This window comes from Streptomyces sp. NPDC102467, assembly GCF_044765445.1.
Lineage (GTDB): Bacteria > Actinomycetota > Actinomycetes > Streptomycetales > Streptomycetaceae > Streptomyces.
Genome location: NZ_JBIWKA010000013.1, coordinates 225,773 through 282,948, shown reverse-complemented (window position 1 = coordinate 282,948; position 57,176 = coordinate 225,773). Strand labels below are relative to the sequence as shown.

Annotated in this window: 49 protein-coding genes and 6 pseudogenes (2 of these 55 running past the window's edge); 20 read left to right on the top strand and 35 right to left on the bottom strand. The window is 68.8% G+C overall.

What is annotated here, in order from left to right:
• The 14 genes from ACIREE_RS27765 to ACIREE_RS27700 form a co-directional block, all read right to left on the bottom strand.
• Positions 1–933: the 5' portion of a carboxylesterase/lipase family protein gene (locus tag ACIREE_RS27765; protein ID WP_404157626.1), read on the bottom strand. It extends 660 nt beyond the left edge of the window; only the first 933 of its 1,593 coding nucleotides appear in the window; the start codon lies at positions 931–933; its stop codon lies off the left edge, out of view.
• A gap of 26 nt (positions 934–959) precedes the next feature.
• On the bottom strand, positions 960–1,652 hold the full coding sequence (locus tag ACIREE_RS27760) for a GntR family transcriptional regulator (RefSeq protein WP_404157623.1): 693 nt from the start codon (positions 1,650–1,652) through the stop codon (positions 960–962).
• 67 nt (positions 1,653–1,719) lie between these two features.
• Positions 1,720–2,577 (bottom strand): amidohydrolase family protein, encoded by an 858-nt coding sequence (locus tag ACIREE_RS27755; RefSeq protein ID WP_404157620.1) that lies wholly within the window; start codon positions 2,575–2,577, stop codon positions 1,720–1,722.
• A 52-nt stretch (positions 2,578–2,629) separates the two neighbouring features.
• Complete coding sequence (locus ACIREE_RS27750) at positions 2,630–3,613, bottom strand: ABC transporter substrate-binding protein (RefSeq protein WP_404157618.1); 984 nt, start codon at positions 3,611–3,613, stop codon at positions 2,630–2,632.
• Positions 3,614–3,667: 54 nt separating this feature from the next.
• Complete coding sequence (locus ACIREE_RS27745) at positions 3,668–4,546, bottom strand: hypothetical protein (RefSeq protein WP_404157615.1); 879 nt, start codon at positions 4,544–4,546, stop codon at positions 3,668–3,670.
• Positions 4,543–5,706, bottom strand: a complete 1,164-nt coding sequence (locus tag ACIREE_RS27740; protein ID WP_404157612.1) for a DUF3500 domain-containing protein — start codon at positions 5,704–5,706, stop codon at positions 4,543–4,545. Before ACIREE_RS27740 ends, ACIREE_RS27745 begins: the two co-directional genes overlap by 4 nt.
• Positions 5,707–5,773: 67 nt before the next feature.
• Positions 5,774–6,685, bottom strand: a complete 912-nt coding sequence (locus ACIREE_RS27735; RefSeq protein ID WP_404157609.1) for a hypothetical protein — start codon at positions 6,683–6,685, stop codon at positions 5,774–5,776.
• 5 nt (positions 6,686–6,690) lie between these two features.
• Positions 6,691–8,343: a thiamine pyrophosphate-binding protein gene (locus tag ACIREE_RS27730; protein WP_404157606.1), complete on the bottom strand. Its 1,653-nt coding sequence runs from the start codon at positions 8,341–8,343 to the stop codon at positions 6,691–6,693.
• Positions 8,340–9,410, bottom strand: coding sequence for an amidohydrolase family protein (locus ACIREE_RS27725; protein ID WP_404157603.1), 1,071 nt, complete (start codon positions 9,408–9,410; stop codon positions 8,340–8,342). The genes ACIREE_RS27730 and ACIREE_RS27725 overlap by 4 nt, the downstream gene beginning before the upstream one ends.
• Before the next feature lie 61 nt (positions 9,411–9,471).
• A complete protein-coding gene (locus ACIREE_RS27720) occupies positions 9,472–10,332 on the bottom strand; it encodes an HpcH/HpaI aldolase/citrate lyase family protein (protein ID WP_404157600.1) in 861 nt (286 codons plus the stop codon).
• A complete protein-coding gene (locus ACIREE_RS27715; protein ID WP_404157597.1) occupies positions 10,329–10,961 on the bottom strand; it encodes an SRPBCC domain-containing protein in 633 nt (210 codons plus the stop codon). Before ACIREE_RS27715 ends, ACIREE_RS27720 begins: the two co-directional genes overlap by 4 nt.
• A gap of 140 nt (positions 10,962–11,101) precedes the next feature.
• A complete protein-coding gene (locus ACIREE_RS27710) occupies positions 11,102–11,896 on the bottom strand; it encodes an ABC transporter ATP-binding protein (protein WP_404157595.1) in 795 nt (264 codons plus the stop codon).
• Between the two features lie 344 nt (positions 11,897–12,240).
• A complete protein-coding gene (locus ACIREE_RS27705; RefSeq protein WP_404157592.1) occupies positions 12,241–13,509 on the bottom strand; it encodes an MFS transporter in 1,269 nt (422 codons plus the stop codon).
• Positions 13,510–13,565: 56 nt separating this feature from the next.
• Positions 13,566–14,273 (bottom strand): GntR family transcriptional regulator, encoded by a 708-nt coding sequence (locus ACIREE_RS27700; RefSeq protein WP_404157590.1) that lies wholly within the window; start codon positions 14,271–14,273, stop codon positions 13,566–13,568.
• 205 nt (positions 14,274–14,478) lie between these two features.
• Between ACIREE_RS27700 and ACIREE_RS27695 the strand changes: the two genes are divergently transcribed.
• From ACIREE_RS27695 to ACIREE_RS27680, 4 genes are all read left to right on the top strand, one after another.
• Entirely contained in the window at positions 14,479–14,796 is a 318-nt protein-coding gene (locus ACIREE_RS27695; protein WP_404157587.1) for an HAD family hydrolase, read from the top strand.
• A gap of 58 nt (positions 14,797–14,854) precedes the next feature.
• Positions 14,855–15,547, top strand: coding sequence for an HAD family hydrolase (locus ACIREE_RS27690; protein ID WP_404157585.1), 693 nt, complete (start codon positions 14,855–14,857; stop codon positions 15,545–15,547).
• 217 nt (positions 15,548–15,764) lie between these two features.
• Positions 15,765–16,610, top strand: coding sequence for an endonuclease/exonuclease/phosphatase family protein (locus ACIREE_RS27685; RefSeq protein ID WP_404157582.1), 846 nt, complete (start codon positions 15,765–15,767; stop codon positions 16,608–16,610).
• Positions 16,611–17,498: 888 nt separating this feature from the next.
• Complete coding sequence (locus ACIREE_RS27680) at positions 17,499–18,314, top strand: GH25 family lysozyme (protein WP_404157579.1); 816 nt, start codon at positions 17,499–17,501, stop codon at positions 18,312–18,314.
• 16 nt (positions 18,315–18,330) lie between these two features.
• Here the strand turns inward: ACIREE_RS27680 and ACIREE_RS27675 are convergent, their stop codons facing one another.
• The 4 genes from ACIREE_RS27675 to ACIREE_RS27660 form a co-directional block, all read right to left on the bottom strand.
• Positions 18,331–18,501 carry a hypothetical protein gene (locus tag ACIREE_RS27675; RefSeq protein WP_404157576.1) on the bottom strand — a complete coding sequence of 57 codons (171 nt, stop codon included), beginning with the start codon at positions 18,499–18,501 and terminating at the stop codon, positions 18,331–18,333.
• A gap of 749 nt (positions 18,502–19,250) precedes the next feature.
• Entirely contained in the window at positions 19,251–19,463 is a 213-nt protein-coding gene (locus ACIREE_RS27670; RefSeq protein WP_404157574.1) for a hypothetical protein, read from the bottom strand.
• Between the two features lie 9 nt (positions 19,464–19,472).
• Entirely contained in the window at positions 19,473–22,745 is a 3,273-nt protein-coding gene (locus ACIREE_RS27665) for an RHS repeat-associated core domain-containing protein (RefSeq protein ID WP_404157571.1), read from the bottom strand.
• A gap of 178 nt (positions 22,746–22,923) precedes the next feature.
• Complete coding sequence (locus ACIREE_RS27660) at positions 22,924–23,271, bottom strand: hypothetical protein (protein ID WP_404157568.1); 348 nt, start codon at positions 23,269–23,271, stop codon at positions 22,924–22,926.
• A 778-nt stretch (positions 23,272–24,049) separates the two neighbouring features.
• On the opposite strand from ACIREE_RS27660, the pseudogene ACIREE_RS27655 reads away from it, so the two are divergent.
• A pseudogene (locus ACIREE_RS27655) lies at positions 24,050–24,178 on the top strand (phosphotyrosine protein phosphatase); the annotation flags it as partial.
• On the opposite strand, the pseudogene ACIREE_RS27650 reads toward ACIREE_RS27655, so the two are convergent.
• Positions 24,178–25,121 (bottom strand): annotated as a pseudogene (locus tag ACIREE_RS27650) (type IV secretion protein Rhs); the annotation flags it as partial. The pseudogenes ACIREE_RS27655 and ACIREE_RS27650 sit on opposite strands and share 1 nt — an antisense overlap.
• Before the next feature lie 299 nt (positions 25,122–25,420).
• On the opposite strand from ACIREE_RS27650, the gene ACIREE_RS27645 reads away from it, so the two are divergent.
• Positions 25,421–26,494 (top strand): hypothetical protein, encoded by a 1,074-nt coding sequence (locus tag ACIREE_RS27645; RefSeq protein ID WP_404157566.1) that lies wholly within the window; start codon positions 25,421–25,423, stop codon positions 26,492–26,494.
• Between the two features lie 233 nt (positions 26,495–26,727).
• On the opposite strand, the gene ACIREE_RS27640 is transcribed toward ACIREE_RS27645, so the two are convergent.
• Positions 26,728–26,973, bottom strand: a complete 246-nt coding sequence (locus ACIREE_RS27640; protein ID WP_404157563.1) for a hypothetical protein — start codon at positions 26,971–26,973, stop codon at positions 26,728–26,730.
• 565 nt (positions 26,974–27,538) lie between these two features.
• Here ACIREE_RS27640 and ACIREE_RS27635 point away from each other — a divergent pair.
• Genes ACIREE_RS27635 through ACIREE_RS27625 form a run of 3 tightly spaced genes read left to right on the top strand, consistent with a single transcriptional unit; the run spans position 27,539 to position 30,245 of the window.
• The gene (locus tag ACIREE_RS27635; RefSeq protein ID WP_404157560.1) at positions 27,539–28,372 is read left to right on the top strand and encodes a lysostaphin resistance A-like protein; all 834 of its coding nucleotides are present in this window, start codon (positions 27,539–27,541) and stop codon (positions 28,370–28,372) included.
• A 35-nt stretch (positions 28,373–28,407) separates the two neighbouring features.
• Positions 28,408–29,589, top strand: coding sequence for a sensor histidine kinase (locus tag ACIREE_RS27630; RefSeq protein WP_404157694.1), 1,182 nt, complete (start codon positions 28,408–28,410; stop codon positions 29,587–29,589).
• On the top strand, positions 29,586–30,245 hold the full coding sequence (locus ACIREE_RS27625) for a response regulator (RefSeq protein WP_404157558.1): 660 nt from the start codon (positions 29,586–29,588) through the stop codon (positions 30,243–30,245). Before ACIREE_RS27630 ends, ACIREE_RS27625 begins: the two co-directional genes overlap by 4 nt.
• 298 nt (positions 30,246–30,543) lie before the next feature.
• Here the strand turns inward: ACIREE_RS27625 and ACIREE_RS27620 are convergent, their stop codons facing one another.
• From ACIREE_RS27620 to ACIREE_RS27595, 6 genes are all read right to left on the bottom strand, one after another.
• Complete coding sequence (locus tag ACIREE_RS27620; RefSeq protein WP_404157555.1) at positions 30,544–31,395, bottom strand: ketose-bisphosphate aldolase; 852 nt, start codon at positions 31,393–31,395, stop codon at positions 30,544–30,546.
• A 96-nt stretch (positions 31,396–31,491) separates the two neighbouring features.
• The gene (locus ACIREE_RS27615; protein WP_404157553.1) at positions 31,492–32,442 is read right to left on the bottom strand and encodes a DMT family transporter; all 951 of its coding nucleotides are present in this window, start codon (positions 32,440–32,442) and stop codon (positions 31,492–31,494) included.
• Complete coding sequence (locus ACIREE_RS27610) at positions 32,439–33,431, bottom strand: N-acetylglucosamine kinase (RefSeq protein ID WP_404157550.1); 993 nt, start codon at positions 33,429–33,431, stop codon at positions 32,439–32,441. Before ACIREE_RS27610 ends, ACIREE_RS27615 begins: the two co-directional genes overlap by 4 nt.
• A 49-nt stretch (positions 33,432–33,480) precedes the next feature.
• On the bottom strand, positions 33,481–34,644 hold the full coding sequence (locus ACIREE_RS27605) for an SIS domain-containing protein (RefSeq protein WP_404157547.1): 1,164 nt from the start codon (positions 34,642–34,644) through the stop codon (positions 33,481–33,483).
• Positions 34,641–35,936, bottom strand: a complete 1,296-nt coding sequence (locus ACIREE_RS27600; RefSeq protein ID WP_404157545.1) for a D-tagatose-bisphosphate aldolase, class II, non-catalytic subunit — start codon at positions 35,934–35,936, stop codon at positions 34,641–34,643. The genes ACIREE_RS27605 and ACIREE_RS27600 overlap by 4 nt, the downstream gene beginning before the upstream one ends.
• Before the next feature lie 197 nt (positions 35,937–36,133).
• On the bottom strand, positions 36,134–36,925 hold the full coding sequence (locus ACIREE_RS27595; RefSeq protein ID WP_404157543.1) for a GntR family transcriptional regulator: 792 nt from the start codon (positions 36,923–36,925) through the stop codon (positions 36,134–36,136).
• A 476-nt stretch (positions 36,926–37,401) separates the two neighbouring features.
• Here ACIREE_RS27595 and ACIREE_RS27590 point away from each other — a divergent pair, with 476 nt between their 5' ends.
• Positions 37,402–39,477 (top strand): glycoside hydrolase family 36 protein, encoded by a 2,076-nt coding sequence (locus ACIREE_RS27590; protein ID WP_404157541.1) that lies wholly within the window; start codon positions 37,402–37,404, stop codon positions 39,475–39,477.
• Between the two features lie 487 nt (positions 39,478–39,964).
• Here ACIREE_RS27590 and ACIREE_RS27585 read toward each other — a convergent pair whose 3' ends face one another.
• Both ACIREE_RS27585 and ACIREE_RS27580 read right to left on the bottom strand, forming a co-directional pair.
• Positions 39,965–40,330 carry a hypothetical protein gene (locus tag ACIREE_RS27585; RefSeq protein ID WP_404157538.1) on the bottom strand — a complete coding sequence of 122 codons (366 nt, stop codon included), beginning with the start codon at positions 40,328–40,330 and terminating at the stop codon, positions 39,965–39,967.
• Positions 40,273–41,109, bottom strand: a complete 837-nt coding sequence (locus ACIREE_RS27580) for a hypothetical protein (protein WP_404157535.1) — start codon at positions 41,107–41,109, stop codon at positions 40,273–40,275. Before ACIREE_RS27580 ends, ACIREE_RS27585 begins: the two co-directional genes overlap by 58 nt.
• A gap of 26 nt (positions 41,110–41,135) precedes the next feature.
• Between ACIREE_RS27580 and ACIREE_RS27575 the strand changes: the two are divergent.
• Positions 41,136–41,468 (top strand): annotated as a pseudogene (locus tag ACIREE_RS27575) (SAM-dependent methyltransferase); the annotation flags it as partial.
• 42 nt (positions 41,469–41,510) lie between these two features.
• On the opposite strand, the pseudogene ACIREE_RS27570 reads toward ACIREE_RS27575, so the two are convergent.
• Together ACIREE_RS27570 and ACIREE_RS27565 are read right to left on the bottom strand one after the other, a co-directional pair.
• A pseudogene (locus tag ACIREE_RS27570) lies at positions 41,511–42,497 on the bottom strand (IS630 family transposase); the annotation flags it as partial.
• Between the two features lie 739 nt (positions 42,498–43,236).
• A complete protein-coding gene (locus ACIREE_RS27565; RefSeq protein WP_404157532.1) occupies positions 43,237–44,469 on the bottom strand; it encodes a lipase family protein in 1,233 nt (410 codons plus the stop codon).
• 662 nt (positions 44,470–45,131) lie between these two features.
• Between ACIREE_RS27565 and ACIREE_RS27560 the strand changes: the two genes are divergently transcribed.
• Together ACIREE_RS27560 and ACIREE_RS27555 are read left to right on the top strand one after the other, a co-directional pair.
• Complete coding sequence (locus tag ACIREE_RS27560; protein WP_404157530.1) at positions 45,132–45,245, top strand: hypothetical protein; 114 nt, start codon at positions 45,132–45,134, stop codon at positions 45,243–45,245.
• Positions 45,246–45,843: 598 nt separating this feature from the next.
• Positions 45,844–45,987, top strand: coding sequence for an ATP-dependent DNA ligase (locus tag ACIREE_RS27555; RefSeq protein ID WP_404157527.1), 144 nt, complete (start codon positions 45,844–45,846; stop codon positions 45,985–45,987).
• 576 nt (positions 45,988–46,563) lie between these two features.
• Here the strand turns inward: ACIREE_RS27555 and ACIREE_RS27550 are convergent.
• A complete protein-coding gene (locus tag ACIREE_RS27550) occupies positions 46,564–47,445 on the bottom strand; it encodes a LysR family transcriptional regulator (protein ID WP_404157526.1) in 882 nt (293 codons plus the stop codon).
• A 60-nt stretch (positions 47,446–47,505) separates the two neighbouring features.
• Between ACIREE_RS27550 and ACIREE_RS27545 the strand changes: the two genes are divergently transcribed.
• A complete protein-coding gene (locus ACIREE_RS27545; protein ID WP_404157523.1) occupies positions 47,506–47,871 on the top strand; it encodes a DoxX family protein in 366 nt (121 codons plus the stop codon).
• 42 nt (positions 47,872–47,913) lie between these two features.
• Here the strand turns inward: ACIREE_RS27545 and ACIREE_RS27540 are convergent, their stop codons facing one another.
• Both ACIREE_RS27540 and ACIREE_RS27535 read right to left on the bottom strand, forming a co-directional pair.
• A complete protein-coding gene (locus ACIREE_RS27540; protein WP_404157521.1) occupies positions 47,914–48,411 on the bottom strand; it encodes a Mu transposase C-terminal domain-containing protein in 498 nt (165 codons plus the stop codon).
• A gap of 772 nt (positions 48,412–49,183) precedes the next feature.
• A complete protein-coding gene (locus ACIREE_RS27535; protein ID WP_404157519.1) occupies positions 49,184–49,354 on the bottom strand; it encodes a hypothetical protein in 171 nt (56 codons plus the stop codon).
• A gap of 157 nt (positions 49,355–49,511) precedes the next feature.
• Here ACIREE_RS27535 and ACIREE_RS27530 point away from each other — a divergent pair, with 157 nt between their 5' ends.
• The 5 genes and pseudogenes from ACIREE_RS27530 to ACIREE_RS27510 all read left to right on the top strand — a co-directional run.
• Complete coding sequence (locus tag ACIREE_RS27530; protein WP_404157517.1) at positions 49,512–50,093, top strand: DUF4240 domain-containing protein; 582 nt, start codon at positions 49,512–49,514, stop codon at positions 50,091–50,093.
• The gene (locus tag ACIREE_RS27525) at positions 50,090–50,464 is read left to right on the top strand and encodes a hypothetical protein (protein WP_404157514.1); all 375 of its coding nucleotides are present in this window, start codon (positions 50,090–50,092) and stop codon (positions 50,462–50,464) included. Before ACIREE_RS27530 ends, ACIREE_RS27525 begins: the two co-directional genes overlap by 4 nt.
• Before the next feature lie 372 nt (positions 50,465–50,836).
• Complete coding sequence (locus ACIREE_RS27520; RefSeq protein WP_404157511.1) at positions 50,837–51,415, top strand: TetR/AcrR family transcriptional regulator; 579 nt, start codon at positions 50,837–50,839, stop codon at positions 51,413–51,415.
• A 155-nt stretch (positions 51,416–51,570) separates the two neighbouring features.
• Entirely contained in the window at positions 51,571–52,467 is an 897-nt protein-coding gene (locus tag ACIREE_RS27515; RefSeq protein ID WP_404157508.1) for an SDR family NAD(P)-dependent oxidoreductase, read from the top strand.
• A gap of 1,084 nt (positions 52,468–53,551) precedes the next feature.
• Positions 53,552–54,458 (top strand): annotated as a pseudogene (locus tag ACIREE_RS27510) (IS110 family transposase); the annotation flags it as partial.
• 211 nt (positions 54,459–54,669) lie between these two features.
• Here the strand turns inward: ACIREE_RS27510 and ACIREE_RS27505 are convergent.
• Both ACIREE_RS27505 and ACIREE_RS27500 read right to left on the bottom strand, forming a co-directional pair.
• Complete coding sequence (locus ACIREE_RS27505; RefSeq protein ID WP_404157505.1) at positions 54,670–55,266, bottom strand: hypothetical protein; 597 nt, start codon at positions 55,264–55,266, stop codon at positions 54,670–54,672.
• 216 nt (positions 55,267–55,482) lie between these two features.
• Complete coding sequence (locus ACIREE_RS27500) at positions 55,483–56,025, bottom strand: hypothetical protein (protein ID WP_404157502.1); 543 nt, start codon at positions 56,023–56,025, stop codon at positions 55,483–55,485.
• A gap of 272 nt (positions 56,026–56,297) precedes the next feature.
• Here ACIREE_RS27500 and ACIREE_RS27495 point away from each other — a divergent pair.
• Positions 56,298–57,176: pseudogene (locus tag ACIREE_RS27495) on the top strand (integrase core domain-containing protein) (it continues 212 nt past the right edge of the window).

Below are 57,176 nucleotides of genomic sequence, written 5' to 3'. Positions count from 1 at the left end.
CTTGGTGTACGTCGTGTCGTAGCCGGCGGGGATCACCCGTCCGTCGACGACAGGGCGGAACAGCGGAGGTGCCGCCGGGCCGCCGGTCTCGACACTCGTGTCGAGGGGCTGGTGGCCGTCGATGAGCTTGTACCAGTGCAGCGCACGCAGTTCACGGATGCTGCGCGCACCGTGCTCGTGCATGTACTGCTCCCCCGCCCTCTCGGCGTCGGCCGGAAGGCGGTAGGACGTCGACAGGTAACGGAGCTCGGGATCACGCGCGTAACGGGCATGGCTCTGCGCGATCGCCCGGTGGAAGAGGCCCTTGGCGAGCGGGGACATGGCCAGGAAGTTGACCATGCCGGCGCCCGCGGACTGACCCGCGATGGTCACGCGGTCCGGGTCCCCGCCGAAGTGCGCGATGTTGTCGCGCACCCAGCGCAGCGCGGCGACGCAGTCGAGCAGTCCGTAATTGCCGGAGGACCCGTTTCCCGACTCCTCGCTCAGGCCCGGTGTGGCGAGGAAGCCGAAGGCACCCAGGCGGTAGTTGAAGGTGACCACCACGATGCCGCCGCGGGCCAGGTTCTCGCCGTCGTAGCGGGGATGCGCCCCGGTTCCCTCGCGAAAACCTCCACCGTAGATCCAGAGGAGGACCGGGCGTCGCTGTGTGCCGTACTCCGAGCCTGTCCAGACGTTCAGGTTCAGGCAGTCCTCACTCATCGGCACGTCCACGCCGGTCGCGGCCGCCCCGGTCGGCGCCTGCGGGCACATCGGCCCGAACCGGTCGGCCTTGCGGGTCCCCTCCCACCGGGTCGGCGGCCGAGGCGCCCGCCAGCGCAGGTCACCGACGGGCGGCGCGGCGTAGGGGATGCCACGAAAGACGGTGACGGTGCGGTCCCGGCAGGGGACGCCCTCGACGGGTCCCGCTTCGGTGAGCGCGGTGGGGCGGGCCATTCGGTCCTTTCCGCCCCGACCGCCCGTCAGCTGACGGGCGGCAGTGGGGACGTGTCCAGCAGCAGCGCCCGGCGGGCGGAGCCGACGTGATGGCGCATCGCCGCGTTCGCCGCGTCGGGGTTGCGGGTGACGATGGCGAGGAAGATGGCCTGGTGCTCCTCGAGCGACCCGGTCCTCGGGTGCTGCGCGGAGAGGTTGCGGTACTGCCGCATCACCAGCGGATAGAGCAGCGTGTCGTAGGCCCGGGCGAGGGTGTGCTGATGCGCCGCCAGCTTGATCTGCTGGTGATAGCGCCGGTTGCAGCGCGAGTAGGCGTCCTGGTCGCCGCGGGACTGCGCCTCCGCCATCTCCTGGACGGTGCTGCGCAGCTCCTCGACCTCCTCGGCCGTCGCCCGCTCCGCCGCCTTGCCCGCGAGCGAGGCCTCCAGGATCTCGCGGGCCTCCAGAATGTCCGCGGCCTCCTCGACCGAGAAGCTCCGGGTGCGCACCCCGCGATTGACCTCGCTGGTGACGTAGCCCTCCTGCGTCAGCCTCGCCAGCGCGGTGCGCATGGTGCTCCGCGACACGTCGAACATCCGCGTGAGGTCCGCTTCGGTCAGGCGCGTGCCGGGCGCGATGCTCCCCGACAGCAGAAGCGAGCGCAGCCCGTCGTAGGCATGGCTGTAGCGCGTGCCTGATGCTTTTGTCCCGTATTCGGCACTGCTGCTTTCGCTGTCCACCTTGACCGCCTTCGTCGTCCGTGCAGAGGGGAACTGAGGCGGGCACACTAGCTGACGGCATGGCAGGTCAGCTCCCGTGCCCCAGGGAGGGGTACAGGCGCCGGGCGGTGCCCGCGAAGATCGCCTGCCGGTCCCGCTCGGGCAGTTCCGCGAGGACCTCCTGGGCGAGGGCGAGGAGGTCGGGCAGCGACTGCTCGGCGGCCGGGCAGTTCGAGCCCCACGCGATCCGGTCCGCGCCGAACGCCTCGACGACCGGGCCGAGGAAGTCGCCGGCTCGCTCCCCGGCGTCCTTCAGCCGTTCCAGGTTGCGGTGGGTGAGCTTGAGGTGCAGGCCCGGGTGGGCGGCCAGCTCCGCGACGTCGGCACCGGCGCGGGCGGGCGAGGCGGCGATGTCGGGGTAGCCGACGTGGTCCAGGAGCACCTTCACGCCCGGGAACCGCTCCAGGAGTTCGACCAGTTGCTCGGTGGCCGGGCCCAGCCGCATCTGGAGGCAGACCGGCAGGTCCAGCTCCCCGGCCTGCTCCCAGAAGGGGAACGTCTCCGGGGCGACGAACCACTCACCTTGCGTGGGCACGGTGCTGCCGCTGGTGAACAGCCGCACACCCGCGAGGCCGCCCTCGCCGACCGCGGCCTTGAGGTTCGCGGCGGCGTCCGGGCGCAGCGGGTCGACGGTGCCGACGGCGACGAAACGCTCCGGCCGGTTGCGGCTGCTGTCCAGAACGTAGGAGTTGTCGTAGCCGTAGTTCGTGGTGGCCTGGACGAGGACGGCCTGGTCTATGCCGGTCTCGTCCATGCGGGCGACCATGCCTTCGGCGGTCACGGGCCGGGTCGCGGCCCATGCCGACTGCTTGCCCCCGATCGGGGCCTTGGGGTAGGCGGTCGAGTCTTCGGAGATGATGTGACAGTGTGCGTCGACGACGTCCACGGTGGTGTGCTCCCTAGGTCTTCGGTGTGTGCTGTACGGGGGCCGGCCGGGATCAGGCGTCCGGGTAGTCGCCCGCGGCGAAGAGTGCGTGCGGGTCGGCGGGGAAGTCCGCGTCGAGCAGGCGCTGGTCCTGGGCGAACCGCACCATCGCGGTGAGGCTCGGCTCGTTGGCCGTGACGCCGTAAGGGACGGGGTCGGCGCTGATGGCGCGCCCCTGACGGGCCAGCCGGGGCACGGCCGCCCAGTCGGGCTTGTCGGCGAGGTGGCGGCGCTTGCTCTCGGCGAAGGCCGCGTACAGCTTGGCCGGGAGTCCGGGGTCGCGTTCCACCAGTTCGGAGCGGACCGAGATGAGCGAGTGCAGCGGGTAGACGCCAGTGCGCAGGTAGTGGTCGACGGCGAGCGTGGCCGCCTCGGGAAAGAGCGGGTAGGGGCCGTCGTCGCCGGCGGGTTCCGGGTCGGCCGCCGCCGTCCAGCCGGCCTTGGGCGCGCCCGCCCGGCCGGTCCCGGCGTTGCCGGTGAGCGCGGCGTCGATATCGCCGGCGCGCAGCAGTTCACCGAGCGAGCGGCCGTCGGTGACGCGCTCGACGTTGGCCGGGACGCGGCCCTCGATGTGGTCGTCGTCGTCCACGACCCAGGTGATCTTGTCGATGTCGACGCCGTACTCGTCGCGGAGCACGCCGCGCACCCAGACCCCGGTGCTCACCGAGTAGGCGCGCACGCCGACGCGGCGTCCCTCCAGGTCGCGCGGGACGCGGATGCCGGAGTTCGCGGCGCATTGCACGTCGCCGTGGTGGAAGCGGCGGTTGAGGAAGACCGGCACGGCGGTGAGGGGTATCCCCTCCTGGCGTGCCATCAGGTAGGAGACCGGCGCCAGTTCGCAGACGTCGAACTCCAGGTCCCGGATCATCCGCCGGTAGGCGCCGATGACCGGCTTGACCTCCACCGGATCGACGACATAACCGTCGATCTGGGCGTCGCCGTCCAGCAGCGGCTGCGCGTGCGGGAACTCTCCGACGACCGCAGTGAGCTTGTCCATGCCTGTCCTTTGCTTTCTTTCTGACGTTCGGGTGCGGTTGTCCGTACCGCGGTCTCAGCCGCCGAGGCGGTCCGGAGTGACGCCCAGCGCGGTGCAGGTCCGCTCGACCAGCTCGTCGTAGTCCACGGCGCGCGGAATCACGTCCTGCTCCAGCGCGTAGGCGGCGGCCTTGGTGAACGCGGCGCGCAAGCCCTCGAAACCGACCGGGTGCAGGGCGACGGGTCCGCCCTCCTCCTTCGCGGCGAGCACCGCGCGCATCGAGTCGTACGCGGCGAGAACGGCGGCGGGGTGCTCCGAGGCGGCCGCTTCGGAGATGCCGATCACGTGGTTGACCGGAATGAACCCCTGGTCCTTCGACCACTGTTCGGCGACATCGCGGGCGTTGTCGATGGCGGTGCGGATACGGTCGTCGGCGGGCAGTTCGTTGCCCATGATCCCGAAGTCGACACGGCCGTCGAGGAAGTCCGCGGGCAGCTTGGTCCCCTGCGGCGCGCGCTTGACCCAGGACGGGTCCTCAGCGCCTTCGACATGATGGCCCTCGTACGTCGTCCAGTCGGCCTTGCGGAGATCGATCCCGTACTGCTCGGTGAGGAAACCGCGCACCCACACGCCGGTGGTCTGGCTCCAGGCGCGGACGCCGACGCTGTGCCCCTCCACGTCGGCGACCGAGAGCTTGCCGAGGGTCACCAGCGTCTGATGCTGGTGGCGTCCGAGGGTGGTGACCGGCAGCAGCAGGACCGGCTTGCCGTGGGCGACGGCCTGCAGCACGGTCACGATCGCCAGTTCGCACAGGTCCGCGTCGGAGCGGTTCACGAAGCCGCGGGAGGCCTTGTGCACCGGCTTGATGCCGACCCGTTCCGGCTCCGCTCCCGCCTCGCGGGCCGCCGAGAGCGCGGCGGCCGCGAGATCGTCACGACCGAGAACCAACCTCATTGCGTTTCTCCTTGCTTGTGGTGCCGCTCGTGGTGCTGCCGCAGCAGGTCGACCCCGAAGTCGTTGCCGTTGGGGGTGCGCACGACGGTGTGGATGTGCCGGCGCGAGGGGTAGTCGTTGTCGAAGAGGACGCCTGGCATGTGCTCGAACTCGACGAGGATCACGGGGCTGTGGAAGCGGTAGTAGAAGGTGCCGTCCGGGTCTCCGGCCCACCCGAAGTGGGTGTCGCCCTCGTGGGCCAGCACCTCGTCCATGCGGGCCCGGGCGTGCTGGTCCCCGGCCCGGTTCACGTACAGGCCGAGGAGCCGCAGCGCGGTGGCGCGCCGGCCGGGGCCCATGTCGCTCAACCGCAGCCCTTGGAAGTCGAGCTCGAAGTTGTCCCGGAAGGCTCCGGCGAACAGCTCCTGCGGCAGCGTGTCCGCGAGGACGGCCCGCTCCCGCTGCCCCCCGTCGAGCTGGGTGAACAGCTCGTGGCCGAGCGTCTCCTCACCCCGGAAGGCCATCGTCCCGGCGTACTTGCCGGACCCGGCGACGACCGGTTCGGCTCCGAGGAAGGTGGGGGTGAGGACCATCTGGTCGCCGACGAAGACGCAGTTGATGTTGACGTGGTGGCCGTCGAGCTGCCAGCCCCATGGGCCGCCGTTCTCCGGCTCTCCGTACAGGGAGAACCAGTACAGCCACTCGTTGAGTCCGTACGTGTTGTCGCTCAGCTCGCCGATGGTGAGGTTGAGCCGCATCAGGTCGACCATCTGGCGGTAGCCGTCGGCGCTCAGGCTCTCCGCGATGACGGCCAGGGCCCGCTGCCGCCCCGCGTCGTCGAACTCCTCCAGGCAGATGCCGTGCCGCAGGAAGTAGCGGGCGCCGTTGTTCCAGTGCCGCCAGCTCACGTCGTCCATCGGGAAGCGGCCCTCGGCGAGCTGCTTCTCCGTCAACCCGGCCAGGTACTCCTCCGCCGCCCGGTACGCCTTGCGGACGTCCGCGCCCGTGGAACGCAGCGGGAACAGTCCCGGCCGCACACCGTCCGACGTGGCCACGCCGCGGAACGGCTCGTTCGCCGCCTTCACCCGCCAGGCGACCTTCTCGAGCAGGTCGGGGGTCCAGGTCTCCGGCTTGCGGGTGGGCGGGTTGCCACGCTTGCGCAGCCCTACCGGCTCTCTCATCGCTGCTCCTCCTCTCGATGTCTCATCACGGGCGCAACTGCCATGCGGCGCACCCGAGTTGTTCGCTTCACGTGCCGAGGAAGGCTGTCCGCCGCTCGACAGCGGCGACCTGAACCGGTTCGCGGATGAGGCCCTGTTCCTGGGCGTACCGTCCGGCGACTTCCAGACAGGCGGTCAGCGACGTGCTCCACCCGGCGGCGACCGCGCGCCCGGCGGGCGAGGCGTCGCGCTGCCCCGCGGTGTCCGCGATCGACTGCTTCAGGGCTTGGTAGAAGGCGCGCACGGCGTCCGGTGTCTTGCGCAGGACGTCGTCGCGCACCACCAGCAGGTGGTTCGCCGGGATCGTGCCGTGCCGCTCGATCCACGCGAGCCCGGCCTTCTCGGCGTCGGCCACGAGCGGGACCAGGCCCGCCCCCTGCCCGCCGATCGCCTTCGGACCGAGCACCGCGGCGGTGACGTCGCGGGAGCGCAGCAGGTCCGCGACGCGACCGGCCCGGGAGCGCTGCACGTTGGGCGGGTTGACGTACTCGGCGACATGGACGTCCTCGGTGGTCACCCAGGTGACGTCGCAGGACTCGACCCGGTACTCCTCCCGCAGCCAGCCCCGCACCCACAGGCCGGTGGTCTGCCCGTAGGAGCGCACGCCCACGCGTCGGCCCACGAGGTCCGCGGGGCTGATCTCCGGGCCCTCGGGCAGCCGGGTCAGCGAACGGTGGTGCGTACTGCCCACCAGCACCACGGGCAGCAGCGTCACGGGGACACCGGTCTCCTGGGCCTGGAGGTACGTGGCCATCGGCATCTCGCAGATGTCGTAGGCGAGGTCGCGGACCATGCGCGCGAACGCCGGCGGCAGCGGGGAGGACTCCAGGTAGCGGCAGTCCACCCCGTCCACCGGGACGGTCCCGTCCTTCAGCGGCCGGGTGTGCGCGTGGTCGCCCAGCATGACGGTCAGCGGCGTCGATACGTGTGTCGCGCTCATGCCGCTCACACGTCCTCGCCGTACTGGATACGCCGGTACGGGGTGCTCAGCACCTCACGTGTGATGCGGACGTCGATGACGGTGGGGCGGGGGCCGCGTACGTACTCGGCCAGCGCGTCACGCAGCTCCTGCGCGGTGCGGACGGTGGCGCCCCCGCCGCCCAGCGCCCGGGCTACGGTGCCCAGTTCGGGCGTGGAGATGGTGGCGAGGTCCGGGTCGAGGCCCTTCGCTCTCGCCTTGTGGTATTCGGCGCCGAGACCCTGGTCGTTCATGACGACGACGAGGAGCGGGATGTCGTAGCGGCACGCCGTCTCGAACTCGGAGAGGTGCATGAGGAAGCTGGCGTCGCCCTCGACCACGAATCCGGGTTTGTTGCCCCGTGCGACCATCTGGCCCATCGCGATGAGCGGGGCCTGGCCGATCGCACCGAACATGCCGTAGTTGGACAGCACCTCGCGGGAGCGCTGGAAGAGCATGGTGCCGAAGTCGGTCTGGTGGCCACTGCCAAGGACCAGGCCCATCTCGCCGGGGAGTTCGTGGTCGAGGATCCAGATCGCCTCGCGCGGGTCGAGCCGGCCGTCCTCGTGCACGTACTCGGGCTGCTGGACGCGGCCGGTCAGGTGCTGCCGGACCTGGTCGGTGTGGAAGCCCTCGATGCGCACGGAGCGCTTGTCCAGTTCCCGGGCCAGCTCGGTGAGCGCGGTGACGGCGTCGGCCTGGAGGTAGCAGTCCGCTCCCCTGCCGTTGCCCATCACCAGATGGGGGGCCGTGTCGATCTGGATGTACTTGGCTTCCGGGTAGAGGTAGCCGCTCTCGATGGTGTAGTGGTTCAGGCTGGCGCCCACCGCGATGACGCAGTCGGCCTCCTGGAGCAGTTCCATCGAGACCTTGTCGCCGAACAGGCCCGAGAGGCCGACGTGGAAGTCGGTGCGGTCGCACAGCCAGTTCTTCGCCTGGAGCGTGGTGGCCAGGAGGGCGCCGGTGTGCTCCTGGAGAGTGAGGATCTGCTCACCGGCGTCCGCCTTGCGGGCGCCGCGTCCGGTGATGATCACCACGCGTTTGGCGTCCTGGATCAGGTCACAGGCCGCCTGCACCTTGGCCGGGTCCGGCAGCAGCCGGGACTTCTCGATCAGGGCGGTGGAGGGTGTGTAGTCCTCGTCGTAGTCGTCGAGTTCGGCGACCTGGACGTCGAACGGGGCGCTGATCATGACGGGCTTGGACTCGGTCCGTGCCAGGTAGAAGGCTTGGCGTACGGCCTCCTGGGCGTTCTCCGGCCGCGTCACGTGGATGAAGTCGCACTCGATGGCGGCGGCGAAGCGGCGCTGGTCGAGGTACTGGGTGGCGCCCTCGTCGCCCAGCGCCGTCTCCCCGCAGAACGCGACCAGCGGGGTGCCCGCCCGACTCGCGACGATCATCGATGTGGCCAGCTGCGAAACACCGGGACCGCTGGTCGTGGTGACCACGCCCGGCTGTCCCGCGCCGCGGGCCCAGCCGTCCGCCATGCCGAGTCCCGAGCCCTCGTGACGTACCTCGTACAGCCGCACCCCGCGGTCGGCGAGCGCTGCCATCCAGTGCATGTTGGCGTCGCCCATCATGCCGAAGACGTCGGTGGCGCCCTCTCGGACGAACGCCTCGGCGAGTGCTTCGTAGACCTTCACTTCTTCAGCTCCTTGTCGTTCGCCGCGGCCGTCGACCGCGACTTCAGGACGCCTTCGAGCCTGGGGAAGACCCGCAGCGCGTTGTCTCCGTAGACCGCCTGCCGATCGGCGTCGCTGAGGCTGTCGATGGAGTCGAGGGTGTACTTGGTGTCGTCGAACCGCCGCCCGGTCTCCGGGTCCACGCTGCGGACGGCGCCGATCATCTCCGAGGCGAACAGCACGTTCCGTGCCGGGATGATGTCGAGCAGCAGCTCCAGGCCGCGCTTGTGGTAGACGCAGGTGTCGAAGCTGACGTTGGGCAGGATCGACTCCTCCAGCGGCGGCCGGCCGCGGTCCTGCATCATTCCGCGGTAGCGGCCCCAGTGGTACGGGACGGCTCCACCGCCGTGCGGCAGGATCAGTTGCAGCGTCGGGAAGTCCTTGAACAGGTCCGACTCGCACAGCTGCATGAACGCCGCGGTGTCGCCGGCGAGGTAGTGCGCGCACGTCCCCTGCATGGCCGGGTTCCGCGACATCGCGACGTGGACCATGGCGGGGACACCGAGCTCGGCCATCTTCTCGTAGAGCGGGTAGTAGACGCGGTCCGTCAGCGGCGGCGCCTGGTAGTAGCCGTCGGACGGGTCGGGATTGAGCAGGCAGCCGACGGAGCCCAACTCCTTTACGCAGCGCTCCAGTTCGTCGACCGAGTTGCGGATGGAGGCGGGCAGGGCGTCGCCCGGGGACTGCGGGAGTTGGCACACGCCGACGAAGCGCTCGGGGAAGAGTCCGCAGACGCGGGCGATGAGGTCGTTGCTGACGCGGGACCAGTCGAGGCTGGTCCGTTCGTCGCCGTAGTGGTGGGCCATCTTGCCCGCGCCCGGTGAGAAGAGCGTGACGTCGGTGCCGCGCTCGATCTGCAGCTTCAGCTGGCCGTTCTCGATGGCGGTGCGGATCTCGTCGTCGCTGATGCGCAGTTCGTTGGGCGAGACCCGGGCGCCGGTCTCCTCGTAGGCGCGGATCTGCCGCTCCCGCCAGGCGCCGAGGGCGGGCGGCGCCGTGGTGAAGTGGCCATGACTGTCGATGATCATGAGGTGCTCCGAAACGTGGGATGCGGTGCGGGTCGCGTCAGGTGCGGGGAGCGGGGCCCCGTCACGCGCGGCCGGTCAGCTCGCGGGCCTTGTGCAAGCCGGGGTAGGTGCGCACCGGGGACGTCATCAGGAACCGGTAGCCGTCGTCGAGGACCTGCTTGACGTTGGCGGCGGTGACGTGGGGGTGACCCACGGCGATTCCGCGTTCCTTGCAGATGGTGAGGATCTGCCGCTTGCACTCCAGGACGCGGGGGTGCTCGTACTGGCGGGGGAGGCCGAGTTCCTGGCTCATGTCGCCCTCGCCGATCAGGATGAGCCCGATCCCGGGGACCTGGTCGAGGATGTCGGGGAGGTTCTTGATGCCGAGCTGGTCCTCGATCATGAGGCCCACGAGGATCTCGCCGTCCGTGTCGAGGGGCCACACGTCGGCCCTGGCGTAGTACTCGATGTTGGAGATGCCCCAGTAGCGTGTCGCCGCGTGCGGGCCGTCGCCCCGCAGGCCGGCCGGCTCGTACAGGGGGGTGTCGGGCAGCCGGGGGTAGCGGCAGGCGGCGACGGCGTTGCGGGCTTCCTCCACCGTGGAGATGTGTGGCCAGATGATGCCGAACGCACCGAGGTCGAGGGCCTGCTTGGCGTGCCATTGCGCCTTCTCCGCGCCGTTGGCGGGGATGCGGACGATCGGGGTGACATCGGGTGCGAGGCTGTCCGCCTCGAACACTCGGCGCCTGCTCAGCAGGTACTGGAAGCTGTCCTTGAGCGCGTTGATGTCCCAGGGCTTGTGCTCCATCTCGAACACGACGGCGTCGTAGTCGGAGTTGCTCAGCTCGATCGCGGACGCCGGGTCGGCGGCGGAGAAGGTCGCGAAGACGTGCTCCCCCGCGGCCAGCGCGCCGATCACCTTGTTGTACCTGGGTGTTGTCATCGCCGGCCTCCCTGGCCGAGTGCCTCGTCGGACCTGTTCTTCGCACGCGGGGCCGTCTGTCCCCGGCGCGCGGAGCGGCGCGCTGTCCACCACGCCCGCAGACGCGCGAACAGGCCAGTCGGACGAGGCTCGACTTCCGCTGCGGCTTCGGGAGTTACGACCGGTTCCGGCTCGGGGGCGGGGGCGCACTTCTCAACGAGCTGGTCGGTGAACTCCTTCGTCATCTTGGAGACCACCATCCCCGCACCCGACTCGATCAGCTTGGCGAGTTTGCCGTTGAGCTTGATCTCTCCGTCGCAGAAGACGCGGGAGGTGCCGGGGGACTCCCCCTCGACGACCCGGAAAGTAGCGCCGGCGCTGAAACGGGTGGCGCCCTGACCGTCCGCGCCGCGGGCCGTGAGGCGGCCCTCGTGGACGGATTCGTCCAGGTCGAGGGAGACCCGGGCGGCGAATGTGACCCGCAGACCACCGAACCTGATGGCGAGGGTCCCGTCGAAGGACCCATCGTCGTGCGAGGGTCCGAGTTCGGCGCCGCCGATGCAGGACACGACGGCCGAGGGGTCGGAGATGACCTCCCAGACCCGGTCGGGCGGACTCGGTACGGAGATCTCTTCCGTGATCGATATCAAAGCTGTGAACCTCACTCGGCGGCAGATGTGACGTCGCGGGGGAACAAGGGCATGGCAGGACGGCACACCGGGCATGGTGGTTTGGCAGTTCGCTGCGCGAAGCTCCGGGCAGCGGGCTCAGGTGGCGGGGTTCGGCCTGGTCAGGCGGCGCTCTTCCGCTCCGCGGCGAACAGGCTCCACAGGTCGTTGTAGAGCTCGGAGAACTCGGGCGACTCGACGAGCGAGCCGATCTGACGCGGCCGCTCGAAGGGGACTTGGATGACACGGCGGATGGTGCCGGGGCCCTTGGACATCACGATGACCTCGTCGGCCAGGTAGATGGCCTCATTGAGGTCGTGCGTGACGAAGACCAGGGTCCCGTTCTGTTCCCGCCAGATGTTGAGCAGTTCCTGCTGCAGCTCGAGCCGGGTGATGGCGTCGAGCGGCCCGAACGGCTCGTCCATCAGCACGATGGACGGGTTGTAGATGAGCGCCCGCGCTATCGCGCAGCGCTTTTGCATGCCGCCCGACAGTTCTCGGGGGAAGTGGTGCTCGAAGCCGGTCAGGCCCACGAGCTTGACCCAGTGGGCGATGCGCTCCTCACGTTCCTCCTTGGCAACCTTGCGGAACTTGAGCGCCAGACCGATGTTGGCCTGGACACTCAGCCAGGGCAGCAGGTGGGACTGTTGCGTCACGTACGCCGCGTCGGAGTTGACGGCCGTGACCGGCTCACCGGCGTAGTGGACCTGGCCCTGGGTGGGGGTGAGGAGCCCGGCAGCCAGGTTGAGGATGGTGCTCTTCCCGCAACCGCTGGGTCCGATCACGGCGACGACTCTGCCTCGATCAACCTTGAACGACACGTCCTCGATCGCCGGCCGGTGGGTGCCGGGGAACTGCAGAGTGACGTCGTCGAGACGGAGTGCCTCCGGGTGGGAGTCACGCTGTGTGGTCGACATATCTGTCTCCTCGGCCGCCTTCCAGCGGGGAGCTGAAGCGGGGGCCGTGCGCTCGCAACTGTGGCGGCGTTCGTGGGTGGCGGTGCAGTGACAGTGGTACGTCCGATGCACGCGAAGGGGCATCGAAGGCGGCTGGTTTCTTCTGCTGGTGCACTCTTCGACGCCTGTTCGCGTCGTTGAGATTGTCCGACAACCTTCGAGTGGAACGTAACACCGCCCTCGGGGCGACACAAGAAGTGTGCAGGAAGAAGCTGCTATTCACAGGAACGTGAGTCAACGACCAGCAAAGACTGTCGGACAAAGGCCAGTTGAGCCATGGCAGAGGGCCCCAGACTGAGGAAACCTCAGTGGCCGGTTCCGCGCCGTGGGGAGCGGTGCCGGGACGCGCGGCCGAGCAGTTTCAGGGCGGGCACGGCGAGCCCTGCGCCGGCTGCGGCGAGGCCGCCGACGAGCAGCGCGCCGCGGGCTCCCCACGCCGCGCCGACAGCGCCGACGGCCGGTCCGCCGATGACCGTGCCGCCGAGCCAGCCGATGGACCAGATCGACAGCACTCGCCCGCGCATCTGCGGCACGGCGGAGATCTGCATCAGCGTCTTGGCCGAGGAGTTGAACGTGATCGAGGCGGAGCCGACGAACACGAGCAGGACCATCGCCACCGGCAGGTTCGGCGCCAGGGCCGCCGCGCAGATCAAGGCTCCCCAGATCACCGCCGACACCGACAGCGATCTGGTGGTGAGGCGTTGGCGGCGCACCGCGACGAGACCGCCGAGCACGCCGCCGACGCTCATGACGGCCATGGCCGCGCCGTAGCCCATGGGCCCCGCCCGGAACACGGACGTGGTCAGCAACGGCAGGCTGACAGGAAACTCCCAGGTGAGCACGCCGGTCACGTAAACCATGATCATCGGGTAAAGCAGGTCAGGGGTGCGGCGGATGTAGGCGAGTCCGGCGCGGATCTGACCCTGGGCGCGCTTCTCCCGCTCGGCCGGAAACATCTCCGCGGTGCGCAGTCGGAGCAGACTGAGGATGACGGCCAGAAACGACAGAGTGTCCAGGGCGAAGCACGGGGCCACTCCCAGTGTGGCGATCACGGATCCGGCGATGCCGGGTCCGGCGAGCTTGGCCGTGTTGATGAAGGTGGAGTTGAGCGCGATCGCGCTGGTCAGCTCTGCCGGGGAGACGAGTTCGCCGATCAGCTTCTGCCGTGCGGGATTGTCGAAGACGTTCGTGAAGCCGAGGCCGAGCATGAAGGCGATGAGCAGCGGCAACGTCAGCAGACCGGTTAAGGACAGCACGGTGAGCAGGGCGGCCTGGACCGCGAAGGCGACCTGGGTGAGAAGCAGCAGCCGACGGGTGTCGTGGCGGTCGACCACGAGTCCACCCCAGGCTCCGAGCAACAGGATCGGCAGGTAGCGGGCCCCGGTCACGATGCCGAGCACGGTCCCACTGTGCGTGAGTTCGAGGGTCAGCCACCCGATCGCGATGTTCTGCATCCAGTTGCCGACCACGGATGTGGACTGCCCGATCGAGAACAGGCGGTAGTTGCGGTTCCTCAGCGAGGCGAAGCTGCCCCGCCGCCGGGCGCCGGGGTCGGCCCGGCAGTCAGCTTTCATGCGTCACGTCCACCGAGGTCCCGGAGTGGTAGCGGCACGACTCCTGCGTGAGGAGGTCAGCCGGGCGCCCGGTCAGGGGCGTCGCCCTCTTCATCGGAGGCGGTGTTCAGCAACAACGCCCGTCTCGCGGAGGCCACGTGGTGCCGCATCGCGGCTGCGGCGGCATCGGGGTTGTGGGTCAGCAGCGCCGCCAGGACGGCGCAGTGTTCGTTCAGCGAGTTCGCCCGCGGGTGGCTGCGGGCGAGGTCGCGGAACTGCCGCATCACCAGGGGGTACACGAGGACATCGACGAACCCGGACAGGATCGGCTGCCGGGCGATGGTCCGCACGTGCCGGTGGAAACATCTGTTGAGACGGGAGTACTCGGCTTCGTCGTGGGCGTCCTCGGCGTCACCCATCTTCGCGCAGATGTCGGCGAGTTCGGCGAGTTCCGGCTCGGTCGCGTGCACGGCGGCCTTCGCGGCCAGCGCCGATTCGAGAACCTCCCGTGCCTCCAGGACGGCGGCCGCCTCCTCGATCGTGAACACACGTGTTCTGACGCCCCGGTTGGGCTCGCTCGTGACGTAGCCTTCCTGCGCGAGCCGCACCAGGACGGACCGTATGGTGCCGCGCGAGACGTCGAGACGGTTCGTCAACTCCGCCTCGGTGAGGCGGGCGTTGGGCGGGAAGTGCCCCGAGACGATCAGGTTGCGCAGGTCCTGGTATGCCTGCGTGAACCTGCTCGACGCCGCGGCGTCGGCCGCGCCGGTGTCCGGTGTACTCATCTCACCCACGGACCGTACGCGCACGGCGGTGTCGGCAGGTCACGCCAGCTCCCTCGTCGAGGTTTCTGTTGAACAAGTCGACGGAACATAACAGCTGTCCGTCTGCGGACACAAGACCGCTACCGGTAGACAGCGTTGAAATTGTTTAACAATAGGAGCCGCCTTAAAGAACGTCCCCTACGCCGCCTTCCGCGAGGTCGGCCGCGTGATCGTACGGTGCAGCTGCCGCGCTGCCTCTCGCGCCGCTTCGCCAAGGTGGAATCGGTCAACCGGTTCGGCAGGTACTCCACGCACGAACTCGGCGTCCAGCTTCGGCGGGAGCTCTCCCAGCTTGGTGGCCCTGGACATCGACGGCACCTTGATCGCGCCCGGCCGCACCATCACGACGCGGTGCCGCGCTGCCGTATGGCGAGCCCACGAGGCCGGCTGCCACGTCGTCCTCGCTACCGGACGGGCATCCTTCGAGGTAGTCGAACTCGCCCGGGACATGGAATTACCGGCCGGGCTGTCTGTCTGTCTGTAGCAATGGAGCGGACCTCGCCACCACCGCGGACGGCAGCATCCTCAAACAGGACACCTTCATGGCCCGGCCCGTACTGGAAGCCTTGCGTCGGCATGCCCCGCACGCGGCGATCGCAGCCGAAGTCCCCGGGACCGGCTACCTCGTGACCGTGCCCTTTCCTGCGGACAGACTTCGTGGACGGCAAACGCTCAGCACGCTGGAAGAGATGCTCGCCTCCCCTGTTGTCCGTGTCGCCGCCCGCGACCCTGAGGCAACCGCCGAAGACTTCCACGCTCTCACCCGCCGACTGCACATCCGTGGGGCCAGCTGCTCCGTCGGCTTCGAGGCATGGCTGGACCTCGGGCCTTTGGGAGTATCGAAAGCATCGGGTCTGACCACCGCCGCCACCATGCTCGACGTCACCGCCGATCAGGCCCTCGCCATCGGTGACGGGTACAACTCCCGGGAAATGCTCACCTGGGCAGGGCGCGGCGTCGCCATGGGCCATGCTCCTGCCGCCCTGTGCGCCGTGGCTGACCACACCACTTTGAGCATCACTGAAGACGGCGCCGCAATAGAATTCGAGTGGTGGTTCCCGACTGACAGGGCAACCCCGAATCACTGGGAAACAGCACCGTCACCCGCATCACAAGGCCCATGGCAGCCAAGCGCAATAGACACGACAGCGCTGCCACCGACCGCGCGCGTCAGCGCAAGGTTTACGGACGGGTTCTCAGCAGAACGAGAACGCCACCTCGACCAGCGGGCGTAGGGCTACAAGTTCAGGTGAGTTGGCAGCGGCCTCCAGGTCGGCAGGTGTAGGGGGCGCCGGGCTCCGTCCCGGAGTGCCTCTGCCTTCTGCCGTTCCCGCCGGAGCCCCTGGCCAACTCGTCGCGCCATCTGGCCCCTCGCCGAGAGGTGACCCACCCCGGCTCGACCGGGCCTCGCCTTCTGTGATGGCATGAGCGTCCACGTGCGGGGAGGTTGCGGTGCTCGGCAGGAACACGCGGTGGGTCGCGGGCGCGCTGACCCTGGCCTGTCTTCTGCTGATCGGTCCCGGCGCACCCAGTGGCGACCTCCCCGCCGCCGAGCCGCTGCCCGCCGACGCGGCCACGGAGATCGTGCCGAACCGGGTCATGACCTGGAACATCTGCAATCCCTGCCGCGGCGCGGGGCAGAACGTCGGCCGCGCCGCCGACATCGCCACGTACGCGCCCCAGGTCATCGGCCTGCAAGAGGCGTGTATCCGCGACGTCGAGCGGATCCGCGACTACCTAGAGCGCCTCTACGGGCTCGTCTACCACGTCACGTACGGCTCGGTGCTGCGGAACTGGAGCCGCTGCGGCGGACTCCCGTGGCACGCCGGCGGCTACGGGCAGGCGATCCTCTCCGCGGCGCCGGCGACGGACGCCGTGATCGTGGAGTATCCCGACGGCGGCTCCGAGGACCGCGGGTACATGGCGGCCACCACCGAGGTGGACGGCCGCCCGGTCCGCGTCTTCAACACCCATCTCGCCGAGCGGCACCAGGAAGCGGTCCGGGAGCGGCAGGTGCCTGTGCTCGCGAAGGAGATCGCGCGGCACGACCGGGCGATCGTGCTCGGAGACTTCAACGCCGTGCCGGACTCCCCCGAACTCCGTCCGATGTGGCCGCTGGCCACGGACGCGGATCCGCAGTGCAGCCCCTCGGCTGGCGGTGTCTGCGAGCCGACGACCGACTGGCAGAGCAGGTTCGACTACGTGTTCCTGCGCGGTATCAACCCGCGCGCCCACCGTGTGCGGCCGAGCGAGCACTCGGACCACCACATGCTCTACGCCGATCTGGCCCCGCTCTGATCGCACGCGTGACCGCCGGGTGACTGCTGTGCAGACAGGCGGACGGCAGCGTTCCGTTTGGTGGGAACGATTCCGCGGAACTGTTCCGCACCATTCCGGAAGGCGCTCGCGAGTTCCGCCCCTCCCCCACATGCCCCGTCCGTCGCAGCACCCGCGACTCCACCGTCCGGTAGTTCAGCGGGAGTGGCTTTGTGCGCATTCTTCCGCGTCGACTCGGCATGCACCAGTTCGATGAAGTCGCGGGTCGGCCGGCAGCCGCCGCTCCGCTCGATAAGGCGGCTCAGCCGTCCCCGCCCCTCGCAGAAACCGAGTTCAGGCTTGTGTGGTCGGGTGCTTGGGGTGTAGCCCAGCCGGTTCTCCCGCATGGAGCGGTTTGCGTTCCGCTTCGCCATGGGCATGAAGAGGGTATCCCCCTCCGTCGTGTCACGGCTGGCTCTTCCAAGCGGGCACCGTGCGGTTGTGGCTCCGATCCGCTCACTGTCCTGCGCCTCCAACTGTGGTTCCGCTTACGGCACTTGACAGGGCCCTGTCGATGTCGATCCGTTGCCGTGACTCGCCAGATGCACGGTGATCCAGACCGCTGACGAAGCGGAGAACTGACTGTTTCCGTGCGCTCGCTCCTGCAAGCCCCTGCCTCGCGTTCGGGTCAGTTGAACGCGCGTAGAACGTTCCCAGGGGAGTCTGCGGCCGGCCCCTGCTTGCCGGACGCACGCCCCATCTCTTCCCGCGCCGCGCCTCGCTCCGGCGCGCCGAGATCCACCGCACCGCAGGACCACTCGTCACCACTGCATCTCACCCCCCACCACCAAACAGGAGGATGCCTTGTTCCCCCGGAGCGTTTCCCTCGGATTCACACAGCGCACTCGTACTGCGGCGGGCGTGGTCGGCATGACCGCTGCGCTGACCCTCAGCTTGATGTCGGGCACCGCGTCCTCAACGCCGCTGCCATCGCCCGGCGTACCGCCAGGCAAGGGCTACATGGGCGTCGGCTATGTCCAGGACAGCAAGGACTTCAAGGCCGACACCAGCCATGTGCACCGTGACGCGGCGCCGGACGCGAACCTTCCGGCCGGCTCCGTAGGTGTGGACGTTTCCAGCTGGCAGGGCGGCATCAACTGGGGCGCGGTGCGCAGCGCAGGCATCGAGTTCGCCTGGATGAAGGCAACCGAGGGAACCACATACAAGGACCCCACCTTCAAAACCAACTACCGGAGAGCCCGTAACGCCGGCGTGATCCGGGGCGCCTACCACTTCGCGCGGCCCGACGTGTCCGGGGGCGCGGCGCAGGCGAACTTCTTCGCCGGTAACGGCGGCGCCTGGTCCCGCGACAACCTGACGCTGCCCGGCGTGCTGGACATAGAGGGCAGTTGTTACGGCAAGACGCGCGCGGCGATGCAGTCCTGGATCTTCGACTTCTCCCACACGTACAAGACCCGCACGGGGCGCGACGTCGTGATCTACACCAGCGCGAACTGGTGGAACTCCTGCACCGGCGGCTGGAGCGGCCTGTCCGCCACGAGCCCGCTGTGGGTGGCCCACTGGGTCTCCGCGGGCCGTCCCCACAACCCGTCGGGCTTCCCGTACTGGACCGTCTGGCAGTACACGTCCACCGGCTCGGTGCGCGGTATCTCCGGGAACGTCGACCTCGACCGCCTCAGTGGTGACCGCTCCCGACTGCTGGCCCTGGCCAACAACACCGCGTGACGAGATACAAGCACTGTCAGGTGTTGGTGCTGACATAGGCGACAGCAGCGTTGATGCGGCGGTCGTGCGCGGCTCGTACGGCGTCCTGTGCTGACGTGGGTTCCTCGATGCTCCTGGTGCCATCGACCACGTCGCAGGTGGCGACGACCACCGTCTGCGCCGTGGCGTGGACAGCCGGATCGGGCATGAGGAGCCGCAACGCGACCAGGCACTGGGTGATGGGGGACGGGGTGTCATACGCCTTAGCCCGCAGTCCTTCCAGCTCAACGTCGCTGGGTCGCCGGCGTCCCGCAGTCGAGCCTCCCCACGCATGCACAAGGCCCGCCGGAGGTCGGAGGCGGCGGAGGCGAGTGTGGTCACCGTGTCGAGCCGGTCGCGGTGCAGCTGCTCCGGGGCGGCTGCGCGTTCGGCACGCCCCGGAGCAAGGTGATCTTCTCCCCGGTTCGCCTTCTGCGCCGTAAGACGCCAGTTGGCTCCTATGGCTCGAGCCACTTCCCGATTCTCTGCCGTGGAGGCAGGTCCACACCTGGCCTCGGTGCGACCACCCGGCACGCTCCCGCCGGGCGACTGCCGGCCGACGAGATCCGGCTACTGGAGCAGACCGGCGGCAACGGCGACAACCTCCCGTCGTGATCCCCCGGCCGGACGACCGGCGCCAGGTCGTCGTCCACGATCCACGGCACCCTACGCACACTCCAGGCACGGCCGAATCGACCTGCCGGTCGTCCCCCCATCCAGGGCACCTCGACAAGATCGTGTTACGAGTTCTCAGCGCTTGAACCTCTTCCAGATTATGGCGCCGACGAGCACGACGATGGCGATCGCCAGGGCGTAACCGGCTGCCGCTCCTTCAAAAAGATGTCCGCGCGCAAGAATCATTCCTCTTCCTCCGTCAATGTTGGGGTGCGTATCCGACGGATGCGCACCCCTACGCCTTCATCGATTGATTGCACCCACGGCACCGATGACAGCGACCACTAGACAGACCACTCCGAGCCACAGCCAGAGAGTGCGGGTGATGGTCTTCACCGCGGTGGCGCCTTCCGTCCCCGCTCGGGACTCGAGCATTCGCTTCTGCCCTCTAGCCGCATAGATGCCGATGAGAATGCAGATGATCCCGGCTCCGGCCACGATGAGTGATCCGATCATGTCGCCCTTCTAGAATTGCCGATCGACGAAGTCGCTCGCCGCGTAGCTGCCGACTTCACTCGCCACGAGGCAAGCCGCGCCCGTCACGAGCCCGACTCCGCCGGTGGCTACGCCAAAGGCGACTGTTATTGCCGCGCACGTGGATCCCACCAGGGCGCCGCCGGCCATTCCGGCAAGCGTCGATCCGACGCCCTTCCAGTCACCGTTCCAGGCGTCCTTCCCGAGATCTATGTAGTCTTTGGCCTTGCCGACCTTGTCCACGAAGCTGCTGAGCACGTTTGCTTCGCCGCTCGGGTCGAAGCGGTTGATGGGGTCTCCGGCTGCGTAGGCGTAGGGGTTGCTTTCCTTGCCGGAGGGGTCGGGCTGGGTGAAGCGGCCCAGTTGGGGGTCGTAGTAGCGGGCCCCCATCTTGTACAGGCCCGACGGGTCGAGGTAGGTGCCGGTGTAGCGGTAGGGCTGGTTGGTGCCGCTGGTGGTGCGGGCTTCGCCGTAGGGGCCGTAGCTATAGGTGGCGGTGCGCTTGCCGGAAGCGTCGACCAGGCCGATGACGCTGCCCTGGACGTCGGTGAGGTAGTACTGGCTCGCCCCGCCGCTTGTCATGGCTGTCAGAGTGCCCGAGGCCTCGCGGACGAAACCGGTGGTGTTCTCCCGCGTCATGCCGGTCGCGGCGTTGGTGAAGGTCGAACTACCGCGCGTGAGGCGGTCGTTGTGATCGAGACCCGCGTAGCTGTAGGTCGCGGCGGTTCCGGCGGCCGTCAGGTCGGAGAGTTGGGTGTACGGCGTCCACCGGCCGCCCGAGCGGGTGCCGGTGGGGGACGCGGCGGAGGTCTCGTTGCCATCGCCGTCGTAGGTGAAGGCGGTGTTGCCGCCGAGCGAGGTGAGTTCGCCTGCGTTGTTGTACTCGCGGGCGGACTGCGTGTCGGCGCACGCGGGGAGGCTGGTGCCGGTGGAGCGGCCGGTCATGTTGCCGGCCTTGTCGTAGCAGTAGGCCCAACCCGCCGTCGTGGTGCTGTTCTTGGTCTCCACGGCCTTGGTCAGGCGGCCCTTGGAGTCGTAGGTGTAGGCGGTCGCGGCGCCGTCGGTGGTCCGCTTGTAGATCTTGTCGCTGTCCTTGCCGGACTTGTTGTAGTCGTAGGTGATCGTGGACAGGACGGTGGTGCCGTTCTTGACCTCGATCTTCTGGGCGCGGCTGGACTTGTCGTAGTCCGTCTTCTGCACCGTGTTGCCGGGGTAGGTGGTGGTGGTGCGGTCGCCGTTCTTGTCGTAGTCGTAGCTGGTCTTGGCGCCGCCCGGCTGGGTGAGAGTGGTGAGCTGGTTGGCGTCGTTGTAGTCGTAGGTGAGGGTGCCGCCCGCGTCGGTGGCGGTCTTCACGTTGCCGGACGCGTCGTAGGTCACCGCGCTCGCGCCGCCGGCGGGCAGGCTGCGCGTGCGCTCGCGGCTCTGCTCGTCGTAGGTGTAGCTGCTGATACCGGCCGGGGTGGTCCGGGTCTTGATGTTGCCGTCGGCGTCGTAGACGAACGTCGTGACCTTGCCGTCGCTGGTCTGTGTCTTGAGCCGGTCGCGCTTGTCGTAGGTGTAGACCGTTTTGACGCCGCGGCCGTCGGTGGCGGTGTCGGTGCGGCCCAGCGCGTCATACGTGTAGGTGAGGTCCTCCTGCGCCGAGGGGCGGTCGACCTTGGTCAGGTTGCCCTTGGAGTCATACGTGAAGGACGTCTTGTTGCCTTCGGGGTCGGTGGCCGAGCAGCGCTGGCCGGGCAGGCCGTCGCAGTCCATCGTCCCGGACTTGGGGTTGTAGTCGTAGCTCCACTTCGCGCCGTCGGAGCCGCTGGTGGTGTCGGTCTGCGACATCATGTTGCCCGAGGTGTCATAGCCGTTGGTGACCTTGTCACCGCTCGCGGAGGTCAGTGTCTCGGGGTAGTGGCCGCCGGACTTCTGGGTCCAGGCCGCGGTCGACTGGGCGCCGGTGGGCTGGGTGGCCGCCTTCGGGTTGAACGAGTCGTCGTAGTCGAACTTCACCGTGTTGCCCGCGGTGGACCCGACACCCATGCCGTCGACGGCGCTGGTGACGTCGTTGTCCGGCCCCCACGTCGTGGAACGCTCGCGGCCGAGCGGGTCGGTGGTCTTCTTCACGCGCCAGCGGGCGTCGACCGTCTTCTCGGTGTTCTTGCCCCGCGGGTCGGTGACGCGGGCGACGCCTTCGCCCTCACTGCCCGGCTGCGGCAGGATGTAGCGGAACGCGGTGGTGGCACCGGTGCCCGCCGTCTTGTCGACGACCCGGGTGATCGAGGCGAGCAGGTTGGTGTTCCAGGTGAACCGCGTCTCGCGCCCCTCCGGCGTCGTCACCTTCGTCATGCGGTGCGAGGTGTCGTACTCGAAGGCCGTGGTCTTGCCGTCGGTGTCGGTGAACGTCTTCAGGTCGTTCCCGGACCATGTGTAGGAGGCGTAGCGGCCGGTGTTGTCGGTGACCTTGGTGATCTGCTTGCCATCGTTGTCAAAGGTCAGGGTGCGCCCGGAGGCGGAGGTGATCTTCGAGGTGAAGGCGCCGGAGTACGTGATCGTGGTGGCGTTGCCGTTCTTGTCCTCGACCTTGCTCACTCGCGCGTCCCCGGTGGTGCCGGAGCGGGTGAAGGTCGTCTTCTGCCCGTTCTTGCGCGAGGTGAGCGTGAAGGACTTCTTGTCCGAGGACTGGGTCAGGTCCTGCTTGTAGCCAGGGGCGGGGGTGAACTTGGAGCCGTCGCGCTCGAACACGGCGATGGTGCTGGAGGGGCCCTGCACGTAGACCGACGTCGGGTTCGGCTCGTGGATCAGGTAGTCGCTGCCGGTCGTCGCCTTCCAGCTGGTGTTCAGCCCGTTGTAGGCGAGACCGAAGGACAGGCCGGGGCCGGCGTCGGCGATGTCGAAGGCATTCGCGGAGACCAGCAGGTTGCCGTTGCCGTAATTGACCTGCGCGCCGACCGAATCGGCGAGCGGGGCCTCGAAGAACTCCGACCAGGGGACCTGGCCGATGCCCAGGCCCTGGAACGTGGACTGCAGGATGCCCGCCTGTACCAGCTTGCGGTCCTTTCCCGCAGTGCCGATCGGGGTGCTCTTGGGGGCCTTGGTCTGGCCGGTCGGGGACGCGGACAGCCGGGGCGGGGCGGGTTTGTCGACGGGCGCGGCGGACGCCTGGGCCGGTATCAGCGCGACGAGCAGCGCCGTTCCGGCCGCTGCGGCGACTGCGGTTGCCGCAGCAGAGCGTCTGCCACGTCTGGTCCGCCGGTTTTCGGGCATGACAGAGTGCACGAGGAACTCTCCTTGAATCGATCAGGCTTGACGGGCCGCTTGGCGAAGGAGCAGGACCCGGCGGGTGGCAGCCGGTGGGCGGCTGCCACCCGCACACATCAGGTGCGAGGTTTGAGGCAGAAGGACGTGAGGCCCTGCTGTGCCAGCCGGTGCGGGGTTCGCCCGCGCCGACGAGATATCAGCAGCGCTTGGACGTCCTGGCGGAGTAGCCGCCGGGCTCGTTGGCGATGGTCAGCGTGCCGTCGCCCGAGGTGCAGTCGTCGACCGAGTCGGCGCCGTTGCCCCAGAACTCCTGGCCCAGCGAGTCGTACACACGGCGCTCTCCCTGCAGCAGCGAGCGGTCGTAGTTCCAGACGCCGACCTGCAGATCGAATTTGATCTTCTTGTCCAGGAACGACTTCCACACCCACACGTAGCCGAAGTTCTCGTTGCACTTCGGCGAGTAGAACTGCTTCACCGAGGCGATCGTCTCGGTGCCCCGGTACGCATACGACGTCGTGCCGATCTGGTAGGCGTCCGAACACACGCCGGCCGCCAACGCCTCTGCGGACAGCGGGTTTCCCGCCTCCGACGGCGCGCTCGAGGCAGGCGGCTGATCGCCACTGGGTGCAGGGCTCGGCCCCGTACCCGCGGACGCCGTTCCCGCCCCGGCCAGCGTCAGGGCGAACGCCCCCGACGCAGCGGCCGCACAGGCAATCGATCTGAGACTCTTCTGGGCGCGCGAAAGCCGCGCACCCTTGGTGCGTCGCATCAAGACTTCCCCCCACAGGAAGACAGACCCCGCAGACCCCAGTGGTCACGAGGAGCCCACAACTTGTCACAGAAACCACACAGGGCCGCTCGGGGTGCCCCCGAACACATCAGCCACACGGGCCGGAACAAGCCCCTCCCCTACCGCACCAAAACCCCCTGATAGCCGGGCAGACAAGAAGCCAGCTGTGCGTTTGTTGCACGCTGAGCGCACAAATGCGGCCTGAAGCTGACGGGAAATCGACTATTCCGTCGCACTGGGGCGTCGGCTTCACGCCCTCGCGGCCCTTTCGCGCCAGGCCTGAACCTACGGAAGGTGCTTTTCCATCCCGGTTCATGCTCTTTCGGGCGTCAACTTGCCCCGGTAGTACACCGTTTCACTAGTGGCTGCTCCATGCAGACGTCACGCCCGAGGACGGTGTCGGGCGGGTGCTCCATCGCGGCTGTGGCGATGTCGAGCCACTGCTGCGTCGCGTCGCGGCCTGAGCGGGTGTGGATGCGGACGGTTTCGCGCCGCCACAGCACACCCCGGCCCCCGTCGTTCTCCGGACCACGCCGTGCAGGCATCCGACGTCGTGATCACGATGGGCTGCGGTGACACCTGTCCCGTCTTCCCCGGAAAGCGGTACCTCGACTGGCAGTTGACCGACCCCGCCGGGCAGGGCATCGAGGCCGTGCGCCCCACGACCTTCTTCAGGGCCTTCTCCGAGCCCTTCAACGCACCGTGCAGCACGCTGTCGAAGACCTGCGTGAACGGATCGCGTCCCTTGCTGCGCCCGAACGCACCCCGAGCCCGGCCCAGGGGCCCGACGCTCCGGTGTCCAGCTCTCTGCCGTGCCGTGACACGGTGCCGGAGCCGCCCTCGAACTCCACATGGTCGATCTTGGTTACCTTGCCGCCGCCCCCGGAGCCACCGCCATCGGAGTTCCCAGCGGATGCGATGTGCAGTCCGCCACCGTGTTTACCGCCCGACGGGTCGCCACCGGAGCCGTCACCGGAAGGCATCGAGTACGCGCCCTCGGCCAGGTCGAGAACCATGTCCTCGACCATCGACTCGAGCTTGGCGTTGACCGGCTCGGTGACCTTGGCGATGACCTCCTCGACGATCCGGTCCGCGGCCTCGTCCACGATCCGCTTCACGAGCTGGCGCATCGCGGTGATCTCAGCCGCACCGATCAGCGCGGACAGACCGCCGGTCACCCAGGCAAGGCCCATGGAGATGCCCACCGAGGCCGCCATGGCGCCGAGTTCGACCTCGGCCTTGGTTTTCATCGCGAAGATGATGTCGGCGAGCACGTCGCAGGCGTCGGCGAACAGCCGGGCCAGTTCAGGAAGTTTCTCCAGGTGACTGGCCCTGATCTTGTTCCAGTGCGACTCCATGGAGTCAACGGCCCAGCCCTCGGAGGAGGACAGAATCCGGGAGAAGGCGAGATGCGCGTCCGCGCCGTGCCCCTCGAACGTCTCGGCGAACTCCCGCATGGCCTCGGCCATTTCGCGGTAATCGTCCTCGTCGACGTTCGGAAAGTTGATCCCGATGAAATCCAGGATCTCGTCCAGCCAGCCCGGAATTGTGTAGCCATCCCCCGCAGCCCCGCGGCCCGACGTGGGTTGCGCAGGGGGGCACAGTGCGCTGGCGGCCCGTACGAGGGTGAGGGTGGACGGCAGGTCGTGAACGCGGGGACAGCTGATGCCCCCTGGCCGCCGGCTCGGCTAGAACCGGATCGGTTTCCTGACGGAGCTCCTTGACGCCCCTCCGGTGTTCTGCTCCCGCTCCGCCAGCAAACCGGCGGTCCAAATATGGAGGTGCACGATGTCCGGCAGCAGACGCACAATGCGAATCCAGCTCCCCCGGGGCGCGGTCCCACGGATGGCAGCGCCGTGCGGCGCTGACGACAATCGCAGCACTTCCAGAGGAGCTCCGACGCATGTCATGCAGCGAAGACGCCGGCCGTCAGAACAGTCCCGCCGGCCGCGAGAACGAGGCGCTACCTGACACGAGCCCCGTTAGGCTCCACTCCGTCGTCCTCTGTAAGTACGACGAGGCCAGACGCCGCGGTGACATCGACGACTGGACCGACCATTCCGACATCGGTGAGTCCTTCGACGGACGCGTCCTGACGGCTGAGGAGTATCAACGGACCGAGGACCGTTACATCGCGGCCGCAGACATCCTCGCGGGAGCGGCCGGTGCCTCGCACTTCATCCTGCGGAACGTCTTCCTGCACAGCCCTCCGCCGGCCTGGCTCGGCGAGGTGTACGAGGGCCGAATCGTCGACAAGACCTCGGCCCTGCGGATGCTCAGAGGGCACATGTCCGGAGACGCTCCTGCTGCCTGGTTCGAGAGCGAGGAGATGTGCATGATGATGGGCTTCGACTTCTACATGCATGTACAGATCCCTGAGCATGCCCTCTCGTCTCTCGCCAAAATCGAGGAGATGGGCCTTTTCGTCTTGGGAGACGAAGAGCAGGACGAAGTCGAGGAAGCGCTCGTCTCGCGGCGCGCCGATGGCGCCTTCTGGACCGAGGTGGCCGAAGAGTTGGCCGCCAGGTCGTCCGCACAGCGACAGGAAGCCCGGACGCTTGTCGTGGAGCGCTGGGCCGGCGGAAAACTCGGTCACCGGTTGTGGCTCGTGACAGCCGACGACCTCTCCTCGGTGGCCGCATCGGTGAAACACCAGACGCTGATCTCCGCCTTCCTCGATCTGGAGATCCACGCGACCTCTCGGGGCCAGGTCGCGCGTGCCGTGGAGGACGCACGACGGTCCCATTCGGATAATGACAGCGCAGACGTAGTGATCTTCCCACTGGCCGGCGACAGAGAACTGCGCACCGTCACCGTGGAATGGGATGCCCCCTTGCCGGACGACGATGGCCTACCCCCAGGACAGGAGTTCGGTGTCTTCCTGTGGCCGGCAGAGGACGCGGTGCGCCTGGAGGCAGTCATGCCGGGTGACGACGGTAGTGTCACCGCCCGTTGGGTAGCCTCTTCGACGTCGTGATGCCGCCCGCGGAACCTTCAGGGCTCATCGCGGCTCCGGACCGAATTCGCTTATCACGGTCCTTGAGGAGATGGGAATCTTTCTGGACGACAGCGAACCCTCCTTCGAGCGCCGGCTCGCCGCGCGCCTGGGGGTCTCGCCCCCGGCATCGCCGCAGAAGCCGAACGCTTGAGTCGGGTTCCGCGTGACGGCGGTCCCCGCAGCCTGCCCCGGCAGCAGAGCACGGTCTGGCTCTACCTCAGCGGGGCGGTCCGGCACTGCTGAGCTGGTCGGACCGCTACGACCACCTGCGGGAGGTGACCCGCGAGGATGTCCTCACCCACCTCAAAACTCTGCACGGCCACCACCGCCGGGACCAACTCGGCGCTCTGCAGGGCCTCCACCCGGACGACCATGCCGGTCACGTCGACCGACTCCACCAACACGTTCTCCAGCGAGGAGAACAGCAACTCCGCGAGTTTCGACCGCACTTCGTTCATGACACAGCACTGTCGGTCACACGGCACACTGACCGGGCGGTTTCCGGGCTGTCTCAGCCAGCATCACGAGAAGATCGACAGTCACGCTGCGTACGCGGCCATACCAAGTGGACCAGAGCCCGGAGAAGGTGACACAGCCGCTCAGTAGGAGAGCGTGGGGCCGGTTCATATCCGTTGGACGTCCTTGGCGACGGCACTGGCCGTTCGGCGACCGGCCTGGACACCGGGAACACCGCAGGGCCCGTGCCCATGTCGAGCACACCTACGACCGCATAAGGAGCTGGAAGATCCTCCACGACTGCCGCTTGGGTCGAAGCAGTCTGGTTGTCACCAACATGGCATTCGACTTGTCACAGGCGCTCATTCAGCTACCCGGCGAGATTGCGGAACAGACCCTCGAGGTCCTGTGGGGAACACCCTGGTCTCCCGCAGCGGCTGCGAATGGGTTTGTCCCCTGTGAGAGCTACGTGCAGGTGCCCTCTGTGAGGTGACGACTATGGATCACCGGATCCGTAGCGTTCCGTTCAGCCGCGGCGCTTGGCCACGGGGGGATGAAGGAGTCGTCATGAAACTGGTGTGGCAGATCCTGGCCGTGGTGGCGGTCGGCGCGGTCGGTGGTCAGAGTGTCGCTGCGGTGCAGGGAAATCCATGGCTTTCACTCCTTTTGGGCGGCCTGGCGGTCGTGCTCTCGGTATTCGTCTACCGGTGGGCCGTGGGACGCACCGAGCAACGCCCGGTCGTGGAGCTGGCCCGGGAGGGTGCGCGAGGGTCGCTCTTCCGGGGCCTGGTCATCGGCGTCGCCATGTTCGGGGCCGTCATCGCGAACCTCTACTTTCTTGGTGACTACACGGTCCACGGGTTCGGCTCGGTGACCGGTGCGATCGGGCTGGTCGGCTTCATGGCCGGTGCCTCCGTGGCCGAGGAGCTGATGTTCCGCGGCCTGCTCTTCCGCCTCGTGGAGCGAGGTCTGGGCACGTACATCGCGTTGGCGTTGTCCGGTGTGCTGTTCGGCGCGGCCCACCTGCTCAACAAGGACGCCACCCTGCTGGGTGCCCTCGCCATCGCGATCGAGGCCGGCGGCATGCTGGCCGCCGCGTACGCCGCCACCCGCACACTCTGGCTGCCGATCGGCCTGCACTTCGGCTGGAACTTCGCCGAGTCCGGCATCTTCGGCACCCAGGTCTCGGGCAACGGCGCCACGCACGGGCTGCTGGATGCCTCGACGTCGGGCGCGACGCTGATCACGGGCGGCGAGTTCGGCCCGGAAGCCAGCGTGTACTCGATGCTGTTCGGCGCCCTGCTGACGATCGCCTTCCTGTGGCTGGCCCACCGGCGCGGCACCGTGGTGCCCCGGCGGCGTGCCGTGCGCGTCCGCGCCCTCGCTACACTCGTCGGGTGATCAGTCTTCCGCGGGTCGGCCGGGTCCGGCGCCGTCTGGAGGAGGCGGGGCGCCGTCTGGGCGGGTGGTGGCGCCGCCTCGATGTCACCATCCGGGATCTTCCGCTCGGAGTGCTGTTTCTGGTCGGTTCGTTCCTGCCTGCGCTCCGCAGCAACGGAACGGTGCTCGGTGGCGTGCCGATCCGCCCCTACGACGTACTGACGCTCGTAGCGGTCCTCCTCACAAGTCTCCCGCTCACGGTGCGCCGACGGTGGCCGCTGGTCACTCTCGCCCTGGTGTCGTGCGGCTTCGCCATCGACCAACTGCGCGGCTACCACACGTTCTCGGGGGCTGCACTGCCCATCGCACTGCTGAGCGCCGGATCCCATCTGGATCGGCGGCGGCGGGCCTGCGTGCTGGCGCTCTCCGTGGCCTACGTGCCGCTGGCGGTGGCGCTCTCCCGGCTCGGCAGGGGCGAGTCACCGGAAGAGTTTGTGACGTTCTTCCTGGCGCTGGCCCTCGCGTGGGGCGCCGGTGGCTGGCTGCGCACCACGCGGATCGCCGAGGGCGAACGCCGCAAGCGCGTCGCCGCGGAGACCCGTGCCGCCGAACGGTCCCGTATCGCCGGCGAGTTGCACGACGTGGTGACCCACCACGTGACGGCGATGGTCGTACAGGCCGAGGCGGCCCGCTATCTGACCGCCGCACCCGACCGGCTCGAGCAGTCCCTGACCGCCATCAGCGAGACCGGCCGACGGGCCATCACCGATCTGCGACACCTGCTCGACCTGCTCAACCCCGACCACAACACCAGCACGTGGGCGGCGGAGGCCAACGAGTCCAGGACGCCGGCCGTCGGCACAGTCCTCACCCTTGTGGAACAGATGCGCCGGACCGGGCAGCCGGTGGAGTTCACCGAGGAGGGCACGCCGCCGGCGTCGACCGGCAGCGCCGACCTGGTGGCCTATCGAGTGGTGCAGGAAGCGCTGACCAACGCCCTCAAGTACGCCCGCGGAAGCCGGACTTCGGTCCAGGTACGGCACAGCGACAGGGAGATCACCGTGGAGGTCAGCACCGACGGATCCGGCTCGCGGGCCGCGGCCGTCGGCGGGAGCGGGCGCGGCCTGGCCGGTCTGCGCGAGCGGGTCGACATCGCGGGCGGCGACTTCAGCGCCGGCAGCAGCACGGGCGGCGGCTTCCTCGTACGGGCGCGCATACCCGTTGGCAGCCCCTCATGAGCGCACCTGTCCGGGTCCTGGTCTGTGACGATCAGATGCTGATCCGCACCGGCCTGGTCACGATCATCGACGCCCAGCCCGACCTCGAGGTCGCGGGCGAGTGCGGGGACGGACAGACCGCAGTCGACCTCGCCGGTCAACTGCGCCCGGACGTCGTGGTGATGGACATCCGCATGCCGGTTCTCGACGGCATAGAGGCCACCCGTCTGCTGGCCGGCAGCGGGGTGCCGCGCCCCGTCAAGGTACTCGTGGTGACCACGTTCAACCTGGACCAGTACGTCTACGAGGCGCTGCGCGCCGGGGCGAGCGGGTTCCTGCTCAAGGACGCGCCCCCGGACAGACTGCTGCACGGCATCCGAACTGTGGCCGCGGGGGCTGCACTGCTGGACCCCGAAGTGACACGCCAGCTCGTGGGCAAGTACGCCGCCCGGATCCGACCCGCCGAGGGCACCCCGCACGACGTCCCGCTGACCCCCCGCGAACTGCAGGTCCTGCGCCTCATCGCGGACGGCCTGTCCAACAGCGAGATCGCCGCGGCCCTCGTCATCAGCCAGGAGACCGTCAAGACCTTCGTCTCCCGCATCCTCACCAAACTCCAGCTCCGCGACCGCGTCCAGGCAGTCGTCTACGCCTACCGCCAGGGCCTGGTGACCTGAGTGCGTTGTGGCAGACCCGCTGCCAACCAACCACTGCTATAACCCCGACCATTCACCGTCAGGGTGCCGCTCGCGTCGTACGTGTCCTTCGCGCCGGACTTCCAGTTCGTGACCGTGAACGTACCGTCGCTGTTCTTCTTCAGATCCTTCGAGTAGCCCGCGGGCGTCTTGAAGGTGCCATCAAAAGTTCTGAGTAAAGCGCACGCTGTCGCGCTGGTGGCGTCGGCGCCCTCGTGGACACGCGGTCCGGGGGCGCCGACCAGGCGACATCAGGTGCGGGGAAAAGTTTCGGGCCCGCTCAGCCACTCACCACACCGAGAAGGACCCGGACCGTCTCCGCCATCGTCTCCCGGCCCTGGGCGACGTAGGGGCGGGGGTCGGTCAGGTCGGGGCGCTCCGCCAGCGTCTTGCGGACCGCGCCGGTGAACGCGACGTTGAGAGCGGTACCGATATTGATCTTCACGATGCCCGCCTGGACGGCTTGTCGCAGATCGTCGTCGCCGACACCCGACGAACCGTGCAGCACGAGAGGTACGGGCACGGCCTCCCGCAGGCGTTCGATGAGCGCGTGGTCCAGGGTCGCGGAGCGTTCGGTCATCGCGTGGCTGCTGCCGACGGCGACGGCCAGGGCGTCCACCCCGGTGTCCGCGACATAGCGCGCCGCCTCCTGCGGGTCGGTGCGCACCCCGGCCGCGTGGGCGCTCGCGGGGGCGTCGGGTTTGCCGCCCACATAGCCGAGTTCGGCCTCCAGCCACAGGCCCGCGCCGTGGGCCCACTGGGCCGCGGCGCGGGTGGCGGCGAGGTTCTCGGCGTACGGCTGCGCCCCGGCGTCGAACATCGCGGAGGAGAACCCCGCGTCGGCCGCCGTGCGCAGCAGCCGCATGTCCGTCACATGGTCCATGTGCAGTGCGACGTCGACGTCGCAGGCCTTGCCGACCTCGGCCGCCGCCCGCGCGATCGGCTCGACCCGACCGCCGTGGAACCGTACGGCGTTCTCGCTGATCTGCAGGATCACTCCCGGGGCGCCCGCGGCGGCCGCTCCGGCGGTGATCGCCTCGGCGTGCTCCAGCGTGATCACGTTGAACGCCGCGACGGCCCGGCCCGCGGCGGCGGCCTTCGAGACGAGTTCGCGCGTGGGAACCAGGGGCATGAGGGTGTCCCCTCGCTTTCATGTCGGTTCGGTGGGTACGGGCCGGTGTCGGCCCGTGACCGCTACGTGGTTCGGCCGGTACGGATCGGTGGGTGATCAGGACTTCTGCGGTGCCGGACTCATGTCCGCGCCGTCGTCCGTTGCCCCCGGGGCCACGGAACTCTCGCCGCTTTTCTCGTCGCTGTAGACCATCAGGGTCGAGCCGACGAGGGCCAGCACGATGCCGAGGGTGCCCCAAATGTTGGGGAGCGTTCGGTAGACCGCCAGGGACAGCACGATGGTCAGCACCGGCGCCAGTGCGTTGGTGACGGGGGCGACCACCGTGGCCTTGCCCCGGCTGAAGGCCATGACCAGGAACAGCGCGCCGACCGCGTTGAGGACCTGCGTCACCGCGGTGAGCGCGGGCGCCTGCCACGGGGCATCGGACGGGAAATCGCCCATCATCACGAACGCCACCGGCACCAGCAGCAGTCCGCTGATGGTCATCCAGCCGAAGGTCGTCGCGTCGTTGACCCCGACCACCGCGGCCTTGCGCATGCAGAACGCCTGCACGCCCCAGGCGACGCAGATCAGGATGGCCATCAGCAGCCACGGGCCGTGCGAGTTCGAGTCGTCCTTGGAGCTGGGAATACTGAGCAGCACGATCGCGGCCAGCGCCGCGACGACCCCCACGAGGGCGAGTCGGTTGATCCGCTCCCGCAGCAGCGCCATCGCCATGAGGACGGTGACCACCGGGGAGAGCGAGACCAGGGGGAAGATCAGGTACGCCGGGCCGTTGGCGAGCGCGTGGAACAGCAGCAGCTGTCCGCCGGCGCCGGTCAGTCCCGCGATCAGTCCGTACACCGCGGCTATCGGCCGGCGGTCGAACGTGTTGCCGCGCATCGCGAAGTACGCGGGGATGAGCATCGTGAAGGCCCAGATGATGTAGATCATCTCGTTGGGGTAGCCGTACCTACTGTTCGGCTCGCTGGAGAAGGCGCCCCACACACCCCAGAACAGGACCAGCAGCGACGCGTACACGATCCAGCTCTTCGTGCCTCTGTTCATCGGTCGTCCTCTCCTGAGGCAGGGGTCCCGGGGGCCGTGCGCAGCGCGTCGAGCGCGGGCTGGTCGAGCGGGGTTCCGGCGAGTTTCGCCGCGTACAAAGCGGCGCCTACGACAGGCTCGTAAAGAGGGTGTCGCAGCTCATAGTTGGTAAAACGATTCTTCAGTCCGGAGGCGAACGCCTCCAGAACCGTGTGGGCGCCGAAGGTGCCGCCGGAGTAGGAGACCGGTACGGTCTCGTCCGGGCCGAACTCCAGCCGCTCGCGGGTGACTTCGACGAGCAGGGCGAGTTCCCGGCCGGCGTCGGTGAGGATCTCCGTGGCGACCTCGTCGCCCAGAGCGGCTGCCTCGGCCACCGAGCGGCTGAGCGCGGCGATCCGGCTCCGGTCGCCCTGCCACTGGTTGTGGACGACGTCGATCACGTCGAGGTCGGACGCGAGATCCAGGTGGCGCCGGAACACCTCGGCCAGGGGGCCCTCGGGGAGCCGCCCGTCGCCCATCCGCGAGAAGGCGTTGAGGCCCCGGACCGCGATCCAGTGCGCCGATCCCTCGTCGCCGAACATCTCGCTCCAGCCACCGATGCGCACGCCCCGGCCCAGCCGCTCGCCGTAGGTCATCGAACCGGTGCCGCTGATGACGTTGATGCCGTCGACCGCGCCCAGCGAACCCGCCCAGCCGCAGACCATGTCGTTGTCGCAGGCGTAGCGGTCGTGCCCGAGTACCGCTCGCGGGGTCGCGTTCAGGACGGGCAGATCGCGGGCCGCCTCCCCGTAACCGGGCAGCCCGAAAAAGGCGTGCTCGATGTCGGCGGGGGTCAACCCGGCCGCCGCGCAGACAGCTTCGACACCTTCCTTCAGCACACGCTCGACAAGCTCGATGCCGTGGGAGAAGTAGTACGAACTTGCCGCCTGCGCTCGCGCCACGACTTGTCCGGACCGGTCGACCATGCAGAACGCGGTTTTCGTACCGCCACCGTCGACACCTAGGAACATCGTTGTACCTCCGTCCGGCGCCCTCGATCCGCGCCGTCGATGCCGTTGATCAGTTGTGCAAGGAGTGCAAGGTCACGCCCTGCACCACGCGGTTGATCTCACCCGAGGGGAACGGGTTGTCAGGCCGCAGGCCCCGGGCCAGCGAGGCGCGCAGGGCGATGAGCTGGGCGTACACCACGGCGGACAGCGCCAGGGCGACATCCTCGACGCCCTCTAGGCCCGGCAGCGGCCAGGCGTCGGCGCCTGTGCCCTCCGTTCCCGCGCCCGAGGCCGCGGAGACCGCGACGACGCTGCCGGCGGGCAGATTTCCGCGCAGCTCCGCATAGATGTCCTGGTCGTACTTCCGGGTGTACGGGTCGTTCGACATGTACACCACCGCGACCGAACGGTCGTTGAGCACCGCCTTGGGACCGTGCCGGAATCCCAGCGAGGTGTCCGCGACGGCCATGAGCGTCCCACCGGTGAGCTCGAGCACCTTCAGCGCCGACTCTTCGGCGAGGCCCTTCAGCGGGCCGCTGCCGAGGAAGACGATCCGCTCGGGCGCGCGCTCCAGGAGGGAGCCGACGGTGCGGTCGACAGCGCTGCTCTCGGTGATCGACTCGACTGCCCGGGCCAGGCGTTCGGCGACGCCGTCGTAGGCGCTGCCGCCCAGGGCGAGCAGTGCCGCGAGCGTCATGCACGTGAAACTGGACGTCATGGCGAAGCCGCGGTCGTTGGACCCGGGTGGCATCAGCAGCACGTGGGACTTCGGCAGCTCCGCGTGTTCGCGCGCCAGGCGGCCCTGCTCGTTGCAGGTGATCACGAGGTGGTGCACCTCGGAGAGAACCTGGTCGGCCAGGACGGTGGCGGCCACGGACTCGGGGCTGTCACCGGACCGCGCGAAGGAGACCAGCAGCGTGGGCACGTCCTCGGCGAGACAACCGCGGGGGTCGGCGACGAGGTCCGTGGTGGGGACCGCGTCGACGCGCCGTCCCAGACGCCGGGCCAGGGCGGGCTGGAGCACCTGGCCGGCGAAGGCGGAGGTGCCGGCGCCGGTGAGCACCACGCGCAGGTCGCGGCGGGCGACGAGCGGACGCAGGAAGGCGTCCAGCGAGTCCCGGGAGGCCGAGACGATCCGGTCGACCTCGCGCCACAGCGGAGGCTGTTGGGCGATCTCGCGGACGGTGTGGGCAGCGCCGTCGTCCAAGGACAGCGTGCCGGAGGGCGTGGTCACACGTGCTCCTTCTGGTTCGGGTGGGAGGCGCGGTCGTAGTCGCGCAGAACATCGCGGACGTGGTCCACGGCCAGGTCGCGCGGCCGGGCGGCGAGCTCGCCGTGGCGGACACGGGCGTACTGGAGCGGAAGATGTGCGCTGAGCAGCGGCAGGGGGATGTCCACGGCCGAGAGGTTGTCCAGAAGCCGGGCCTGGGCCTTCTCGATCTCGGGGTCGGGCCAGTAGTAGCGCATCCGGTCGCTGTAGCTGTAGCGGCGTGCGAGGCGCTGCTCGGCGGCGCCGCCCGGGTAGTAGCCCTCCCATTTGGCCGGCTCGGCGAGCATTCGCTGCTCGACGACCTCGGCAAGCCGTGACCGCTCGGCGGCCGGCACCAGTTCGTCCTCGATCGCGGCGAGGGCGAACAGCGCCTCGCGCAGAGCGAAGGTCAGCCCGGGACCCACCTTGAGGACCGCCCAGTGGTCCTCGACCAACGCGGTGAGCGCCTCGGCGGTCTGGTAGTCGGTCGAGTGGGCCTCGTAGACCATGGTGGGCTCGTCGTCGAGGACCTTGCGCAGTTCCTCGGTCAGCTCCCGCCGGTAGTCGACGACCTGAAGGTGGTCGAACTCCACGGCCGGCTGGACGACGAGGGCCATGACACGCGGCCAGACCTCTTCGATGCCGTGCCGGGCGAACGCCTTGCGGTGCTGCTCCAGAGTGGTGCGCGCCGCCTCGGGCGTGGTCGGGACGAGAGCGCCGAGCGTCTCGTGCGCGCCGCCGGGCGTGGGTACCTCGGTACCGATCACGTACCGGATCCGCTCGGCCCGCTCGGGGCCGGCCGTCTCCTCGGCCACCCGGATCAGCCGCGCGGCGCGCTCGGCGACCACGTCGTCGGTCAACGGTACGGGGTCACCGGCGCACGCGAAGCTGCAGTCCAGGTGGATCTTGGTGAAGTCCGCCGCCACATAGGCGGCGACCAGGACGTCGGCCTGCTCCATCGCCTCGTCGGGCGTCAGGGCCTGCCACCGGTTCGGTCCGAGGTGGTCGCCGCCGAGAATCACGCGGTCCAGTGGCAGACCACTTTCGGCGGCGATGCCGTACACGAGGTCGCGGAAGTCCGCGGGCCGCATGCCTGTGTAACCGCCGTACTGGTCGACCTGGTTCGAGGTCGCCTCCACCAGTACATGACCGCCGGTCTCCAGTGCCTGCACCACGGCCGCCTCGATGACCAGCGGATGGGCCGAACACACCGAGGTGATGCCCTCAGGCTGTCCGGCCTTCTGACGCCGGACCACCTCGCTCAATGGGCTCTGCATTGCCAACCCCTTACTCAACGTGCATTTTGAGCCCTTTCGCCAACGTTGGCCCTGAGCCCAGTGGGGACAGTACTGGTCTCATTCATGGCCGTCAATAGTCTTATTCTGGTATGCATCTGGTATTCAATAGCGGGCACCAGGTCCGCCCCGCGGCTGGTACATGGTGAAGGAGGAGAGCCCCCCGGGACCTGCGGTGATCAACCCTGATTGGTGATCGAGGCCCGGAACCGGTAGCGGTCCCCCCGGTAGACCTGGACGGTCAGTTCGATCGGGCGGGATTCCTGATTGGACGTCAGCTGGGTCGCGACGAGCATCGGCATGGTGTCCCCGATCCCGAACAGCTCCATCTCCCGTGGCGTCGGGTGGCGGGCCTCGACCGAATAGTCGGCGACGCGGGGCAGCTGCGGCGGGTCGGCGGCGCGCAGGGTGGCGTAGAGCGAGGCAGTGCCGAAGTCGGTCTCGGCCAAAGCCGGGCAGACCGCCAACGGGAGCCGATTGTGCTCGAGCACGACCAACAGACCGTCGAGGGAGCGCAGTCGGTGAAGGTCGAAGAGGTCGGCGCCCGGAGCGATCCGGAGCTGCTCGGCCTCGGACACCGTGGCCGGGCGGACGGTGGCGGAGAGCACCTTGCCGGCCGTCGTCAAGCCGTTGGCCTGGGCATAGTCGGCAAACCCCTGGACTTGGGGGGCCGCCGCCGCGGTGGACGCCATCGCCGCGTCAGGGAGCAGGCCGAGCTCGGCGACGAACCACCCGCGCGACGACGACGGCCGCACGATGCCCCGCGACTCCAATTGCGCGAGGGCCGCTCGCAGCGTCACGCGCGATACGGCGTACCGCTCGACCAGAGCCCGCTCGGAGGGCAGCCGGTCGCCGGGGCGGGCGGCAGCGGCGCGCAGGTCGTCGAGCAGCCGCGCGGCCGTGCGCTCGTACAACGGGAGAGCGTCGTCGGCGAAGAGACCTCTGGGCATCGGCGTACTCGCATCCGTCATACCAGAAGCATACCAATTCGATCGACGGCGCCCGCTCCTGTCGGGACGCTCAACCGTTGACATGCCACTCGCATACCACTTACGTTCTCGAAGCAGGCCATCCGGTGTTGAAGGAGTGGCCCACGAGTGACCTCCCGTTTAACCGTGCCCGGACACCCTCCGGTGATCGAGGCAGCGTTGTCGCAGCTCGTCGGGGGTGGCTGCCCGTTGCTTCCGGAGGCGACGCCGGAACGGGGCGGCCAGTTCGGCGGATACGCAGCCCCCGATCCCACCAGACCCGCCGCTAAAACCGGTAGCAGACCAGGCAACGACCCGTCGCACATCGCACGGACGATCGCTTCGTCGCGAGCATCCGGCCCGGCTCCGACGATCTACAGCGACGAACAAGACGATCTACAGCGACGAACAACAGGCGAGGCTGCCCCAGTCGGGCACGCAGCCCCAGTCGGGCACGCACGACCGAAAGAGAGTTCGACATGACGGACATGAACCGGCGCAGCGTACTGAAGGTGGCGCTGGGGGGTGCAGGCCTGGCCGCCCTCCCTGCCGTGGCCATGGGCGCCTCACCCGCGGCCGCCGCACCGAACTCGCATCCTGACCTCGTCGGAGTCGGCGACACCTCCATCACCCTGGAGTTCGACGACCAACTGCGCAGCCGGGTGGCATTGAAGGGCGTCGACCTCACCCGCTTCGACGCCGGCGAAGCCCTGCTGGTGGGCGACAAGGCCATCGAGGCGTTCGCCTACCGCGGACACCGGACCCGCACCACCCGGCACCCCCGCCACGGCGCGGGCGTCCGGGTGACGATCGAGGGCACATCCAAGGGAGGCGTGCACAAGACGGTCGAGCTGACCTCCTTCGAGCGTCTGGCCGGCATGATCGTGATGAAGGTGACCTACACCAACAGGTCCTCCACCGCGCTGAAGGTCACCGGGTGGCGCAACGGAGCCCACGAACTCCTGGAGACCCCCGGCGGCTTCTACACCTTCTCCGGCACCACGTACACGGACCGCCGCGACTGGGTGATGCCGGTGAAGGACGGCTACGTCCAGGAGAACTCGCTGGGGATGGACTCCTCCGACTACGGCGGCGGCACCCCGCTGGCGACCGTCTGGCGCCGGGGCGCGGGGCTTTCCGTCGGACACGTCGAGCCCGTCGCGACGATCCTGCGCATGCCGGTCCGCAAGACGGCCGCCGGAGCGAGCATCGCCATCCAGGACGACACCGCCCGCACCCTGAAGCCGGGCCGTCGGCTCACCACCGACACCACGTTCCTGACCGCCCTCCCAGGCGACCACTTCGTACCGCTCCAGCGCTACCGCGACTACATGAGCGACATCGGCCAGCGCGCCCCCCAGGTCCCCGCCTCGGCCTTCGAGCCCATCTGGTGTGCCTGGGGCTACGAGCGCGACTTCACCGTCGAGCAGGTCACCGGAACGCTGCCGAAGGCGCGTGAGGTCGGCCTGCGCTGGGTCGCGCTCGACGACGGCTGGCAGACCAACGAGGGCGACTGGGACATCAACACGGCGAAGTTCCCGCGCGGCGAAGCGGACATGCGGGCCTTCACCAAGGAGATACGGGACGCCGGCCTGCGACCGCGCCTGTGGTGGGCCCCGCTCGCGGCGGACCCCGACAGCAACCTGATCCGGGACCGCTCCGACATGCTGTTGCTGGACCGCGACGGCAACAAGCAGGACGTCACCTGGTGGGACGCCTACACGCTCTGTCCGGCCTACCAGCCGACCGTGGACTACTTCGTCGAGCAGGCGAAGAGGTTCATCGGCGACTGGGGCTTCGAAGGGCTCAAGATCGACGGCCAGCACCTCAACAGCGTCGCGCCCTGCTACAACCCGAAGCACCGGCACGCCCGCCCCGAGGAATCCACCGAGGGCCTGGCCCGGTTCTGGAAGGCGATCCACGAAGCCGCGCACGCGGCCAACCCCGACGCCCTCGTCGAACTCTGCCCCTGCGGCACCGCCTTCGCCTTCCACAACCTGCCCTACGTCGACCAGTACCCCAGCTCGGACCCGGAGTCCTCCTACCAGGTCCGCAGCAAGGGCAAGTCGATGAAGGCGCTGATGGGCGCGGGCAGCAGCTACGCCGGCGACCACGTCGAACTCAGCGACAACGGCGACGACTTCGCGTCCTCCTACGGGGTCGGAGCCGTCCTGTCGACCAAGTTCACCCTCCCCGGAACCGGAGCCCCGGACAAGGCGACCGACCTCACCCCGGAGAAGGAGGTCCTCTGGCGCAAGTGGGTGTCCCTGTACGAGAAGAACTTGCTGCCCACCGGCGAGTACCGCGGTGAGCTGTACGACATCGGCTTCGACAAGCCCGAGGCGCATGTCGTGGCCAAGAAGCGGACCCTCCACTACGCCTTCTACGCCGACCAGTGGGACGGCACGGTCGAGCTGCGTGGTCTGGGCCGCACGCGGTACCGCCTGACCGATCCGTTCACCGGCAAGTCACTCGGAACTGCCACTGCTCAACACAACACCGTGAAGCTGTCCTTCGAGCGGTTCCAGCTCGTCGTGGCCGAGCCCATCGGCTGATCAGCGGGCGGCCTGGGGCACCGCTCTTTGATCATGCGAGTGGCGTGCCACAGGCTTGCCGGGCCCCCGCTTCCCCCTCCCCCCGGCAGGCCAGGTGGGGCTCGGACCCGGCATGGCCGGTGTGGTCTCGGTGGTCCTGACGGTCATCTGGCGGACCGGCACGGGGCGCGCGGCGTCTACGAGGTGAGCTGAACCACCGGCCGCAGCAAGAAGGCGCACGACGTGGGCGTGCTCCGCCAACCACATCCGGCATTCCTCCCGGGCGGAGTCGTCCTCACTCCGGGGCAGGCGGAGTTCCAGACTGCACATGGTCGCGGAATATGAGCAGGACGCGCGCGCGGCCGGTGGGGTGGCGGGGGTGCGCCCCGCTCTTGGTTCGCCACCGGTACGCCTGCGTTCGGACTCATCGTCGGCCGTGGGTTCTTCGGACGTTGGTTCGGCCGTGGGTGTGTGTCTTTGTCACGGCGCCGTGCAGCTGTGGTGGGCCCTACTCGGAGGGGAAGTCGTCGCCGAGATCCGCGAGCATGCCGAGGGAGCGGTCCACGACGCCGCGCTGAGCGGCATTGTGTTCGACCGGGCGGGCGTTCGGGTCGCCGGGGTCGACGCCGGTCGCCGCGGCGATCAGAGCCTTGCCGGTGGCTTCCCGGCCCTGGTTGGCGTCGCCGTCGTCGAGCGGGCTGTCGTCGAGCCACGGGCGCTCCTTGAGCACCCACTCGGCGTTGTCCTGCGGCTCGGTGGTGTTGAAGAACTCGGTCGACGCGATCGGGCTGTGGAACAGCCCGGTCATGAAACCGGTCATCGGGTCGCGGCCGAAGTCGTCGCCGCCGAGGAAGTTGAGCTTGGGCACCTGCATGCCCATCCCCTCCAGTAGTGGTCGGGGAGTTTCATCTTCTTCTCGGTCGCCACCAGAGCGTCGCCGTAGTTGTTCATGAACGTGTTGCCGTAATCGCCGGCGCGCATGAAGTTGCTCATGATCTGAAAACCGTAGGCCTCGCCGCCGCGCACCTTGATGCACTCGTCGCCCAGGGCGAGCATGTCGTTCTGCCACTGCTGCATGGCGGGCGAGTCCGACTGAGTGGCGCCGGCCAGCGTGAGGCTGATGTTGCGCTGGAGGTCGCCGAACCGGTCGCGGGCAGCGCGCTGGAGGTCGCCGCCGTCGGAGGGGTCGCTGAGGTCCATCCAGAAGTCCAGGACGCCGCGGGGGCCCAGGGTGGTCGCGAAGCGCTCCTGAAACAGGGGGTCGTCGCGGTATTTCTCCAGCGTCTTGTTCAGGTCCGCGAGCTGTTCGGGGGTCATGTCGTCCCCCTTCTCCTTCATCAGCGTCGCGTAGCGCTCGCCCTCCTCGATCGGTTTGGCGGCGGCGTCCCGGTCCTCGTAGACCTCACCGCCGGCGAAACCGTGCTTCGCCTCGTCTACGAGGGTGCGCAGGATCTTGGCGGCGCTGCTGCCGCTCTCGGTCGCCCCGGTGAGGATGCGCTGCACCTCGTCGCGGAGGTTGTCGACGTCCTGCTGGGTGTGCTCAGGCACCTCTGCCCCGGATGCGGCACGGTCCGGGTGGATGTTCATGGTGACCGTGAACGAGTTCTCACCCGAGTCGACGACGGTGAGGTTCTTGCGCAGCCCGTTGGTCATGGCTGTAGTCAACTGCTTCTGAAATCGACGTACCGTGGATCCGTGAGCAGCACGGACGCATCGCGCGTCACTGCGGGGTCAAGCCAAGGTCTGCGGTGCGTCCTTCGGACAGCGATGCCATTCGGCTGGCGGGCCTGACAGGTCTGCGGGTTGCGCGCCGTCAAGTGCGCTGGAGTCGCACCGTCTCCCTGGACATTCATCTCGCCAACATTGGCAGCCGTTCGGCGTTCCTCGTCCTTGATCAAGCTGACCGTCATGCGTTTTTCGTTGCTGAGCGAGAGCGGCTGGGCGAGGTTTTCCCTGGCGAAGAGGTGGAAGAGACCTACGCGGTTGATCTCCTGGTGGCACTCCGCCCCTGACCGTGTGCGCCATCGGGGTGGGGACGGCGCGGTCAGGCTGTCGAGTGGCCGGCCGCCCCAGCGGATGCCTCTCTCACTGCGGACACGGGCGCGTTCCTTGCGTTCGGCGGCCAGCACGTCGCGGCGGCGGGCGTTGGCGTTGCGCCACCGCAGATACGCGTGCAGGGCCCGGGTCTGCACGGTGGGGTTGGGGTAGTTGGAGTTGGCGATGGTGAACTGCCTTAGCGGGCCGAAGTGTGCCTCGATCGGGTTGGCCCAGGAGGCGTAGGTCGGGGTGAAGCACAGCTCGACCTTGTTCTTCCTGGCCCGGAGGCGGACGTCTGCGCCCTTGTGGGCGGAGAGGTTGTCCATGATCACGTAGACCGGGGCTCCGTCCGGGCGGGCGACGCGGATCGACTTCAGTGCGGCCAGCGTGTTCCCGGCACCTTTCCTGTGGCGGTTGACGCCCCACAGGCGGTCGTCGCCCACCGAGTAGCACCCGTGGAAGTAGCGCACTCCGTGCGTGCGGTGGTAGGTCGCGGGCAGCCGGCCGGGCCGGCTCTTTTCGGCCCAGCCCGAGCCTGCGGTGGGGCGGATGCCGACTGGGCCGAATTCGTCGAACGCGAAGCCCTGGTCCGGTAAGCGGTCCAATACCTCCTCGATCCGGTCGAGTTTGGCGTCGCGTTCCGGGTCCGGGGACTCCTTCCAGGTCTTGGTTCTCTGGAAGGTGACGCCGCGGCGGGCGAGCAGACAACGTAATGCCTCCCGGCCGATGCGGATGACCCGGCCGTGAACTCTCCGCAGGTAGGCGACGAGTTCGCGCAGTGACCAGCGAGAGAAGGCCTGTCCGAGCTTGGTCGGACGGGCGGTTGCCGTCGCCACGACGAAGTCCTCGTCGTCAGGCTTGAGTTGGCGGGGACGGTCTCCCGCCCATCGAGGGTCCAGGCAGGCCAGGCCGGTCTCGTTGAACCGGTGGATCACGTCGCCTTCACGATCACCGCGCTGATCAGCCTCCGGCTCCGCGACTAACCTGGCCCCAAGCCTGCGCACGGCCACAACAGTGACAGCGGAAGGGCTATGTAAGAAGGGTGTGGATCCTCTCGGGGATGGCTGACCTGGGAAGACGCTGATCGGTACTGTCAGGGCGGCTGCTTGCTTCTACCGTGTTGGGGCGGAGGTGGGGCGCCATGGTGTCTTTGCCGGAGGAGCTTGAGGCGCGGGAGGCCGCGGCTCGGCAGCACGTCGAGGAACTGCGAGTCGAGGAACTGCGAGTCGAGGCAGCGGAGTTGGCGCTCAGGCTGGAGGTGGCTCAGGAGGATCTGTCGCGTCTGGAGATCACGCGGGAGACCGTCACGAAGATGCTGGCTGATCTGTCGGTCGCGGGGCCGGGTGCCGGGGCGGAGGCGCCGGTGGAGCCTGAGCAGAAGCCCCATCCGCACGGGAGTGCGGGAGCCGCTGCTTACCCGTATCGACCTGCTGCGCTTTCTGGAGCGCGTCCAGGGGAGCGACCTCGCGCGCACGCGCAGGTGGATCGAACGGGCAGGGCAGCGGCATCCCGTGGCGTTGCTCCACCGTCGAGTCGAGCGGGTACGAGGTCGTGGGCAATAACTGCGTCGTCGAGGACTACTGAGCCCCCGCACCTGCCGCGCCACCCAGACGGGCGGGCGGGCGGCACATGCGGACGGCCTGTCAGGCCCGCCTGACCGCACGGCTGACCGGTGGGCTGTGTGGTGGTCAGGGGAGCGTGGGCCCCAGGTGTGTCACAGACTGGCAGCCGGGCGGCGGGCGGTCAGCAGGTGCTGGGGGCCGTCTTGCCCGCGAAGCGGTCCGCGAGCCAGGGCGCGCCCTGACTGCTGGTCGCCGCGGTGGCGGCGATGTGGCCGGGAACATAGTTGGTGGTGAACTTCACCGTGGCGCCCTTCGCGCACCAGTCGGCGGCCAGTTTCGCTCCGACTTTGTGCGGGATGACGTCATCCAGGCGGCTGTGGGACAGCAGGACCGGCATGGTGGGTTTGCGGGTGCCGAGCTGCTGTTCGGCCACGATCTTCTTCCACGGTGCGGACTTCAGGCGCTCGGTCAGCGGGTGGCCGTCCACGGTCAGCGAGCGGGACTGCAGGAACGGATAGGTGGCGATCGCCTGGGTGGTGCACCGGTTCTCGCGCAGGTCGGCGGTGACCTTCCTGCCCCGGGCGTTGAGGTAGGGGTCGATGTCGATGTCGTAGGCGGAGCCGAGCCCGGACAGCGAGTAGTTGAAGAACGCGCCGTAGGCGGAGCCGTCAAGGTTGGCGGCCACCGCATCGAGGTCGGCGGGCGGAGCACCGACCACGGCGCCCTTGATGTCGAGTTCGGGCGCGTAATCGGCGGCGAGTTCGGCTGCGGCGGCGCTCGCGCCGCCGCCCTGGGAGTACCCGTACAGGGCGACCGGCCCCGCCTTGGGGAGGTGGGCCTGCTCGAGGTGCTGGGCGGCGCGCAGCGAGTCCAGGACCGCGTGCCCCTGGGCCGCTCGGGTCATGTAGGTGTGGACGCCTGGGGTGCCCAGGCCCTGGTAGTCGGTGACCACGACGGCCCAGCCCTGGTCGAGGAGTTTCTTGATGGGGAGGGCTTCGTATTCGGTACCTTGGGCCATCTGCCGGGACGGCGCGCACTGGTCGGCCAGTCCCTGCGTGCCGGGAGCGAAGGCAACAATCGGCCGCGGCGAAGGGGATGCCTTCTTCGGGGTGAGGACGGTGCCGGTGACCGCAATCGGCTTTCCGTTGCGGTCAGTGGTGCGGTACATGATCCGCTCGATGCTCGCGTCGGACTTCACGACCTTGAACGCGTCCAGGTAGAACACCGCCGGCTCGGAGCGGATCACGTCACCGTTGCGGGCGGGCAGGGTGGCCGGGGGTTTGTAGAACGGCGGGTCCACCGGCTGCGCTTGCGGCGGCGCTGTGGAGGAGTGCACCGGTGGTGCACCCGCGGCCAGGGACCAGCAGGAACAGGCGGCCAGGACGACAGCGGCCAGACGGGCTCTCACCTTCACGGCATCTACCTCTTTCGGTCAGTGGCCCGCACGTCACGGGCCCTGCCCGTGATCTTCAACGCCCCACAGCCCGCGACAGGGCGTGCTCGGCGCGAGGTCACCCGAAAAGCCGCAGCCGGTGAAACGAGGCTGATCCTGCATCGATGCGGCATCAGACGGCGCGGCGATGACGAGCATCGTCGTCAGCAGGGCGGTGATGACGGTCAGGGTGATCAGCTGGCCACGTTGATGATGCCGCCGAAAGGGCGGTCGACGTCGCGGAGACGGCATCCGCCTGGATCTGGGCCCGCGGGGTGGCGGCGGCGTACTCGGCGGTTTTGTTCAGCTGGTCCAGAGCGCGGGCCTCGCCCCGGGAGGCGCGGCCGCCGGTGCCCTGGCCGGTGATGGGCGGGCTGTCAGCCGCCGTGGCGCTGTGCGCCGTTGGGGGGGGGCGGGCGGCTGACCTGTGAGTTTGATGCCATCGGAGGACAACACCGCCGCGCCCCAGGGGGCGACCTCCCTTTTGGACACGCGGAAGGGGTGGAAGGGATCCGGCGTGACGTGGACCTTGCCCCGAGCCGATGCTGAGCGCGCCCGTTCCTCGGCCTGAACTGCGGCCGGGCTGAGCCGGTGAGCCGAAGTGGGACGGATTTCGGGCGCTCGTCTGTGTCGACGCGGGTCGGGTGGTGCTGCGCTCACGGCGCGGCACCGAGATGACGCCGGCGTTTCCGGAGATCACGGCCGGGGCTGGGCAGCTGCCGGAGGCGACCGCTCTGGACGGCGAGTTGATCGTGTGAGACGCCGCGGGCCGTCTGGCGTTCGAGCGGCTGCAGCACCGGCTCGTGCCCGGCGCGGCGCCTCCGCCGGCCGGGCCGCCCGGGAATGGCCGACGCACTTCGTCGCCTTCGATCTGCTGCGGCGGTCCGGTACGGAGACGACCGGCTGGCCGTAGTGGCAGCGCCAGGCCGCGCTGGAGTCCGTGTTCGCCACGCGCCGGCTGTCCGCGCCCTGGGCGCTGTGCCCGTCGACCACCGACCCGCAGATCGTCCGCGAGTGACTGACGTGGACATCGGTCGGAATGGAGGGCATCGTCTTCAAACGGCTGGACGACGTCTACCGGCCGGCGGTGCGTGGCTGGGAGAAGTACAAGGTCCGCGAGACGAGCGAGGCGATCGTCGGCGCAGCATTGGATCTCTCACCGCTCCCCGGACGTTGCCGCTGGGCCGCTACGACACCGAAGGCCGCCTGCAGTACGTCGGCCGCACCACCACGCTGGCCCGGACGGCCGGCACAGCGCTCGCCTCTCTGCTCTCTGCCGGGCAGAGCGGGCATCCGTGGTCTGGCTGATCGTTCAGCGCCGGGTGGGGCAGCCGGGAGCAGCTGGACGTCACGCTGGTGGAGCCCGGCCTGGTCGTGGAGGTCGGCGTCGACGTCGCCCGTGACGCCTCCGGCCGTTGGCGCCACCCCGCCCGCTGGCACCGCGCCCGCCCCGACCTCTCCCCCGCCGACGTCGACCATCTGCCGTCGTCACCAAGCTGACGCGGTCGGCCACTCCCGTAGCGGCCACTCCCGGCCGTCGTCCCACTCGGTGACCCTCACCCGAGCGCCGGGACTCTCTGCGTACTCCTTGACGAACCCGTCGAACTTTCAGTCGGCGGTGTGGGGGTCGGCCCACCAGCCGTCCAGGACCGGGCGGCCGTCGATGGTCAGGGTCACGTGGTAGCGGCCGGGCGGGATCATGCTCATCAGCATCGCCCCGCGGCCGCGAGCAGGTGCGTGCGCCACAGGTCCAGCCAACGCGGCGTGCCGTCGGGGGCGACGATGCCACTGCGGACGGCGGCATCCGGGACGGCGCCACGTCCAGGCGGCCGGGACCGATGCCGAGGCGGGCGAGCGGGTCATCCACGCCGCCTCCCGGTGACCTGTCGCAGCGAAGGTTGAGTGTTCTCATCGAACACTGAGTGCTATCGGGTCGCCACGGTCGGCGGTCATGGCCCATGCGCACCCGGCCGAGGCGGTCGCCGCGGGTGTCCTCGCGGGCGAGCCGTTCCACGCTGCTGCCGCCGGGGGTAGTGCCGATTCGGCCGGTCAGCGCGCCAGCGGTCTGTCGGCCCGTCAACTCCTGCTCAGCCGCCGCGCGATGGCCTTCAGCAGCTCATCCAGCGCCGCCTCGTGGGTCCGCCCCCGCGGCCGGGCCAGTCCCACCCGGCTCGGTGGAACCCTGCGGACTGGACGGAACACCACATCTGGGTGGGAGTAGAAACGGGCCGACGACACCGGGGCCAACGCCACACAGCCGCCGGCCACCGCTCCGAGCCATTCGTCGGGGCGGCTGGTGACGGCGCCGACCCGGACGGGGTGCCCGTCACGCTCTTCCGCCGCCAGCCAGTGCTCCCTCCAGGCTCCGGTCTCGTCTTTGGCCGCGACAAACGGCTCGTCCCACAGCTGCTGGAACTCGACCATCTCGCTGTTCGCCAGCGGGTGCCGAGCTGGTAGCAGCACCCCGCGCTCCTCCACGAACAACTCCCGCACCGTCAACCTCTCCTGACCCGGAAACGGCAAACGCACCACCGCCGCATCCACCTCACCCCGGGCCAGCCCGGCGCTCGGGTCGGACCAGTCGAACTGCCGCAGTTCCACCCGCCACTCCGGCTGCGCCTGGCGGAACGCGGCGATGACTGCAGGGACGGCGCCCACTGCGCCCGCGTCCAAAAAGCCCAGGCGCAGGACCCTGGCCGCCCTGCCGGTTGCCTGCACCGCCTTGTCCCAGCCGTCCAGCAGCGCGGGCACCCGCGAGGCGAGCTCACGACCAGCCTCGGTCAGTGCCATCCCCGACCGCGAACGCGTGAAGAGCCGTACCCCGAGATCGTCCTCCAGGCGCCGGATCTGCTTGGTCAGCGCGGGCTGTGAGACGAACAGCCTCTTTGCTGCCCCGGTCAGGCTGCCCTCCTCCGCCACCGCGGCGAAGTACCGAAGCAGGCGCGTTTCCACGTCCATGCCCCCAGGTTATAGAAGCAGGTATTAGACGGTGCCGAAGTGCCCGCAGACCCTGAAAGCATGAACGGTATCCAGCTCGCGTTCCTCGTCGTCACCCTGCTCACCGCTGCCATCAACATCGGTATCGCCGCCGCTGACCTCGCCGGGGCGCGCTTCGTGCTGGCCAACTCAGCGGAGGTGGGCGTCCCCCCATCCTGGCTGCCCCGGCTGGCCGTCCTCAAGCTGGCAGGTGCGGCGGGCCTCCTCCTCAGCCTCTTCGACGCCGCACTACGCCCCCTCGGCGCCGCAGCGGCCTGCGGTCTCGGCCTGCTCTACCTGGGCGCGCTCACCTTCCATCTGCGCGCCCACGTGCTCTACAACCTCGCGTTTCCCGGCTTCTACTTCGCCACCGCCATCGCCTCGCTGGCCTTGACCGTGTCCTCCTGATAGCGGCACCACACAATGCTCAAGGTGAACACTCAACCTTCGCTACGACAGGTCAGTGGCTTGGTGCGGGTATGGCGCGAGGCGGTGGCCAGTGCGCGGGCCAGGCGCCGTTTCTCGGCGTCCTTGCTGCGGCGCAGCACGCGGCGTTGTTCGGCGGTGCTTTCGTCTGCCAGGTGGGCTGGGCCCAGGTGGCGGCCCGAGGCGGCGTCGTACACCTCGATGGCGTGGTCGTGATATGGGGGTGTAGCGGATGCGGACCTTCGTACCCGCGTGGGCGCGGCCGGTCATCCATGGGCCGATGTAGTAGCGGCCGTGCCAGCGCACTCCGCTGGGGGTCAGGGTGCGGGTACGGCCGTCGTCGGCGAGCGTGAAGCGGTGCAGCAGATCGGGGGCGACGCCCTCGATCGGGGTGGGATCGGCCCGCCAGGCCTCGAGCGGTGTCCGACCGCCCAGGGCCTGGGAGAGATGGTGTGTTCCACCAGGTGATCCACTCGAGGAGGAGGCGGACGAACTCCGTGAACGGCAGTGGCGGGTCCTCATTTGCGCGCCGCGCCGCAGGGGCCTTGACGTGGTCGGGCCGAGGGGCGTGGGTGTAGCGGGACAGGGAGGCGAAGAACATCTTCTGTGCGCAGCTGTTCAGGTTCTCGATGGAGCCCTTCAGCTCCGGCCGGTAGGCGGGCAGGTCCTGGATGGGCATGGCGAAGGCGCCCAGGGCTTCGGTGATGGTGGTGGAGAGGAAGTCGGCGCCGCGGTCGATTCGGACCAGGGAGGGCAAGCCGCCGATCGGGCCGTAGGCGCCGGTGGGGTCCTCGTTTTGCAGGATCGCTATGCGCAGGGCGACGAGGATCGCGTCGCGTGAGGGCTGGTGGGGTGTGATCGCCGCGCCCAGGATCGTGTTCGTGGCGGTGTCGAGGAACCACGTCACCCACGGGAACACCAGCTCGCCGTCCCATGTCACCTCGCCGGGAATGTGTTGGCGGTCGGCTTCCCAGCAGGCGTTACGCCACTGGCGGGGGCGGCGCAGATGCACGTCGTGGCGGCGGCGGGCGCGTTCCCCGCCGGACAGGGCGGCGCGCTGGCCGGGGTTGAGGTCCAGGCGGATCGCGCGGTGCAGGGTCGCCAACGACGGCACCACAGGTACAGGCCGGCCGGCCTCGCGGGCTGCGGCCTGCTCGGCGAGCAGCTCCCGGTGCAGCGCGGCCGCGTTCCTGCACCCCGCCGCCAGACGCGCATGCAGTTCGGGCGTGATCCGAAACCGTGGGCGCGGCACCGCCTCCAAGCGGCCTTGGGCGCGGGCTGCCTCGAGCCAGCGTCACACCGTACGCAGCGACACCTGAAGGCTGCGCGCGATCAGACGGGCACGCTCGGTGGTCAACTTCCCGCGGCCGTCCAGCGCGAGCAGCCGTGCCACGGCTTGACGGCGCCCCAGCCGGCCATCACACTCCGGGTCGCTGGTCGTCTTGGTGTCGTCTGGTTGGGTCATCACTCATCACCACCGGGCCCCGCGCGAGCAGCCGGCCGCGGCGGGGCCTCACCTCCATGGCACCGCCCGGCGTATCGGGGTGACACCGCAGCCCAGGATGCGCCGCGGTCGATCTGTAGGGCGTGATAGGAAACGCTGGCATCACTGTCAGTCCTTCATGACACAGTCATCCGCCATGGACACGGACACGTTCTGGCAGCTCATCGAGAAGGGCCGCGCAGACGATGCATCGCTCGATGCGGCCCTGGCCGAGCTGCTGGCCGCACACGGAAAGGACGAGATCCTCGCCTTCGACGTGCGGATGGACCAGCTGGACACGGCGATCGACCGGTGGGACGTATGGGCCGCCGCCTACCTCATCGGTGGCGGCTGCTCGGACGACTCCTTCATGGACTTCAAAGCCGGCCTCATCGCCCTGGGCCGCACCTGGTACGAGCGGGTGGTCCGCTGCCCTGATGCTCTCGCCGAGCACCCCGACATCCACCACGCACTCGCGACCGGGGTCGAAGAGGCCGTGTTCTACGAGGAGATGGGATATGTGACCGCGACCGCCTGGGCGCGGGTCACCGGCGACCGGGACAGCTTCTATCCCGCCCTGGAGCACTACCGCGCCCAACACCGTGCAGACGGTGAGGAGTTGCACGACATGGGCGACGACTTCGACTTCGACGATGCACACGAGATGCGCCGGCGGCTCCCCCGCCTGGCCGCCCTCTACCTCGGCGAGGCACAGCAGTGAACCGGCCGGACCTCGCCGTGGGCGAAGCGGGATGGGACGGTCCTTATTACCGGGTCCGCACGAAGGACTTCGAAGCGCTGTTCCTTCCCGATCCCGACGAAGAACTCGACGCCGTCTGCAACGTCGACGCGGAAGTACATCTGCCTGACGGCTCCCGCTGGAGCGCCACCATCTTCACCCTGGCCGAGGTCGACCGGCTGATGCAGCACTGGCAAGACACCGGAGAAGCGGCTGGTGGCCGCTGCTTTTGGTGTATGGACGGCCTGTTGGTGAGAACGCCGGGCATCACCTCGATCGTCGAAGTGATCGCCACGCTCCTCGCGACAGACCAGTTCACCGGGCCTTTTCACCGGCTCCACGAGAGGGCATAACCATCCGCCCACGTAGTACGTGACGCTCGGAAATCTGCACCACCACGACGAGCGGGTCGTCACCACGACGACACCATGATCACAACGACCCGACGACACCCCGGCCACGTCCGCGCAGGCCGCCCAGCCGCTCTCCCGCCGGTGACACCCTCTACGACCCAGCGACACAACCACGCAGATTCGCACCTCCGTGACGCCTTTGATGGAAGGCAGGAGCCGCCGTGCACCTGATCGAACTGTTCACGAGATTCGACAGCATCGAGGCCGCCGGGAGCCGTGTGCAGGGCGGCGTGATTGGCGATCCCCGCGAGCCGCTGTGCACCTCAACCGACCGCAGCTCTCGCACTGTGGACGGCCGCCTATGCTGGGGCTGTGACACCGAGAGCGGGACAGGGAACAGTGCTGCGGGCGGATGCTGCGCGCAACCGCGCCCGAGTCTTGCAAGTCGCCCGCGAGCAGTTGGCCGCCGGTGATCACTCGCTCCATCTAAACGCCATCGCCCGGCTCGCCGGTGTGGGCGTGGGGACCGTGTACCGGCACTTTCCCAACCGCCATGCGCTGATCGAGGCGCTCTCGGCGGAACGCTTCCGGGAACTGGTCGGCGAGGCACAGGCAGCGGCCGCCGCCGAGGACGCGCTCGCGGGCCTGCACCGCCTCTTGCGCTTCGCCCTTGACCGCGCGCTGGACGATCCCGGGTTTGCGGCCGTGCTGGAGTCCGCGAGCGATGCCGAGGCGCAGACCTCGGAAATGAAGGCCGAGCTCGACCAGGCTGTCGCCGATCTGCTCAACCGGGCCCGTCTGGTCGGCGCCATCCGGAGCGGCATCGAGGCGGACGACGTGCGCCGCCTGCTCTGCGGCGTCGAGCATGCCGTGCGCTCCGGTGACAGCGACCCGGCGCGCCGGGAGCTCTATCTCGGCGTCCTTCTCGAGGGCCTGCGCGCTCCGCGCTGACGGCGGCACGCCCAGGACATCCATACCGGACGATGTCGGGTAGCCCGCCGGGCGGACCCACCCCGCACTAACCGGATAAGTATCCGTTTGCTAATGTGCACCCATCAAAGCGGATAGCTATCCGAATAATCCGGTAACGGCGAAGGGGCAGAGCGATGAGCCAGCGCGCAGTGGTGACAGCGGGCACCGGAGGCATCGGGCTGGAAACCGCGAAGGGACTCGCAGAGCGCGGGTTCGCCGTCACGGTGGTCGGCCGCAACGCCGAGCGCGGCGCGATCGCCATCGAGCGGATCACAGCGGTCGCAACCGGAGCCGCACCGCACTTCGTGGCCGCCGACCTCGCCTCGCTCGACCAGGTACGGGCGCTGGCCGCGCACCTGGCGGCCGAGGGCCCGCTGAGCGTGCTGGTCAACAACGTCGGCGCGATGTTCGCGCAGAGACAGCAGACCGTCGACGGCATCGAGGCGTCCTTCGCCGTCAACCACCTCTCGCCGTACCTACTGACCGAGTTGCTTCTCGACCAGCTCCGAGCAGGCGGGCCGAGCCGCATCGTCAACGTCACATCTGCTGCGATCAAGGCCGCCAAGCGCACCTTCGACGCCGTAGAACCGCCGGGCGGCTACTACGGCTTCCACTGGTACGGCCGAGCCAAGCTCGCCAACCTCGCCTACATCCTGCACCTGGCCGAGCGCCTGCGCGGCACCGGCATCACGGTCTTCGCAGCCGACCCCGGCGGCGCCGCGACCGACATGACCAACGGCACCATGACCTCACCGAAGATCGTCTCCCCGGCACTACGCCTGCTGTGGCCGCTACTCCGCCGGGCCTTCGAACGCTCCACCGACGGCACGGCGTCCGATGCCGCCCGGCCGTCCATCTTCGCCGCCACCGATGCCTCGCTCGACGGGCAGACCGGCCTGCTCATCGGCCCCGAGATCCGACCTGTCCCTGCCTTCCGAGGCGCCACCGACCCCCAGGCCATCGAAAACGTCCTCAGGCTCAGCCGGCAGCTGGCACCCCTGCGCGACGGTTCCGGAATTCAGCCGAGGTGAGTTTGACTGTCTTACGTGCCTGAATGACGATCAGAAGCCCGACCTGCGGGGGGAGATCCGTCGCAGCACTGGATGAAGAGGGTGCTGTCGCTTCTCGTGGAGAGAGAACACGGCACCAGTCGAGCGCCTCCCAAAGTGGTGAGCCCGTGCTGTCGAAGCGCATGAACAAGGCCAGCCGGTCACCCACACGGGCAGCTCTCCCTGGCATGGCCCTCCCGGGCTCGTTATCCGGAGGTCGGCTCGGGCACACGGCCCGACCGCTACCGCTCGCAGCGGGGCCGGATCCGACGGACGACCGTTGCGAGCATCGCGAGACCGGTGCGTACGGCGTTCCTGCGCCGTTGCGCGGAACGGGTCTACAACGCCGGTCGCGGGTTCAGGCCTGTTCGGGGACGATGCGGCGGCGTGGACGCAGGAGTTCAAACCGGCCAACGGCTGCCGGCCGAGAACTCGTTCCAGCTCTCCGCTCTGCCCGGCGAGCACCAGCGGGACGTTCCCGGGGACCGGGTGGGCCCACATGGCGTGGGGCATTTCGAGCAGCGCCGTGCGCATGTCGTGCGCGCGGAGCACGATGCCCGTGCGCGGGGCCCGGGTGAACCCCTCGATGATGCGTTCCTCCGCGACGGCGCGCTGCTGCGGGCGTGGACCGTGGACGTGGTCCAGGCGCAGTCCGTCGTACAGGGTCTGGATTGTCGCGGTGCGGTCCAGGGTGCGTGCCGCGGTGACCCACACCGGCTGTACCGCGTGCTGCTGTACCAGGCCCAGTCCCTGGACGATCACCCGGACCCAGTCGCGTGCGGTCGGGGCGGTCACGCTCATGACCGCCTTGTGCCGGATGGTCTCCTGCAGGTCCTCATACAGCTCCGGAGCGCCCACGCTCCCCTCCCCTTCACACGGCAGCACACTGCAGACACAGCCTGCTCGGTGCGAAGCGCTGAACGCAGAGCGGCCCCCGAAGTCCACTCCCCCGAGCGGCATGCCGCCTCCACTCACCCACGCCCGTGCCCACATGGTGTCCGGCTCGCTGTGCTGCAGCCAGTGCCACCGCACGCCCCCCGTTACCTACTTCGTGGCTCCGCAACGGGGCCAGAAGGCGTTCGACAAGCGACTGCCCAACACCGGGCCCAAGCTCCGCGAACTGTTCGCCAAGCTGCAGACCAAGCACGGGGCCGTGCTGGTCGTGGTCGACCAGCCCGCCTCGATCGGGGCCCTGCCGCTCGCGGTCGCGCGGGCCATGAACTGCCGGGTCGCCTGCCTGCCGGGGCTGACGATGCGGCGGATCGCCGACCTCTACCCGGGCGAGGCCAAGACGGACCGGAAGGACGCGTTCATCATCGCGGACGCGGCCCGGGCGATGCCCCACACACTGCGGGCGATCGACGGCGAGGACGAGACGATCGCCGAGCTGGAGATGATCGTCGGGTTCGACGACGACCTCGCAGGGGAAGCGACCAGGGTCGCGAACCGGCTGCACGGCCTGCTGACCCAGATCCACCCCTCGCTGGAACGGGTCCTGGGACCGCGGTTGCAGCACCCGGCCGTCCTCACGCTGCTGGAACGGTTCGGCTCCCCGGCCCGGAACGCAAGGCCGGCCGTTGGCAGCTGGTCACCCTGCTGCGGCAGAAAGGCACCGCGGATGGCTGAGCGCCTGGTCGAGGAGATCTTCGACGCGTTGGACGAGCAGACCGTGACGGTCCCGGGCACCGAGGCGGCCTCATTGATCGTCCCAAGCCTGGCCGGCTCGCTGACGGCCGTGCTTGACCAGCGGAAACTCTTGGCCCGGCGGATCGAGGAACTGCTGGAGGACCACCCTCTTTCGAAGGTCCTGACGTCGATGGCGAGAGTCGGCGGCAGGACCGGAGCCCGCTTCCTGATCGAGGTCGGTGACGGCAGCACCTTCCCGACCGCAGGCCACCTCGCCGGCTACGCGGGTCTCGCCCCCGGCAACCCGGAGTTCAGGTTCCTCGATCCGCGGCGAGCAGCCCTCCAGGAGATAGATCGCCAACACATCGGCCGTCGGCCAGACCCGCAGGTCCGGGTCGGCCACCCCGCTATGTTGCCCGTCCCCCGGGCCCAATGCGGCTGATTCCCCTGACCAAAGACATAGGGGCACCCCCGCCGTGAGTGCCGGGCCCGCGTCGGTCGAAGGCGCTCTGGCCCTGCCTCCAGTGGTCGGGGCTCAGAGCCAGGGCAGGTGGGGCGTCAGCGCACGTGGACGGCCCCGGTGTGGGCGTTGAGCGTGTAGTAGTGGCCATGGGCACGGGCCGTGCTGTGGCCGGTGTCCAGGGCGGCGATGCGCACTCCGTGCCGGGTGATCCACGCCTGGTAGGTGCCGTTGGGCAGCTTGGTGACGTGGGCGATGTCGCCGTCCGCGAGCCGCACGTCGCGAGTCTTGCCGGTCTGACTCGTGTGGTGCTTGCTCTGGTGCTGCGGCACGTTCTGCTCGCTGTGCCAGCCGCCGGGGTGCACCACGCCGACGAAGCCGTTCGCCTGGTTGAGCACATACGTGTAGCCGTGTACGCGCTGGGTCTTGTGCGCGGCATCGAGCACCGCGATCCGCACCCCCTTGTGCGTGATCCAGGCCTGCCAGGTTCCGTTCGCCAGCTTGGTGACGTGCGCGGTGCTGCCGTCGCTGAGCGGCAGGGTCTGGGTGTGGCGTGCCGGAGTGCTGTGCTGGGCGGCGGCCGCGGGAGCGGCGGGCAGCGGAGCGGCTTCGGCGGTGGCGGCGACGGCGGTCACGGCGCCGAGGCCGAGAACGGCGGATGCCAGAGACGTGCGGAGAATACGAGAGGTCTGCATGCGCCGGCCCCTTTCCATGAGTCGAACGAATCGAGCGGGTTGGCTTGAGTCGAACGCGTCGTGTGGACCGCGTACTCATGAAGCTAGGAGCCCCACGTCAAGGCATTCCGTAGGGAACATCACAGACCCGTGACAGCGCCTCGATAGTTCGCAGACGAGGAGGAAAGACCTGGTCACGGTGGGTCCTTCGCCCCGGCCGTGCGGTCCGGCCGCCCACTAGCCGATCGTCAGGTTCGTGAAGTGGATGGTGACGCTCTGGGCGTTGCCGGTCTGGGGGTTCTCGACCTTGATGACCCTGGGCTCTTGCAGGGTGTACTGCTGCGTCGCGTTGCCCATGGCGTCCGACCGGATGAGGGAGGCCGTCGCGGGCTGGGTGTTGCCGTTGATCAGGTCGGTGAACTGCTGGGACTGTTCGGCGCCGCGGACCACGGTCACCGTGCCCGCCGTCTGCCGACCGGGGATGAGCTTGTTGGAGGGGGTCTGCTCCGTGGGCTGATCCATCTTCAGTTCAGTAACGTCGGCGAGGGCCTCGGTGCCGCCGTCGACGCTGAACTGGACCGTGTGCGCGGTGACGGCGTCGCCCCCGGCCAGAGAGGTCAGATCCGAGGAGCTCTTCGCGCTGCTGTCGGACGCATGGGCCTTCGACGCGCCGGTGTCCGAGGACTCGGAGCCGCAGGCGGTCAGCAGGCCCAGCGACAGTAAGGCGGCGGTGGCCACCATCGCCGTGCGTCGGCGCGAGGTGAAGGTGGAACGATGCATGGGAATCTCCCTGAATCGGTCGGTCGTGGTTTTCCCCGGTACGACGACGACTCTGCCCGGCGCCGCTACTGTCCCATCGCCGACCACTAACGCCTCGCTAACGGCTCCCTCACCCTGCGGAAACCGAACTCGCCCCCGCGAAACTCGAATCGGGTCGCCCCAACGCAACGGACCCTCGCACCAGGACCGGAACCCCGTGCCGTTCGGATACTCATCGCTGCTGCTTGGAGTGGGTCTGGCGAGCCCCGACAGCTTGCTTGGAGCCTGTCCGGGTGACCGTCTCATTGGTGTATCAGGTGGCTCGGAAGCTGCTCGCGGTCCCGGCGGCGCTGCTGCGCCCGGACGCCGTCAAGGATGCGGAACTGCTCGTGCTGCGCCACGAGAACGAGGTGCTGCGCAGGCAACTCTCGGGTCCGGTGCGGTACGAGCCGGCAGATCGCCTGTGCGCGGCGCTGCCCTCCCTGATTCCCCGGTGCCGGCGGGCACAGGTGTTCCCGGTGACGCCCGCGACGCTCCTGGCGTGGCACCGCAGACTGATCGCGCGCAAGTGGGATTGCAGCAAGTGCCGCAGGCGCCCCCGGGGGCCGTCGACTGCGAGTGCGGTGAAGGCTCTGGTGCTGCGGCTCGCCCGCGAGAATCCGCGGTGGGACTGTCGGCGGATCCAAAGGGAACGTGTCCGGCTCGGACACCCGGACGGCTCGACGACGGTCTGGCAGACCCTCACCGCAACGGGCTACGATCCAGCCCCACGCGGGTCCGGCCGACGTTGCGCGAATTCCTGAGCGCGCACGCCGAGGCCATCGTCGCCTGCGACTTCGTCCATATCGACCTGGTCCACCTACGCCGCGTGTACGCGCTGGTATTCCTCGAACACGGCACGCGTCGGCTCCACATCGCGGGAGCGACTGCCCATCCCACCGAGCCCTGGACGGTAACAGCAGGCAAGAAACCTCGCCGTCGAGTCGGGCGTGCGGGTCGACTCCCTGCGTTTCCTGCTCCGCGCCGGGACACGAAGTACACCGAGTCCTTCGACGCGGTCTTCGCGGCCGACGGCATCGGCGTCGTGAGGAGCGCGCCGCGGATCCCCCGGATGAACGCTCACTGCGAGCGGGTTATCGCAACCCTTTATCGCAACCCTGCGGCGCGAGACC

Coding starts and splice junctions, on each gene's coding strand:
- ACIREE_RS27750 (WP_404157618.1), bottom strand. CDS start 3,613: ATGGACAAGCTCACTGCGGTCGTCGGAGAGTTCCCGCACGCGCAGCCG.
- ACIREE_RS27745 (WP_404157615.1), bottom strand. CDS start 4,546: ATGAGGTTGGTTCTCGGTCGTGACGATCTCGCGGCCGCCGCGCTCTCG.
- ACIREE_RS27740 (WP_404157612.1), bottom strand. CDS start 5,706: ATGAGAGAGCCGGTAGGGCTGCGCAAGCGTGGCAACCCGCCCACCCGC.
- ACIREE_RS27735 (WP_404157609.1), bottom strand. CDS start 6,685: ATGAGCGCGACACACGTATCGACGCCGCTGACCGTCATGCTGGGCGAC.
- ACIREE_RS27725 (WP_404157603.1), bottom strand. CDS start 9,410: ATGATCATCGACAGTCATGGCCACTTCACCACGGCGCCGCCCGCCCTC.
- ACIREE_RS27720 (WP_404157600.1), bottom strand. CDS start 10,332: ATGACAACACCCAGGTACAACAAGGTGATCGGCGCGCTGGCCGCGGGG.
- ACIREE_RS27710 (WP_404157595.1), bottom strand. CDS start 11,896: ATGTCGACCACACAGCGTGACTCCCACCCGGAGGCACTCCGTCTCGAC.
- ACIREE_RS27705 (WP_404157592.1), bottom strand. CDS start 13,509: ATGAAAGCTGACTGCCGGGCCGACCCCGGCGCCCGGCGGCGGGGCAGC.
- ACIREE_RS27700 (WP_404157590.1), bottom strand. CDS start 14,273: ATGAGTACACCGGACACCGGCGCGGCCGACGCCGCGGCGTCGAGCAGG.
- ACIREE_RS27690 (WP_404157585.1), top strand. CDS start 14,855: ATGGCCCGGCCCGTACTGGAAGCCTTGCGTCGGCATGCCCCGCACGCG.
- ACIREE_RS27680 (WP_404157579.1), top strand. CDS start 17,499: ATGACCGCTGCGCTGACCCTCAGCTTGATGTCGGGCACCGCGTCCTCA.
- ACIREE_RS27675 (WP_404157576.1), bottom strand. CDS start 18,501: ATGCCCGATCCGGCTGTCCACGCCACGGCGCAGACGGTGGTCGTCGCC.
- ACIREE_RS27670 (WP_404157574.1), bottom strand. CDS start 19,463: ATGATCGGATCACTCATCGTGGCCGGAGCCGGGATCATCTGCATTCTC.
- ACIREE_RS27645 (WP_404157566.1), top strand. CDS start 25,421: ATGTCATGCAGCGAAGACGCCGGCCGTCAGAACAGTCCCGCCGGCCGC.
- ACIREE_RS27640 (WP_404157563.1), bottom strand. CDS start 26,973: ATGAACGAAGTGCGGTCGAAACTCGCGGAGTTGCTGTTCTCCTCGCTG.
- ACIREE_RS27635 (WP_404157560.1), top strand. CDS start 27,539: ATGAAACTGGTGTGGCAGATCCTGGCCGTGGTGGCGGTCGGCGCGGTC.
- ACIREE_RS27625 (WP_404157558.1), top strand. CDS start 29,586: ATGAGCGCACCTGTCCGGGTCCTGGTCTGTGACGATCAGATGCTGATC.
- ACIREE_RS27620 (WP_404157555.1), bottom strand. CDS start 31,395: ATGCCCCTGGTTCCCACGCGCGAACTCGTCTCGAAGGCCGCCGCCGCG.
- ACIREE_RS27615 (WP_404157553.1), bottom strand. CDS start 32,442: ATGAACAGAGGCACGAAGAGCTGGATCGTGTACGCGTCGCTGCTGGTC.
- ACIREE_RS27610 (WP_404157550.1), bottom strand. CDS start 33,431: ATGTTCCTAGGTGTCGACGGTGGCGGTACGAAAACCGCGTTCTGCATG.
- ACIREE_RS27600 (WP_404157545.1), bottom strand. CDS start 35,936: ATGCAGAGCCCATTGAGCGAGGTGGTCCGGCGTCAGAAGGCCGGACAG.
- ACIREE_RS27595 (WP_404157543.1), bottom strand. CDS start 36,925: ATGACGGATGCGAGTACGCCGATGCCCAGAGGTCTCTTCGCCGACGAC.
- ACIREE_RS27590 (WP_404157541.1), top strand. CDS start 37,402: ATGACGGACATGAACCGGCGCAGCGTACTGAAGGTGGCGCTGGGGGGT.
- ACIREE_RS27585 (WP_404157538.1), bottom strand. CDS start 40,330: ATGCAGGTGCCCAAGCTCAACTTCCTCGGCGGCGACGACTTCGGCCGC.
- ACIREE_RS27580 (WP_404157535.1), bottom strand. CDS start 41,109: ATGACCAACGGGCTGCGCAAGAACCTCACCGTCGTCGACTCGGGTGAG.
- ACIREE_RS27550 (WP_404157526.1), bottom strand. CDS start 47,445: ATGGACGTGGAAACGCGCCTGCTTCGGTACTTCGCCGCGGTGGCGGAG.
- ACIREE_RS27545 (WP_404157523.1), top strand. CDS start 47,506: ATGAACGGTATCCAGCTCGCGTTCCTCGTCGTCACCCTGCTCACCGCT.
- ACIREE_RS27540 (WP_404157521.1), bottom strand. CDS start 48,411: ATGAGGACCCGCCACTGCCGTTCACGGAGTTCGTCCGCCTCCTCCTCG.
- ACIREE_RS27535 (WP_404157519.1), bottom strand. CDS start 49,354: ATGACCCAACCAGACGACACCAAGACGACCAGCGACCCGGAGTGTGAT.
- ACIREE_RS27530 (WP_404157517.1), top strand. CDS start 49,512: ATGACACAGTCATCCGCCATGGACACGGACACGTTCTGGCAGCTCATC.
- ACIREE_RS27515 (WP_404157508.1), top strand. CDS start 51,571: ATGAGCCAGCGCGCAGTGGTGACAGCGGGCACCGGAGGCATCGGGCTG.
- ACIREE_RS27505 (WP_404157505.1), bottom strand. CDS start 55,266: ATGCAGACCTCTCGTATTCTCCGCACGTCTCTGGCATCCGCCGTTCTC.
- ACIREE_RS27500 (WP_404157502.1), bottom strand. CDS start 56,025: ATGCATCGTTCCACCTTCACCTCGCGCCGACGCACGGCGATGGTGGCC.